Source organism: Parasutterella secunda (genome assembly GCF_016901835.1).
Lineage (GTDB): Bacteria > Pseudomonadota > Gammaproteobacteria > Burkholderiales > Burkholderiaceae_F > Aphodousia > Aphodousia faecavium.
In genome coordinates this window covers 1-57,671 of record NZ_JACJKX010000011.1, presented here as the reverse complement: position 1 = coordinate 57,671, position 57,671 = coordinate 1, and the positions used below count along the sequence as shown (strand labels likewise).

Sequence of the window (57,671 nt, the reverse complement as noted above, 5' to 3'; positions counted from 1 at the left end):
TGTTTTCGGTTTGTGCGTTGCGATGTGAGTGTTCGGTGGCGGAATATTCACACCGCAGCGTATCGGAAACACGTCTTTTCCCCTTTAATTAAGGATGAAACGAAATGACAATGTTTAATAAAGTAAGCAAGTCTTTCCGCTTCGGTGATCACGACGTGACCTTCACCACCGGTGAAATTGCCCGTCAGGCCTCCGGCGCTGTGATTTGCCAAATGGATGATACGGTGGTTTTGGCTACCGTGGTCGCGAAAAAAGAAACCAAGCCCGGTCAGGACTTCTTCCCGCTCACCGTTGACTATATCGAAAAGACTTATGCCGCCGGTAAGATCCCCGGAGGCTTTTTCAAGCGTGAAGGCCGTCCGAGCGAAAAGGAAACGTTGACGAGCCGCTTGATCGACCGTCCGATTCGTCCGTTGTTCCCGGAAGGCTTCTTTAACGAAGTTCAAGTGATTATTCACGTGTTGTCCGTGGATCCGGAAGTGGATCCGGACATTCCCTCCATGTTGGGTGCCTCGGCTGCTTTGTCGATCTCCGGCATTCCGTTTAACGGCCCGATCGGTGCTTGCCGCGTGGGCTACATCGACGGCCAATTTGTTTGTAACCCGAAGTTGTCCCAAATGAAGGACAGCCGCTTGGATTTGGTGGTGAGCGGTACGGAACGCGCCGTGCTCATGGTTGAATCCGAAGCCGATTGCCTGCCCGAAGACGTCATGCTCAACGCCGTGATGTTCGGTCATGAACAGCAACAAGTGGCTATCAACGCCATCAATGAATTGGTTGAAGAAGCCGGCAAACCCGCCTGGGATTGGCAGCCTGCTCCGAAGAACGAAGCTTTGATCGCCCGTATTGAACAATTGGCCGGCGAAGAATTGAAGGTTGCTTACTCTATTCGCAGTAAGCAAGCCCGTACGGAAAAACTTCGCGAAATCTACGCTATGGTCGATGAAGCTTTGGCCGCTGACGAAAACTTCTCCGGCGACAATGCCGTCGATCCCAATGAAGTGGCAGGCATCCTCTTTGAAATGGAAGCCAAGCTTGTCCGCTCCAAGATTTTGAACGGCGAACCGCGTATTGACGGTCGTGACACCAAGACCGTTCGTCCGATTGAAATCCGTCAGGGTGTTTTGCCCCGTACCCACGGTTCCGCTCTCTTTACCCGCGGAGAAACCCAAGCTTTGGTCATCACGACTTTGGGTACGAAGCAGGATGAACAAATTGTTGACGGTCTGTTGGGTGAAACGCATGAACGCTTTATGCTGCACTACAACATGCCTCCGTTTGCCACGGGTGAAACCGGTCGTGTGGGCAGCCCCAAGCGTCGTGAAATCGGTCACGGTCGCCTGGCTAAGCGTGCTTTGAGCGCTGTGCTTCCCTCTGAAGAAGATTTCCAATACACGATTCGTGTGGTTTCTGAAATTTGTGAATCCAACGGTTCTTCTTCGATGGCGAGTGTTTGCGGCGGTTGCCTCTCGCTCATGGATGCCGGTGTGCCCTTGAAGGACTATGTGGCAGGCGTTGCCATGGGTCTTATCAAGGAAGGCAATAAGTTTGCTGTGTTGACCGATATTCTCGGTGACGAAGACCACTTGGGTGACATGGACTTTAAGGTGGCCGGTACTGAAAACGGCGTGACCGCCCTGCAGATGGATATCAAGATTGAAGGTATCAATAAGGAAATCATGCAGGTGGCTTTGGCTCAGGCTCACGAAGGTCGTCAGCACATTCTCAATGAAATGCGCACTCAGGCTGCGGGCGGCGCCAAGGAATTGTCCCGCTTTGCTCCGCGCATGATCACGATGAAGATCAATCCGGAAAAAATCCGTGACGTGATCGGTAAGGGCGGCGCTGTGATTCGTGCCATCACCGAAGAAACCGGTGCAACGATCAACATCGAAGACGACGGCTCTGTGACGATTGCTTCCGTGCAGCCCGAAGCCGGTCTTGCCGCTCAGAAGAAGATTCTTGAGATCACGGCTGAAATTGAAAAGGGCCAAATCTATGAAGGCACGGTGACGCGCTTGCTCGATTTCGGTGCCATTGTTCAATTGTTGCCGGGCAAAGACGGTTTGCTTCACATCAGCCAAATCGCCAACCAACGTGTCAACGCCGTCTCTGACTACCTCAAGGAAGGTCAGGTGGTGCGCGTGAAGGTGATTGAGGCCGACGAAAAGGGTCGTGTGCGCTTGTCTATGAAGGCTCTTTTAGAAGAAGAAAAAAAGCCTGAAGAAACGCCCTCTGAAGTGACCTCCCAAGACGCTCAATAATCGTCTGACACATTAGACCGAACGTCCCCGTCTTACAGAAATGTATGGCGGGGATTTTTTAAGCTTATAATTAAAATTGAAATTTGAATTTTAATTCCAATAAGTCTTCAAACTATTTATGCCGCGTGTTTCTAAGAAAAACCTTTTTGCACTAGCTGCCCTTGCAGTTGTAGCTGCTGCGGGCTATTGGGGCTACGGACACTATCGGTTAAATCATGCCGATCTGAAGCTTTACGGCAGTATTGATATGCGCACGGTGGACCTCGCTTTTGAGGAAAGTGCACGACTTGAGTCTATGCTTTTTGAAGAGGGTGCTCAAATCAAAGCAGGGGATTTGATTGCCAAACTGGATGAGTCACGCCATCGCATCGCCCGCGATCAAGCTGCGGCACAAGTGAATGTGGCAAAGGCCGAGCTTGATCTGCTGCTCGCCGGCACTCGTGCAGAAGAAATTGATGTGGCTCGGGCGAGACTCAAAGCCGCTGAGGCTAATTTGGTTTTGTCTGAACGCACCTGTAAGCGTTACCAGGACATGGGCAAAGCATCGAGCGCCTTGGTGCGTGACCAAGCCTGCTACGCGGCAAGAGCCGACCGTGCGGCCAAGGAAGAAGCTAAACGCACACTGGAAATGCTTTTAGCAGGTACCCGTGCGGAAGAAATTGATGTGGCGCGAGCCGCTTGGGTGCAGTCTCAGACAAGGCTAGCTGACGCCGAGCGGGCTCTTCGTAATTGCTCTCTTTATGCACCCTCGGACGGCGTGATTCGTGCACGGCTCAAAGAGCCCGGCGATATGGTCGGGGCCAACACGCCGGTTTACGAAGTGGCGTTGATGAATCCTCTTTGGGCAAGGGTGTATATCGATGAAATCAATCTGGGCAAAATCAGCATGGGTCAAAATGTCGAGCTGACGGTCGATAGTTTCCCGGACAAGGTGTTTGAGGCGAGTGTCGGTTTCATTTCAACCGTGGCGGAATTTACACCCAAGACCGTGCAGACGGAGTCGCTTCGCACCAACTTGGTCTATGAGGTACGACTGACGGTCAATGATCCCGAGGGGTTACTCCGGTTAGGAATGCCCGTGAGTGCACGACTGCTTTCAAAGTAGCGGAGATCGTTCATGCAGGGTGATGCGGCCATTTCTCTCAAAGGCATAGTCCGATACGAAAAAGGACTCTCCGAGCCTATATTGCGGTCGGTGAGTGCCGATTTGCCTGCTGGACGTTTAATCGCACTGGTGGGAGCCGACGGAGCTGGGAAAACCACATTGATGCGGGTTATGGCAGGGCTTTTAAAGCCTCAACAGGGAACCGTGACCATGTTGGGTGAGCCGCTTTATTCCGATAAATTGGCCGAACTTCAGAATCATTGCGGCTACATGCCTCAACAGTTCGGTCTTTATACCGATCTGAGTGTCCGTGAAAACCTCTCGCTATATGCCGATCTGTTCGGTTTGAGTGAAACTGAACGACGTGACCGTTTTGATGAATTGCTGCGCATGACGGCCTTGAGGCCTTTTACCGAACGGCCTGCCGGAAAACTATCGGGTGGTATGAAACAGAAATTGGGCCTGGCCTGTGCGCTGTTGAACCGTCCGAAGATCCTTCTTTTAGATGAGCCGAGTGTCGGAGTAGATCCGCTTTCGCGTCGGGAACTCTGGACAATTCTCAAAGAAAATGTCAAAACTCGGGCCATGACCGTCGTGGTTGCCACCACTTATATGGACGAGGCTTCACTTTGTGATGATGTCGTCGTGTTGGAAGAGGGCCGGGTTGTGTTGCATGACAGTCCGCAAAATATCGCCTCGATGGCCGAGGGGCTGACCTACACTTTATCGGTCGGCACTGGCCTTAAAGTTCGGGATATTCAGGCGCAGCTTCTCGATGATACGGACAATATTTGGGATGCGGTTCCCAGGGCCGACGGCGTGAGAGTCCTCATTAAAAAAGGGGTAGATTGCGAAACAGTCGAGAAAAAACATTCGCTTCACCTCAAAGCCGTCCCGCCGGGGCTTGAGGACGGATATTTGGTCAACCGCCTGCATTCAAAGACATTGCACCCGTATTCGGTCATTAGGGATAAAAAAGAGCAAAGGGCGGCGGAGAGTTCAGTCGAAGCTGTTGTGCACGCGCGCAATCTTGTAAGACGTTTCGGATCCTTTACAGCGGTGGATCGTACTTCTTTTGATGTTTACCCGGGTGAAATTTTCGGTTTGTTGGGCCCCAACGGTGCCGGGAAAACGACGACTTTCAAAATGCTTTGCGGCCTTTTAACGGTCAGTGATGGAGAGCTCAAGGTCGCGGGAGTTGATGTCCTTAAAGCAAGGGAAGAGGCTCGTGAACATTTGGGCTATATGTCCCAGAAATTTGCCCTTTACGGGGATCTGAGTGTTGATGAGAATCTGGACTTTTTCGCCAGTGCCTATGGACTCGATGGTGTCCAAAAACGTGATCGCATTGAGTTTTTGCTTCATGAGTTTGAGCTTGATGAGTGGCGGAATACGCAGGCCAAAGCCTTATCAGGAGGCTTTAAGCAGCGTTTAGCGATGGCCGTGGCCCTCGTGCATCGGCCGCGACTTCTCTTTTTAGATGAACCGACAAGCGGCGCGGATGTTCTCACCAGGCGCCAATTCTGGCGATGGATGACCGCTTTAAGTCAGTCCGGCACCACGATTATTGTGACCACGCATTTTATGGAAGAGGCGCTTTACTGTGACAGGCTTTTAATTCAGGATGCGGGCTTGCCCTTGATAATGGGTACACCTCAAGAGGTTCGCGCTGAAAGCCCCACGATGGATGAAGCTTTTATCCGTGTAGTGGAAAGTTCACGCGACACAAGGAGCGCATCATGATGAATTGGCGAGACTTCAGCCGTCATGTGAAGGCCTTGTGTTTGAAAGAAACACGTCAGATTCTACGTGATAAAAGTGCCATTCTTTTGGGAGTGGTCCTGCCTCTTATTCTGATCATTCTTTTCGGGCACGGACTTTCATTTGATGTCAAAGATATTCGTCTGGCAGTCGTCAACAGTCAGTCCGGGGAGGCTTCAACTCTTTACACTCAGGCGCTTTCAGCCAACAAGACATTTATCGTCAACGTTTACTCCGATCGCACTCAGGCCATGAAAGCCCTGGAGCACTTTGAGGTGGAAGCGGCGCTCTTTTTTGAAAAACAATCGTCTGACAATCAGGCGCAGCTTTTAGTCAACGGTATCGATTCTCCGAGAGCGACGATGGTAGCCAATGCCGTCTTGGGCACCATTCAAAGTGCGGGATCGGCCGCAAGGGATTCTGTCGGCATTAATGTTATTCCTCGTATTTGGTTTAACGAATCCGCTGAAAGCCGTTGGTATTTAGTGCCGGGGCTCTTAGTCATTATCCTCACGATGATCGGTACCATGCTCACGGGACTGGTGATAGCCCGTGAGTGGGAACGCGGCACCATGGAGGCTCTTTTAGCCACTCCTATTTCGCCCTGGGCGCTGCTCTTATCAAAGACTATTCCTTACTTCGTGCTCGGTTTATTGGGCTGGAGCCTATGTATGTTGGCGGCGGTATTTTGGTACGAGGTTCCCATTCGGGGCGGCTTGTGGTTGATAGCGTTGTCTTCGGCTCTGTATTTTGAGGTTTGCCTTAGTATCGGATTGATTATTTCTGCGGCGACTCGCTCTCAGTTTTTATCGTCTCAGATTGCGCTCTTGGCGAGTTTTTTGCCGGCCCTTATTCTCTCGGGTTTTATTTTCGATTTGCGAAGCGCGCCTGAATGGGCCAACGTGGTGGCATATGTGCTTCCGCCCGTTTACTTTATGGAACTGTTAAAAGTCGGTTTTCTCACCGGAGGGATGACCGCGTTGGTGGTGAAAAACCTCACGATCCTGACGGTTTTCGGTGTTTTACTGATGTTGCTTGCTCGTAAGCTCTGCCAAAAGAGGATTCGAAAATGACAAAACGTTCAATCCGATTTAAAGCGCTTGTGAGAAAGGAACTGTTGGCAACGCTCAAGGAGAAAACCAGCCGCATGATCCTTGTGGGACCGCTGCTGCTTTACATCTTGCTTTTCGGCTACATTGCAAGCTTTAACCTCGATCGCGTCCCTTACGCCTTGTGTGATCTCTCCGGCAGCGAAGCGTCGGCTACCTTTGTGCGTGCCTTGGATAACAATCGTATTTTTTACCGTGAGGCAACACTGCAGAGTGTTTCTCAGATTGCGCCGGTTATGGATGAAGGTGAGGCACTCCTGACGGTCGTGATCGAGCCGTCTTTTGCCGAGCATCTCAAAGACGGTAAGACCGCCGATGTACAGGTGGTGATTGACGGGAGAAATTCCACCACTGCTCAGCTTGCAGCGGGCTATGTCTCCCAAATTGCTCAGAGCGTTAATGCTTCCGTAAGCGGCATACCCGAAACCGTGCGAACTCGTTTTTTGTTCAATCCTAACCTGATTACTCAATGGTTTATCATGCCCGGGCTCATCGTGATGCTCTCTATGCTCCAGGTGGTGGTGCTTTCAGCCCTGTCGGTGGCTCGAGAGCGTGAGCAGGGCACCTTTGAACAACTTTTGGTCTCTCCCTATACGACGGGCGAACTTGTGGCGGCCAAATCCATTGCACCGATTCTGATCGGACTGTTTCAAAGCACCTTGATTTTCCTGGTGGACCTCTTTTGGTTTGAGATACCGATGGGGGGCAGTATTGTCTCGATGTATCTGGTCCTTTTTCTTTTCACGTTGTCTGTTGTCGGTTTGGGATTGGCGATTTCCGCCTACAGTCAAACCATGCAGCAGGCACTGTTGGTGGTTTTTGTCTTCTTGGTGCCGATGGTTTTATTGTCGGGACTTTTTGCGCCGGTTGAAAACATGCCCGAGTGGATTCAGTTTTTAACCTATGCGGATCCTTTGCGATTTACCTTATCGGCAGTCAGACAAATTTATTTGGCGGGTGCCTCGGTGTGGACCGTTTTACCCACCATGATTCCGGTTGTTGTCATGGCCCTGGTGACGTTGCCGGCGGCTTATCATTTTTTTAAGAAACGACTATGAGAAAGAAAACAGCAAAAATTCGTGGCGACGGAGAAAAAACCCGTGAATCTTTAATTGAAGTGGCCGGGGAACTGGCAGCTGAGCGCGGTTGGTCCAATGTCACCGCCAAAGATGTCTGTGATGTAGCAGGGGTCAACTGTGCAAGCGTCAATTATTGGTTCGGTGGACGAGACGAATTGTATCTGGCCGTACTTTTGCGCATTCCGGAGACGATTTTCAGTCAGGAATTGGAAATCGAAATGGTGCAATATGAAAGTACGGAGGAAGCTTTGCGCTACTTCTTCATGCATCACTTACAACATATTGATGATCGGAAAAGCTGGCCTATGCGCGTCTGGGCTCGTGAGGTCACGACCAATCCTTCACAGAACATGCTTCGATTGGTCAGTGAATTCGGTATGCCTCGCATTAGGGCACTTCACCGGTTTTTCGCTGATTTTCTGGGATTGAGCGATTGCTCGGATACACGGGTGAGCGCAGCCTTTATCTCATCGATGGGGCCGGTTCTTTTGTTATGGTTGGTTACGCCTGAGTACCGCAACATTGTTGTTCCCGGCTTTAAAACTGATCCGGAGAGTATGCGGCAATTGTTGATTGATCGGATTATGCTGGGATTGAAGGCACAACGCGAAGCGATTCAAACAGAAAAGGCGTAAAGCCTTTGGCCTTACGCCTTTGAGGCGGCTGCAGACTAATTACACGACGCGGTTAGGAGCGGTGCCGGTGGCCAGAAAAGCTTGAATATTTTCAAGTGCTTGAGCGCCGGCACTTTCTCGCGCTTCAAAGGTTGAACTGGCTACGTGAGGGGTGATGATGAGATTATCAAATCCGCTCAGTCGTTCATTAATTGCCGGTTCGCCTTCAAATACATCGATGGCAGCGCCTGCAATGATCTTTTTGTCGAGCGCCTCAATGAGCGCTTCGGTATCGATGAGTTCTCCGCGACCGATATTGATCAGATAGCCTTCGCAGCCCAGTGCCTTAAACACTTCCTTATCGGCAATGTGGTGGGTCGCAGCCCCTCCGGGCATGGCCAAGACAAGGTAGTCGGCCCAAGCGGCCATTTCTTTTAAGTTATCAAAGCGCCGGTAGGGCACATCACAAGGACTTAAATTCGTATAACCAACCTGCATCTTAAAGCCTTCGGCACGACGGGCGATTTCACGGCCGATGTGACCGAGACCGGCCACACCGATTTTTTTACCGCTTACACGCACGGAAAGGGGAAAGCCCGAAAAAGTGCGAAGGGTATTTTTGGCGTGAACGAACGCCTGAGGAATACGACGGGAAAGGGCAGTCAGAAGAGCCCAGGCAAAGTCTGCGACATCGTCGCTCGTGGCCGACGGGGCGTTGGTGAGAACGATACCGCGCCGCTTCATCTCTTCCAAATCAAATTTGTCAAAGCCTACGCCCAAACTGGCGATCATTTTGAGGTTTGGGAAGTTGGTCAAGAGTTTTGCATCCATCCTGACAGGCGGATTGGTGATGAGGATTTCAATATCGGTTAAGTCCGAGCGTTCCTCGTCGGTTAAATCGTCCCAGTATTGAATCTGAGCCGTACCGGCCAGTCCCGTCACAATGCTCTCGGGAAGAGGCTTTTTAAAGAAACTGATGATTCGCATAGTCGTTCCTACTCGTTGTCTTCGTCCAAGTCTTTTTCAAGTGTCACTTCGGGGCTGACCATCGGGTGAATCAGACGGTAGAGTTCTCGAGCACTCTTGGGAGGCTTTCCCATCTGAGCTTCTTTTCGGGCTGATCGGATCAGTTGACGAAGCGATTGAACATCAACACCCGGGAAGTCTTTAATGAAATCGGTAAGTGCCGCATCTTCGGCAATTAATTTGTCACGCAGGCGTTCGGCTCGGTGGTGCGCAGCCACGGCCGCACGACTTTCTCCGGTTGCAATATCGATGGCCGCGCGGACTTTTTGCGGATCGAGTCCGTTCATGCGTTTGCCGATCAGTTGAAGTTGACGACGTTGGGCACCGAAAGACTTCATCTTGGCATATTCATCAATGGCTTCACGCACATCGGCAGGAAGCGGAATTTTATTGAGCGTTTCAGCGCCGAGCTTAGTCATTTCTTTTCCGAGATCCTGCAGCGCCTGAAGTTCTCGTTTGATCTGCGATTTGCTGGGACGATCGTAGCCGTCGTCTTCAAAATCGTCTTCAAGATTGTCTTGGTATTGAGCCATGGTCATGTGTTCCGATTGAATAATTAACGGATTTTAACGGGTATTTTTTATTTTCAGCATTATCATTGATGAATTAAGTGAAAATTGAAGTCAAAGAGAACTGCCTTGAGTGATATCGTCAAAACATTCCCTCATTCCCCATTTGAGTTGCATGCACCCTACGAGCCTTCGGGAGATCAACCACAGGCTATTGCAGAGCTCAACGATGGGTTAGACAGTGGCCTTGCTTTTCAAACTCTTTTGGGTGTGACGGGATCGGGTAAGACCTTTACGATGGCCAACGTGATCGCCAGGCAAGGAGTGCCCGCGCTGATCATGGCTCCGAACAAAACGCTGGCTGCGCAGCTTTACTCCGAAATGCGGGAATTTTTTCCCAATAACGCCGTTGAATATTTTGTCTCCTACTACGATTACTATCAGCCGGAAGCTTATGTCCCGAGCCGAGACCTTTTTATTGAAAAAGATTCGGCTATCAATGAACATATCGAACAGATGCGATTGGCTGCCACAAAGAGCATATTGGAGCGGCGTGACACCATTATTGTGGCGACGGTTTCAGCTATCTACGGTATCGGAAAACCCGAGAGCTACACACAGATGCGACTCATTATGCGCACGGGTGATCTCAAGAGCCGCTCGGACTTTATCTCGCAGCTAGTGCGCATGCAATACAAGCGCAGCGAAATGGATTTTGCTCGCGGTACTTTCCGCGTCAGAGGCGACACAATCGACGTGTTTCCGGCCGAACACGCCGAAATGGCCGTGCGTTTTGAGCTTTTTGATGATGAACTCGAGTCCATTGCGTTATTTGATCCCCTGACGGGAAAAATTGTTCAGAAAGTCACCCGCTTTGTCATTTATCCGGCAAGCCACTACGTGACCCCGCGCGATGAAATCGTTCGGGCAATCGGCACCATCAAAGAAGAACTTCGGGAGCGAAAAAAGGTTTTCTTAGATGAAGGGAAATTGGTGGAGGCTCAGCGGCTTGAGCAGCGTACACTTTTTGATCTTGAAATGCTCGATCAGGTGGGTTTTTGCAAGGGCATTGAAAACTACTCCCGGCATCTGACGGGGCTTGCTCCCGGCGTGGCGCCTCCTTGTTTGATCGATTATTTACCCTCTGACTGTCTGATGTTTTTTGATGAATCACACGTCATGATCGGCCAGTTAGGCGGTATGTATCGGGGGGACCGCTCCAGAAAAGAAACATTGGTGCTTTACGGATTCCGTTTGCCTTCTGCATTGGATAACCGGCCGCTGCGTTTTGATGAATTCGAGCACAAAATGCGCAGAAGTATTTTTGTGTCGGCGACTCCTGCCGATTACGAGTTGGAGCACTCCTCACAAGTGGTCGAGCAGGTTGTGCGGCCCACTGGCTTAGTGGATCCGCAGGTCATTGTGCGCCCGGCCTCAACTCAGGTCGATGATGTGCTCTCGGAAATTAACGAGCGGGTCAAAAAAGGTGAACGGGTATTGGTCACCACACTGACTAAACGCATGGCAGAGGATCTGACGGACTTTTTAAGCGATAACGGGGTCAAAGTCCGTTACCTTCACTCGGATATTGACACGGTTGAACGCGTCGAAATCATTCGTGACCTTCGGGCCGGTGTCTTTGATGTATTGGTGGGCATCAACCTGTTGCGCGAAGGTTTGGATATCCCGGAAGTGTCGTTGGTGGCGATTTTGGATGCCGATAAAGAAGGTTTTCTCCGAAGCGAGCGCTCGCTCATACAGACAATTGGGCGCGCCGCACGAAATGTCTCCGGTACCGCTATTTTGTACGCGGACAAAATGACGGATTCCATGAAGCGTGCAATAGGCGAAACCGAAAGACGCCGTGCCAAGCAAAAGGCCTACAACGAAGCGCACGGCATTACGCCAAAGAGCGTGAAAAAAGAAGTGCGCGATATTATCGACGGCGTTTATCGTCCTGATGCCCCGAGTCGTGAGGATATTGCTGAGAATGTGGGCTCGATGACCGAAAAAGAACTCTCGGCTCAAATTAAAAAACTTGAAAAACAGATGTTTGAGTACGCGAAAAATCTTGACTTTGAAAAAGCGGCGGCCGTGCGCGATAAGTTGGCCGAGCTCAAAAGCCGGGTGCTTGGAGCAGCTGCTCCGACCGAAACTTAAACCAGGAGAAAGAGATGATGGCAGACATTCCCGATTGCAACCGAGTTTTTGCCAATGAGTACGGAACGACCGTTTTTCTTAAAAATGTTGTCAAAGCGCCCAATATCGAAGTCGGTGATTACACCTATTATGACGATGCAGAAGATCCGACTGCGTTTGAAAAACGCTGTGTTCTTTTTAACTATCCGGAGTTTTTCCCGGAAAAGCTCATCATCGGAAAATTTTGCGCCATTGCTCAAGGAGTGCAGTTCATGATGGGTGCGGCTAACCACCGTCTCAACAGTCTGAGTACTTATCCGTTTAATGTCATGGGTGGTCTTTGGCGGGAAAAAACAACGCCGCACGTGAGTGAGCTTCCCACCAAAGGAGACATTGTCGTCGGTAACGACGTTTGGATCGGACGCGAAGCAAAAATTCTGCCCGGTGTCAGAATCGGAGACGGAGCGATTATCGGAGCCTATGCTGTCGTTGCCAAAGATGTACCGGCCTACAGTGTAGCGGTCGGCAATCCGGCCCGAGTCGTTAAAAAACGCTTTGATGACGAACTGATTGATTTGCTCGAGCGTGCGCGCTGGTGGGATTGGCCTATCGAAGAGATTACGGCATTTTTACCCGCATTGACCCTGTCGGATGTCGTATCGGCAAAGAAACTTTTGAAGCAAAAAGTTCAAACGTGCGCCGACTCGTTGCAGAACTGTGCTTCGAAAGAACTAAAATAGTAAAACATATTTTTGAGCTCAAATTCTTAAAGGTTAAAAATGAGTATTACGACAACCATTCATACCGAAATGCGCCGTCAGGATCGTGCTGTGGACGATCCCACCATCATTAAGGCTTTTTTGCATCGTTGTAAGATGATCACACTGGCCATTCACGATGAGCCTTTCCCGTATATCGTACCTCTGAGTTATGGCTATGAGGTTAACGATGACGGCCTGATTTTCTATTTTCACGGTGCGGCCGAAGGTCACAAGGTTGAGCTTTACGGAAAAAATCCGCATGTCAGCTTCTGTGTCGCTGAGCCCGCCGCAACTATCATTGAAGATAATCCGGCCTGCCGTTCCGGTCAAAACTACTTCTCTGTCGTAGGCCGCGGAGTCATTGAACGCTTAAGCGGAGAGGATCGGGTCAAAGCGATGGACGCCATCATGCATCACTACATGGGTGATAACGGAGAGTTCTCCTGGACCTATCCCGAGGAGGTGCTCGACAAGATGGCTTTTTGGGCGCTTCGCGTACATGAATTGTCCGCCAAGACCCGTCAGGAAATGGCTTTCAGAAGATAGCGCAACATGCAGAATTTCCATGATTTGGTGGGAGGCTTTCACCATTTTCGGGCCAACTATTTTCTCAAGGAAAAAGAATTCTTTGAGTCGTTGGCCCACTCACAAAGCCCGAAAACCTTAGTGATCGCCTGCTGTGACTCCAGAACGGATCCTGCTATTGTGCTCGGATGCAAACCGGGCGATCTTTTTGTGGTGCGCAGTGTCGCTGCCATCGTCCCGCCGCCAGAGAAAGCCGGTGAGTACGATGCGGTGATGGCCGCGGTGGAGTACGGCGTCAAGCATCTCGATGTGGATCATATTGTGGTGATGGGCCACTCCAATTGCGGAGGGATTGCCGGACTTTTTAATCCTCAAGCGGTCAGAAAAGAGCGGTTTACGAGCAAATGGATATCGCTAGCCTGTCCGGCCGTGGAGCGAATCAATGAAGAGAATTCGCAGGAAGATTTGACTCAGCGAATGCGTTTGAGTGAAGAAGCTGCGGTCCTTCTGTCTATAGAAAATTTACTTTCTTATCCGTGGATTGAAGAGGCGGTTCAAGCTCAGAGCTTATCTTTGCACGCTCTTTACTACGATATGCGCGAAGGTACGCTTAACGTTTGGAATAGCGAAATAGAAGATTTTGAATTGGCGACTCGTTAAGAAGAAGCCGAAATTTTTTAACGAAATTTCGGCTTTTGTCCTCTGTTACTTGAGCGCAATCAACGCAAATATTCAACCACGCGTGTTTTCGGTAAACGCGACTTGGGCCGCTTGGCGTTGGAGTCATTATCGGCCCGATAACCCAGCGCGATGGCAACAACGCTTCTCTCATCTTTCTTATCGAGCCCGAGAATCTCATCGAGCTTATCAAAGTCGAGCCCACCCAAAATTGTTGAATCCACACCGATGGCGGCGGCCGCAACGGTCAGACAACCCAAAGCGAGATAGGCTTGATTGCTTGTGTAGCGCAAAAGTCCTTCAGGGTCATTATCAAATTTTGTGGAGTAGGTCAGACGAATAGTGTCCGGTCGCTCCGGTCCCTTCCAACTTGTGTATCGTCCGTCGGCCTCCTCCTGAGTGTAGAGCTCTTCAAAATAATCTTTTGTTAAGTGTTTCGGTACAACGAAAATGATGTATTGCGGCGCCTTCATCCGTTCGAGATTGAAGTCCTTTACCGCGGGCATGATTCTGTCTCGCATCTCGGGCGTATCGATGACGTAGAACTTCCACGGTTGAATATTTGTGGACGATGGGGACAGCCTCAAAACTTCCAAAAGCGTGTCCATGTCTGCGTCGCTTACACGGCGCATCGGATCGTAGTGTTTGGTTGTGTAGCGGGTACGCATAAGCTCAAGAATGTCCATGCTTTTCTCCTAGAATTTTTTGGCGAGCAATACCCTCAAGGCACCTGAACCACCTTCAGCGGTCGGCGCCTGAACAAAGGCCTGAACTTCACGCATCTGACGCAGCCAACGTCTGACCAACCCTTTTAACACCGGGCCTTCTTCACCGCTGTTGATGCCTTTACCGGTTACGATTCTCACGCAGCGGATATGTGCCTCGCGTGCCTGAAGAATAAAATCCACGAGCGCTCGTCTGGCCTCTTCCGTACGGTAACCGTGCAAATCGAGGTGTGCACCGACCGGCCAAAGTCCTCTGGAGAGCTTTTGAGCAAGGTCAACCCCGCAGCCCACGGAGATGTATTCACGGTCTCCCCAATCGTCGGCACTGGCCCCATCGAAACTGTCTGAAAGGCCGACCTCGGCATGAAGTTTTTCAGGGGTGCGTTGTATGATGGGGCGGGCAGGTTTAACCGATGGCACAATCTTCTCGGACTGTTTATTGAGTTTGACCACACCCAGCCGCTTCATCTCCTTTTCGAAAAGATCTTTTTCAGCCGGGTCACGCGCTACAGGTGTCACACCGATTCGCTTCATTTCGGCTGCAAACAGGGCCCGATCGTCTTCAGCCTTTTCCTGCCGTTCAAGTCTTGCCGCTTCTTCCTTTTCACGAATGGCAGACTCCTCAGCCAATCGTGTTTTGATTCCCTTTAACGCATCAAAACCTTTGGCACGCATGATCTACTCCAGATTTTCCAAATAGCGCTGTGCGTCAAGCGCAGCCATACAACCGGTGGCAGCACTGGTAACGGCCTGGCGATAAATCTGGTCTTGACAGTCGCCTGCGGCAAATACGCCTTCGACATTGGTGGCCGTAGCGGCGTGAGAACCCGTTCCTGCCGTGACGATGTAGCCGTTATTTAACTGCAGTTCATCGGCAAAAATGGCGGTATTGGGCGAGTGACCGATCGCGACAAAAAGGCCGTCGATAGTAATCGTTTCGTCACTTTTGCCCTGAGTGCTCTTTAACAGTACACCAGTGACACCTTTATCGTCGCCCAAAACTTCTTTTACTTCTTTAAAGAGATGCAGCACGATTTTGCCTTCTTCGACAGCGTGCATGAGTTTTGTCACCATAATGGGTTCTGCCTTGAAGCTGTCACGGCGGTGAACGAGATGCACGACGCTGGCGATATTGGATAGGTAAAGCGCCTCTTCCAATGCGGCGTTTCCTCCACCCACTACAGCAACCGTTTTTTTACGATAGAAAAAGCCGTCGCAGGTGGCACAAGCCGAGACTCCGCGCCCTTTGTAACGGGTTTCGGATTCCAGTCCCAGGTACTTGGCGCTGGCTCCCGTGGCAATGATGAGTGCATCGCACGTGAAGGTTTTACCGGAATCGGCTTCAAGACGAATCGGTTTTTCCTTCAGGTGTGCAGCGGTGATGACGTCAAATTCAATGCGGGTGCCGAAACGCTCGGCATGATCCATGAAGCGTTGCATGAGATCCGGGCCTTGGGCACCATTGACGTCAGCAGGCCAGTTTTCAATTTCTGAGGTTGTCATCAATTGACCGCCTTGCTCCATCCCGGTGATTAACAGGGGATTGAGGTTGGCGCGGGCAGCGTAGATTGCGGCCGTGTATCCGGCGGGGCCCGAACCGATGATGATGAGTTTTTCGTGTTGTGTTGTCTGTGTCATTTCAAATTTCCATCCATTGATCAGTTAACGAGTCCATTCTATCCGAGCAAGCAAAGAAAAAGATGCGAAAAATTGAAAACTTTGCTTAAGTTTGGTTCAAACATGAGCTAAAGCCCGTACAATTAATGGGTTGATTTAATAAGCATGCTTTGATGAAAAAACCGGCACTGATTAAAGAGAAAACCAAGAAAAACATTTTGCAACCGGCAACCCGAAAATCTTCCCGAACAAAGGCCGCGGCAGCTGCGGTGACTGTCAGCGCCGTTGTCAACGACCCGGTCCCGACAACCGGCAGTCAAAAGAAAGTGAGATTGGGCTCGGTCGTAGGCGTGTGCCTGCTCGTTTTCACAGTTTTGTATCTGTTGATGCTCCTGTCCTATAACCAGGCTGATCCGTCTTTTTCCCATGCGGCGCCCAACGCCACGCCTAAAAACTGGATCGGACTTCTCGGTGCCTGGATTTCGGATATTGCGCTTTTTGCCCTGGGATGGTCGGCCTATTGGCTTGTGCCGGTTGCCTTGATGAGCGCCTGGCGCTCGATGAGCCCCAACTACAAAAAGCCCGCCTTCGGCAAAATCAGCCATCTTTTAGGCTTGATTATTCTGCTTTGTGCCAGTACTTCGCTTGAAGCTCTGAGACTTTATTACCTTGCTGAACCCCTTCCTGGATTAGCCGGCGGCGTTTTGGGTCAGTCGGTGATGACCGCCTGTGTACCTCTGGTGGGGGCTTTGGGGTTGACGCTACTTATGGTTGTTTTTGCCATGATCGGTGCGGCAGTGTTTTTTGATTTCTCGTGGCTCACGGTTGCTGAGAAAATCGGTACCCGAATCGATCGTCTTTGGCACTTCTTTACCGACAGGCATGAGGCTCGGGTTGATGAGCAAAAGGGAAAGAGTGCTCAGGAAGAATTGGTTCAGCAGTTTAGGCAGGAACCGGTTGAGCCTCCTGTCGCAGACTCTCCGGTTGAGAATAAGCCCGAACCTGTCGCAGCAGCTGCTTCCCGTCCGGTTATTAATCCGCAGGCCAAGGTGAAAAAGTCCGAAGTGGCTTTTGAAGCACAGCAAGAAACGCTTTTTGAAGATACTACGCAGCCAGTGCGTCCGTCTTTGCGTCTTTTTGATCCGGCGGGAAATTCCGAGCCTTCCATTGACAAGGCCTCTTTGGCGGTCATGAGCGGTTTGATAGAAAGCAAGTTGGCCAGTTACGGCGTATCGGTCAAAGTTAAAGCGGCCAACCCCGGACCGGTGGTTACACGTTACGAAATTGAATTGGCCGAAGGCGTCAAGAGTTCAAGTGTCAAAAGTCTTGAATCCGATTTAGCGCGTGTGCTCTCGGTTCAGTCCGTGCGCGTGCTCGATACCGTGCCCAATACGCCTTACATGGGCATTGAAGTTCCGAATCCCCGCAGACAGCTTGTTCGTATCTCCGAGTTGCTCGGCTCTCAGGATTTTGCAAAATCCAAGGCTTTGTTGCCGTTGTGTCTGGGTAAGCGTATTACCGGAGAACCTTTCGTTGTGGATTTGGCCAAAATGCCGCATTTGTTGGTTGCCGGTACAACGGGTTCGGGTAAGTCGGTCGGTGTCAACAGCATGATTTTGTCATTGCTCTACAAGTTTGAACCTTCCCGTCTGCGATTGATTCTGATCGATCCGAAGAAAGTGGAATTCGCTTATTACGAGGATATTCCGCATCTGCTCTGTCCGGTCGTGGATCAGATGAATGAGGCCAAACACGGTCTGCAGTGGTGCGTTAAGGAAATGGAGCGACGCTACAAGTTAGCCCATAGCGTCAAGGTGAGAAACCTTGAGAGCTTTAATGCGAAAGTGCGTGAGGCTCGCGCCAACGGCACACCTTTGATGGATCCTCTGGCTAAAAATGCCGGTGAAGAGATCGAACTGCAGGAATTGCCCTACATTGTGGTCGTTGTTGACGAATTGGCTGACTTGTTGATGGTTGATAAGAAGGGGGTTGAAGAGTCGCTTATTCGTTTGGCCCAAAAAGCCCGTGCGGCAGGGATTCATTTGATTTTGGCAACACAACGCCCGAGCGCCGATGTGATTTCCGGTCTTTTGCGTACAAACATTCCGTCACGAGCCGCCTTCCAAGTGGCGACCGGTTCGGACAGCCGTATTATTTTGGATCAGACAGGGGCGGAAAACCTGTTGGGTAACGGTGACTTCCTCTTTAAGATGCCGAGCCTTCAGGTTCTCGAACGTATCCAGGGGGCATTTGTCACCGATGAAGAATTGGAACGGGTGACACAATCGCTGCGGCAGATGGCCAAACCCAATTACGTTGATGATGTGCTCGTAAGCGAAGAAGACGAGGCAGCAGACTCAGATGAACCGAGAGGGACTAACGGCGGAAAGAAAGATCCTCTTTTCGATAAGGCTGTCCAAATTGTGATTGAAAGCAAGAAGTGTTCGGTGACTTATCTGCAAAGACGCTTAGGGGTGGGTTACCCGAGAGCGGCCAACATCGTTGAAGATATGGAAGCCGAAGGCATTGTGAGCCCTGCAGACTCAAGCGGCAGACGCACGATTAACGCTCGAAACAACGAGGATCTGTAATGAAAACCTTTTGGATAACAATGGCCGGTGTTGTACTGGCAGGATACGGTTCAGTATCCATGGCGGCAGCAACCGACGATCTGAGCCATTTTTTAAAAACTGTGACTAGTGCTCAGGGCAGTTTTGAGCAGAAAGTGTTTACCCGGGATGGAGAAAATAAAGAGGCGGCCGGAAGCGGAGATTTTGCTTTTTTACGGCCCGGAAAATTCAAGTGGCACTACAACGCCCCTTTTGAAGAGTTGATTGTCACGGACGGGAAAACGCTTTGGCTCTACGATACGGAGCTCGCGCAGGTAACCCAAAAGGCTTTGTCGGGTGCAATCCCTGCCTCGCCCGCCTCGCTTTTATTCGGTGCTCAGGACTTTCGTCAGGATTTTCAGGTCGAAAATCTTGCCTCTGACGATGGACTGCAGTGGCTTAAAGCTACACCAAAGGATGACTCCAACGCTTTTTCTGAAGTGAGAATCGGCTTTAAAAACGGGATACCTCAAAAGATGAGTTTGTGGGATAACTTCGGTCAGGAAACACGCTTGAATTTTGAAAACTTCAAAACCAATGTGAAATTCAAAGCATCGGACTTCACATTCAAAGTACCGAAAGGTGTTGACGTCCTGAAAGATAACAGTGCATTTTAAGGTTGCTCAAATTTCTTTTTCTCCATTAAAAAAACCTCGGCAGGAAAACTCGCCGAGGTTTTTTGTAAGGGAAAGGCACAAGGCTCTTAACCTGCGATCACACGGGAGCGCGGACCTTGAGTTTTATCAAGCGTACCTTTCTTCACCTTTTGAGTCAGGTGATAAATCACGTAGCAAAGCACCGTGAACGGCACACCGCAGTAAAGCGCAATGCGTTGAGCCGGATCAATGCCCATGCCGACCATCACGATCACACACATGGCACCGCCCACAATCGGAACCCACGGAAAGAAGGGGCTTACGTATTTCAATTCAGAGAGGCTGTGGCCGGAAGCCACAAATTGCTTTCTGAATCGATAATGGGCAACACAGATACTGAGCCACACGGCAACGGTGGAAAAGCCCACGATTGAGGTGAGGATCACAAAGACGGTATCCGCTGCCATAACGCTTGAAGCGAGAGCGAGGAACCCGCCCAACATACTGAATGCCAGAGCGTTGACCGGAACGCCGCGCTTATTGAGCTTAGCCAAGCCCGCCGGCATCATGCCGTCATGACCCAAAGACCACACCATGCGTCCGGAAGCATAAAGCCCCGTGTTAGCTGACGACAGAATCGCCGTAATAATCACAAAATTGAAAATATCGGCCGCATAGGGAATGCCCATTTGCTCGAAAACCGTGATAAAGGGGCTCTTGGAAACAGTAGCCGCTTCTGAAGGTAGAAGAGTGGCCACAATCAAGACCGTACCCACGAAAAAGATCACGAGGCGCAAAAGCGATGCACGCACAGCCATCGGAATGACTTTTTCAGGGTTGTTGGTTTCGCCTGCTGCGACGCCGATCAATTCGGTACCGGAGTAGGCAAAGCAAACCGTCACCATGGTAAAGAGCAGGGGAGTGATGCCGTTGGGCAGCAGTCCGCCTTCACCCACAAGGTGCGTCAGTCCGGGAGAGCCCGATTCTCCGAAGGGAATCACGTCAAAGAATGCACAGGCACCCAAAACGATGAAAACCTGAATCGTCACCACTTTAATGATCGAGAGGAAAAATTCACTCTCGGCAAAAAAGCGGGTGTCAATCACATTCAATAAGAAAATGATTGAGCCGAAAATTAGGCACCAGGACCACACCGGCACTTGCGGGAACCAATATTGCATGGCAAAGCCCACGGCAGTGAAAGCCGTGCCGAGCGTAACAGTCCAGTTGAGCCAGTACAGCCAGGCCACGGCATAACCCGAGGCAGGCGAAATGTACTTACTCGCATATAAGTGAAAAGAACCCGGGTCGGGATGCGCAACGGAGAGTTCTCCGAGACTGAGCATGATCAGGTACACCATGAATGCACCGATCAAGTACGCAAGCACCGTGCCGAAAGCACCGACGTTTGCGATGATATGACCCGTTCCAAAAAAGAGTCCGCTGCCGATCACGCCGCCGAGACTCAACATGATAAGGTGGCGCAATTGCATCGAGCGTTGAAATTGGGACTCGTTGTTCGCCGTAATCTTTTGGGAGTTCATAATGCCTTTCCCCCAAAGTGCTGTCATTGCGTTCTAGCGCCGAGGGTACAGGCTTTTACCCAAGGACTCAGGATCTTGTCTTCGACGAGTAATTTCTCGCTTCGAAGCTAGTCCGACAATCACAACGTGTTTTAAAAAGATGTCCGTCGTCCAAACGTTCATCTCGCGTTTTTCTCGGAGGTTGTCTCCCCCGATACGGTGGTCAACACATTTAACAGTTTTTGGTTGTTTGACACCGCGATAATAGGGACAAATGATCGCGATATCAATACTTGGACGAAAAAAAATTATTAGCAATGAAGCTATACACAATATATACCATGAATCGTGTTTTTATCGGCATATTTTCCAATTTATGGTGTATTTTTTTGGGAACAGTATTGTGTCTTTCCGGCAATATTTGAGAGTTGCCGACCGTTTTATCAGGTTAAAATGAACAAATCTTTTTCATCCGGAGTTAACCATGTCTGAAACAATGTGGGGCGGACGATTTGATCTGCCGATGGATCATCTGGTGCAGGAATTCAATGCCACGATTTTGATCGAAAAACGAGTCACACCTTTTTCGATTATCGGTAGCACGGCGCATGTTCACATGTTGGCTGCACAGAAAATTCTGACTGAGCAGGAAGCGAAGGAAATTTTGAAAGGTTTGGATGCCGTCCGTCAGGAAATTGAGGACGGCCGTTTTGTATTTGATGTGGCCGATGAAGACATTCAGATGGCAATCGAAAGACGCGTGACAGAGATTGTGGGACCGGTCGGAGGCAAAATGCACACGGCCCGTTCCCGTAACGATCAGGCTCAGCTCGATGTTCGTCTGTACACGCGCCACGCAATTATTGAAATCATTAAAGCCATCCGGGATCTTCAAAAAACTGTTATTGCCAAAGCCGAGCAATACATGGGGGTGATGTTTCCGGGCTATACGCATTTTCAGACCGGTCAACCCATTTTATTTTCTCATTGGATGATGGCTTATTTCTGGATACTCGAGCGCGACATCGGTCGTTTTGAAGATGCCTATAAGCGTTTAAACGTCTGCCCGTTGGGTGCCGCTGCGATGGCGGGGACCACCTTCCCGATTGATCGTGAAATGACTGCTAAAGAAATGGGCTTTGAAGGTCCGAGTGAAAATTCAGTCGATACGATCGGCGATCGCGATCATTTGATTGAGACGGATTCGGCTGCAGCGATTTGCATGATGCACTTGAGTCGTTTAAGTGAAGAAATCGTGCTCTTTACGAGTCAGGATATTCATTTCTTTGATTTGTCTGACGACTTCTGTACGGGTTCTTCCATCATGCCTAATAAGAAGAATCCGGATATTGCAGAAAAGATCCGCGGCAAAGCTGGTCGCGTGTTCGGTAATCTGCAGGCGATGCTTACCATGATGAAAGGTCTGCCTTTAGCTTTCAACACTGACATGAGCGAAGATAAAGAGCCGACCTTTGACTCGATTGATACGCTTCATATGAGTCTGCGCATTCTCAAGCCCATGCTCGAGAAGATGACGGTCAACGCCGATCAGGCGCGTATCGGTGCCGGCAGAGGGTACTCGAACGCCACGGACTTAGCCGATTATCTTGCCCGAAAAGGCATTCCTTTCCGTCTGGCTCACCACATCGTGGGCCACATCGTCAATTACTGCATCAAACACGATACGGATCTCGAGAAGATGACGCTTGAGGAATACAAGCAGTTCTCTGATGCCATTGAAGACGATATCCATCAGTACATTACGCTTGAAGCGTGTGTAGCAGCCCGTCATTCATTTGGCGGTACGGCTCCTGAACGGGTTGTTGAGCAAATTAATCGCGCCAAGGCTCGTCTGAATGTTACGCATTGTGGAGTTTAAAGATGACTGTTTTGACTTTAAACCGGGAAGACGTTCTTAAAGTATTGCCTAAAGTGGATGTTTTCTCGACCGTGGAGGCCATGTTCGGAGCTTTGGGGCGCGGTGAGGCCGTGCAGCCCAAGCAGGTTCAGACGCTTTTCCCAAATGATAAAGGTGACTTTATTAACTACACCGGTGTGTGGATGAGTGCGGGAGTCTATGGGCTTAAAACTTCACCTTTTATTGTTCAGGAAAAAGGCTATACCGTGACGGCCTGGACGCTTCTTATGTCTACCGAAACAGGTAATCCTTTACTGTTGGTTGACAGTTCCCGCTTAACCCTTGAGCGCACGGCAGCAACCACGGCTGTTGCCGTGAAGTATTTGGCACGAAAGGACGCTAAACACTTGGCTGTTATCGGCACCGGAGCGCAGGCTTTGGCACATATTCGGTATGTGTTCGGGCTTCGTGATTGGGAGAGCGTTCGAGTGTGGTCTCTAAACAGTCATGAACTGACCGAAGACAAGCGTGAAGAATTTAAAGCGGCGGCTCAAGGACGGCTGGAATTCGTGTCAAGCAAAGCTGAAGCCCTTCAAAAAGCGGATGTAATTTTGCTTTGTACCAGCGCAGCTCAAGCCGTTATCAGCACCACGGATATCAAAGGAGCTCCTTTGATTACGTCGATTTCCACCAATGCCCCTGGTGCTCACGAAGTCGATCCCGCCATGCTTGCAAAGATGGACGTCTATTGCGACTGCACGGCTACAACGGCAACGGTGGCAGGAGAAATGAAATTGGCAACCGAGGCAGGCACTTGGAAGCCAGAGAGGGTTAAAGGCGATTTGGGAGCGTTGGTTAACAAGGCATGTGAAATGCCCGCTTATGACAGGCCCGTTTATTTCCGCTCAATCGGTCAGGGGTTAGAAGATGTGGCCGTTGCTTTGGCCGTCTACAAAGAAATCAAAAATGAAGGGGATCAACAATGAAAATTGAAGCGTTCGGCGTCGAACAATGGATGAATGAGTGGGAAACCAAGTGCACGTACAACGTAGCTGAAACGTGTGTTGAGTCCGTTACTGTAGAGGAGCTTCTTGCCTTGGCAGGAGTCAGTCCTGAGCAGATGACCGCAGACTTGTTGAAAAAGAAACTCACGTACGGTTGGATTGAGGGAAGCACCAGAGTGCGTGAACTCATTGCCGGGTTGTATCAAAAGCAAAGCGCTGCCAATGTGGTGACGACGCACGGCTGTATCGGTGCCAATATGTTGGTGCACGAAACACTTGTGGAGCCGGGTGATCACGTCATTTCCGTTATTCCGACTTATCAGCAGCATTATTCTATCCCCGAAAGTTTCGGTGCAGACATTCAGACGTTGCGGCTTAAACCCGAAAATGGGTTCTTACCTGATCTCAAAGAGCTTCGTGAAATGGTCAAACCCAACACGAAACTTATTTGCATCAACAATCCCAATAATCCGACCGGGTCATTGATGAACGAGGCGATGCTGAGAGAAATCTGTGATATTGCCAAGTCGGTGGATGCATGGGTTTTGTGCGATGAGGTTTACCGGGGACTCACGCAAGAAGATGTTTACAGTCCATCAGTCGCAGATATGTATGAAAAGGGTATCAGTACGGGCAGTATGTCAAAAGTATTCAGTCTGGCCGGTTTGCGCTTCGGTTGGGTGACGGGACCTCAATCACTGATATCAGCGGTGTTGCACCATCGTGACTACAACACGATCAGCGTCGGCATGATCGATGAATACTTCGCTGAATTGGCGCTTGGTGCCAAGGATAAGATTTTGGCCAGAAATCGTGCTATTGTGCGTGAAAACTTGGAAATTCTCGACAGATGGGTACAAAGCGAACCGCGTGCTTCGTACGTCAAGCCCAAGGCCGGAACGACCGCATTTGTGCACATTGATACGCAATTGGCTTCTCACGAATTCTGTGAACGCCTGGTAAAGGAAAAAGGCGTGATGTTTACACCGGGTTCGGCTTTGCATACTGAGGGGTATGTCCGTATTGGCTATGCCAATAACAAGGAAGTCTTGAAAAAAGGATTGGAATTGACTTCTGAATTCTTAAGGGAAATTCCTTGATGGTTCAAAGATATTGAGAGATTGCGGGTGGGGCATCAAATAGGTGATCTGCCCGCTTAATTTTTGGGCGGCTTTGTCGTGAAAAATTAAAGCCCGCTGTCAGAGACATACGGGCTTTGAAAGTGGCTCCCCGAGTTGGGTTCGAACCAACGACCTGCGGATTAACAGTCCGTCGCTCTACCGACTGAGCTATCGGGGAATGAAGAAGTCCGGAAATCGAACTCAATCATATGAATTGTGTGGCTCCCCGAGTTGGGTTCGAACCAACGACCTGCGGATTAACAGTCCGTCGCTCTACCGACTGAGCTATCGGGGAATCAAGGCTGAGAAGTATACAAAGGACGTAAGAAAAATGCAAGGTATTTTTAGAGCAATTTAAAACAATTCTGAAAAAATTCACTGCGACCAAATTGAAAATGATCATAGCCAGTTTTGAGAGTTCTCTTTCCAATCAATAAAGTGCCTCCTAAAGATAGTTTTAAGAATGGCTCTTCCTTGCATATTTGAATCAGTATTTTCAATCCGATTTTGAACTACTGAAAAAATCTCTATTTTCAACAAATGCCGCGGAATTCCCTGTGCGAAAGCGCGGGGATGGATAACGGGCGAACCGGTAAAGTTCGCGTAATAAAATCTCGTTGTGAGGCGCGTCGGCTCCTTACAATCTACCTTTCTCCGGCTAAAAGAATTCGAGAATAAACAGCTCAAAAAGTTGCTCGAACTCGATGGGGGCGTCTTAGTGGACGCGCCCGTGCTTGCACGGAATCTGCATGCACATGCGATGTCCGACAACTGCTAGAAATGGGGGTACGCTCCCATGAAACCGCGTTCAACAGAGCACGGTAGTTCATACTGAAACGTATGCAAAACACATTTTTATTGTGTGCAGCCGGTTTGTCGTATTCAGAAATACCTCCACGTATGTAGAGAAAATCCAGTCATGTTTGGACAATGGCCTTATTTAGGTAAAATACCTCCCACGTCCAGCGAGATTTGCATGATTACTCGCTAAGTATTGGGAGGTTTTGTTGTGGTTTCCTCCCAATCTCGGGGGACAAAACCATAGCAAAACGCTTGAGACGTTGGGTGATCAAAATCATCATGGCGTTGATCTTGCTTCTTGCATGCTGAACGCGTAAGTAAAGAGCCTTGGTAGTCCCAACTATCGGGGCTCGCGTGTTTTTAGACCAAACATCCGAGGTGGTTTTTCAGTAGCAGGTTTGACATCATCAAGAGTTGCAACGATCACAGGGGCTTTTCATACAACAGAAAACTCCGCCGATATTGGTTGCTTAAATGGAGAAAATCCCAACCAAGCACAGCCAAACACTGAGAAGTCGGAAACACCCCCACGTATGTGGAGAAAATAGCAATGGCGAAGGTCTTAGAAGGGTAATTCAAGAAACACCTCCACATACGTGGAGAAAACCAGAACTGGCAGATATCGTCACTCGAGAGCATGGAAACACCTCCACATACGTGGAGAAAACGTAATTTCGTCTTGAATGTCTTGCGCATTCCAGGAAACACCTCCACGTATGTGGAGAAAACTTCCCGATGATGACAGACTGAAAAACTTATGAAGAAACACCTCCACGTATGTGGAGAAAACTACAGAAAATGAGCAACATTAACTGGGCTAAACGGAAACACCTCCACGTATGTGGAGAAAACGAGGACTTCGTCGAGTTTGGGAAGCTGCCGATGGAAACACCTCCACGTATGTGGAGAAAACGGCCACGATACCGTGAAATCCCCGATGGGTATGGAAACACCTCCACGTATGTGGAGAAAACCTTGAATGGGTGGCAGGGTTTGCTTTAATGCCGGAAACACCTCCACGTATGTGGAGAAAACACCGGCAGTGTTGGTAACTACCTCGAAGCGTCGGAAACACCTCCACGTATGTGGAGAAAACAATCAAGGGCTCGTCAATCGCCGAGAGAAAGAAGAAACACCTCCACGTATGTGGAGAAAACTCTGCAAACCACGATTCGGTCTGTTGAAGCGGGGAAACACCTCCACGTATGTGGAGAAAACTGGAACACACCTCCATGTCTCAAAAGTGGTCTAGGAAACACCTCCACGTATGTGGAGAAAACTTCTATCAGAATAGCAACAAGTATACCCAGTTAGAAACACCTCCACGTATGTGGAGAAAACCTAGCTTCCTTTTTTGATAAGACCAGTTCTGTGGAAACACCTCCACGTATGTGGAGAAAACCAAAGAGTACATCCGAATCACCGAATCCGATGAGAAACACCTCCACGTATGTGGAGAAAACGACAACGGGAAGCCGATGGAACGGTGAAATTGGGAAACACCTCCACGTATGTGGAGAAAACACTTTGGGCCTTCTGGGATAAATGCCCTCATCAGAAACACCTCCACGTATGTGGAGAAAACTTTTTAAATGAAATATTTGTGGGAGATTGCTCAGAAACACCTCCACGTATGTGGAGAAAACCGGCGTTCATCGTTCATTTTGCCGGGGATCTCGGAAACACCTCCACGTATGTGGAGAAAACGAAGCCCGAAGCAAGAAGCGACGGGCTTTTTCGGAAACACCTCCACGTATGTGGAGAAAACGCAATTTCAGATCCGGCAATCGAATCGATCATGGAAACACCTCCACGTATGTGGAGAAAACGAAAATAGAATATGCCTTCATTTTTTAACTCCAGAAACACCTCCACGTATGTGGAGAAAACCTTCGGGGTACGGGTGCCAGTCAACGTGCGTCAGAAACACCTCCACGTATGTGGAGAAAACTAAATGGCAATGAAATGTTTGTCCCGGCGGCTAGAAACACCTCCACGTATGTGGAGAAAACTCAAGGCGCAAAGCGGAAGCCCGCGCGAGGATAGAAACACCTCCACGTATGTGGAGAAAACTTATTTTGGATTACCTATTAATTCAAATCCTGAGAAACACCTCCACGTATGTGGAGAAAACCAAGTTATTTTCCGTTATGAATAAAAGGTGAAAGAAACACCTCCACGTATGTGGAGAAAACGGAATGTCGGACCATTGATCGTCTGGCTAAGTAGAAACACCTCCACGTATGTGGAGAAAACTGTTCGTCCTATGCCCGTTTACTCCGTACCGGGGAAACACCTCCACGTATGTGGAGAAAACTCCATGTAGTTCAAAAGAATAATTTTTTGTTTGGAAACACCTCCACGTATGTGGAGAAAACCTAAAAGTAATGTCCTCGCCGGGCTTCAATACGGAAACACCTCCACGTATGTGGAGAAAACAGCAATATTTTGTATAAAGACTTAAGAAATAATCAAAGTATTGTTATAAAAATTTAACTTTTTATTAACCCAGGTCTTTTACCGGAAACAATAAGCTGAAGGTCAGATATTCTGATCACTTGCTTATCGGGCAGACCAAAAGTGTGGATTCTATATCCAGGAGAATTAGTCGTTGATTCGATTAACAAACTTCCTGCACCGAATTTTTGTTTTAACAAAAATTGAGTTATTTTTTTTGAGAGATAACCGCTGACTCCCGTAACAAAAACTCCAGGTTTTAATTCTACAAACCAAAGCTTTATTCTTCCTCGCACAGCAGGGTGAAGGTCATTCGTTATTAGGATTATCATTTTTCAGGCCTAGTATGCAAGAAATATCTTTAGGGATTTGCTCAAGCAGCCTTCCCTCTACAACTCTTTTGACGAAAGCAGTTCTCAGTTTCTCGGCAAGATAAACTCCAGCCATTTCTTTTGTTATACAAAATGCTAAATCAAGCGAATAATAAGGCTTGTAGAGATCGGCGATATCGTATACAAAGGGAAGAGGACTACCTGAATGAATAAATCCAATTTTAGGAGAAAGTCCCATTGAGTGAACGCAAGCGTTGATAATGCTGTACAAGGCAGTATTACACGCAGTGATGCATTTGTTTGTCAAATCACTGATTTGGAATTCACCGGGTTTATAGCTTCTTCCGTGCCAGAGAACGTCGTACTTAACAGACAGATCGTAATAGAGATTTTTTACCCTGATGCCTTCCATGCCCATTAATTCTTTTAAATTTTTTTTATCAATGTCTGTATTGGGAAAGCGATAAGAAAACATTTTTTTGGCGACTTTCAATCTTTTTTGGGGATCCGAATACAAAGTCAACTGCTTAACTAAATTGCGAGTATTTTGTGTCGGCGTTTGCCCGGCTGCGTAATAAAGTAGGCTGTCTTCGCCGACCCATGAAACCATGCAGTTCACCATTGCCAGGACTTTGATGGCTTCATGTGTCACAGAAGTTCCCGGGCCTAGAAGCAAAGATTGAATGGTGCTGATGGGCAGGGGAATAACCCTGCCCTCAGAGTCGATCCACTTTACGCTACTGTCGTCGACCTCAAGTCGGCCTCTTTCCAAGTAGACAAATGGGTATCTATCTTTGATTTGCGGTAAATATTCTTTGTCCACTCTAATGAGTAATCGATTTGACTTCATTGTTCAGGTTCGACAATAGTTACAAAGCGATCAGAGTACTTTTTGAATTCACCGAATTGCTTTGGGATATCATGCAAAGCAATGACTTCACCCTGATCAGGAAATGCCCCTTCAAGGATTGTTTTTGTGCATATTTTCTGTTTGTGCTCTGCTATGTTCTGAGCCTGTGTAAATGCCTCCTCTTTGTTTGTAAAGACTCCCTGGTATATCCACTCTGATGGAATACAATTTTTTCTTCCCAGTGAAACAAAATAAATAGGATCAACAATTCTCTGTGCTATCTCTTGAGCAAGCTCCTCAGGAAGCTCCCATACCACTGCGTAGCTTGCATCCTGCAAGTAGTACCTATAAGTGATCTTTGAACCGGTACCATTAGGTGATTTTCCGAGAGCAGTTTTAGGTACCAGCAACGATTCGAAAGGATCGTTGCTATCGTACCCATTCCCCACAGTTTGAAAATCTTGCAGTAAAGAAATATTTCTTTTCTTAGATGAATACGCAAATACAGTGATTTCTGTGTTAGCTAATTCATTCAGAAATTTTTTCTGCTCTCCACGAGCTCCCATAGAAGCACAAACCATTCCACATAAAGCAGATTTGGTTGGAAATTTGAGAGTGTCCCGCCTTCCGTAGCGGGAGTCATTACCCCATGACTGAAATGGTCCTTCCAGCCATAACAATAAATATGCATTATTCATAACATACAGATTTTTTTAGAACTTGAATCAATTCATCAATACTGCCTTGTTGTGCAGAAAGTTCATATTCTTCGATTTTGCCAAACAGACTACCGCTCATTCTTATTTTTGAGGTCAAGAAACTATTTAGGGCATCAATGCTCGGTTGTAAATATCCGCCACCCTTTTTGGCGTCATACCGAACCGGTTCATCACAAGAATATTGCAGAGGTTGGCCTTTTCTCACATATATTTTTGCATAGTCCCAACCGCACTGACCGGAGAATGTATTTTGACGAGCCTGAGGAACGGCGAGATAGAGGGCTTTAACAAAAGTTTCAATAGCCTTTTGCATTTCAGGGGATTGACGATCTTCAATTCCTAAGGTTTCAGCTAATTGACCGAGATCCAAACAGACATACCGATAATATGTAGCTGAGCTAAACTCTGCCGATCCCATATGTGCGGAACCTTCTTGGGCATCAAGATTGAAATCATCTAAGGCTGTGAAAAAGTCAAGATCGGAATTGACTTTATGGGTAGAAATAGCATGAGAAAAAGCACTGGCGGCTTCAATATTTAACTCCGGAGCTTTTGCAACCATTCTTCCAAAAAGTGCCAAATCTAAACCGTCAAGAGCGGATATGCGAGTCTTTTTCGAAATTTTGACAAGATCTTTCAATAAAGCCTTGTCATCAATTTTAGATAAATCAAATGAATGGTCTTGCGCATATTGAGCGTAGGCCCTTACTTCGGAATCAGATAGAAAATACAAAGTATCTTTAGCTAAAAGAGTACTTATTTTTGTCGCACAAGTTTTCGCTTTTTCGGTGTCAGCTTGAAGTTCAATACAGGCTTCTTCAATTAAATCAGTAATATGTTTTGTGCGAACAGCTAATTTCACTCCTAAGCCGTGCAGGGTAAGACGAATCTGCCTTTTCCAGCATTGGGAACTGACTCTTGCACGAGTAACTCCACCGACAATAGCTGATTTAGGGGATCCTAAGTCATCACGGTTTAAACAGGTGACGGGGAAACTTTGAAGAATATGAAACTCAATTCGTGTTTTAGTAAAAGGATTGGTCATGATTAATCTCTCAAAATGTTATTGATAAATCGGAACAAGTTGAAGCAGTCCGCAGCCGAAAGCGTGAGCTCGACCGATTCCGTGAGCAAAGGAGCTCGCAAAAAGTTCAAAATTCGTGACGGTTAACGTGCCTTCAATTTCAGCTCTTGAGATGGTCAGCAAATTTCCGTTTTTTCCTTTGAAGTTCAGAACCTCAATAGAGGTGACATTGAGATCCGAAGTTGCAAAACCCCAAGAACTTACAGATTTTTCAGCAAACCACACAGAAATATTTGTTTCTCCTATAACGGGTTTCAATTTCCCGGTGTTTTTGTCTCGAATGGTCGGATTAACTAGTAACCGGAATCGGTATTGAGAAAACTTGAGAAAATTTTCAGGGATTTTCTTTGTAATTACTGTTCCGATTTTTTCATTCCGAATGTTCGGAGCCCGGTCAGAAAGTATCAAAAATCGCCGTTCGATTGAATTGCTTTTTTGCTCTGCGTATAAGAAACCGCTTTTTACCGACGAAGTTTTTTCAGCATTACTTCGATAATCTTCAAATAATGAGTAAATTACCCTGTGAATGCTGTACTCATCGGAAATTTTGAGAACTTGGAGGTCTTTGTATCCAAGGGTTAGTTGCGATAGAAATAACACTTAAAGCTCCTGGGAATAAAAATCTTTCATCCATTTGATGCGCAGATTATCTCTTTGATTTTCGTATCGAAATAACAACATGTCTCTATAGATTGAGGCATAATCCACACGGATGTTTCTGCTCGATATCAGATCAAGAATCGGTCTCAAATTTAAGGCTAACTCTCTGACGTTTTCGCAGGAACATAATTTCCTCATCCTTAATATGGCCGCATCGCTTTCACTTTTGTCTGGGAAGCTCAATGCCAGGCCCCGAGCAAAGCTGACAGCTCCGTTTTCCGAGGTATTTGAACGTGCTATTGAAGCCATAACGGTAAATGCAGCAGTACGATGGTCAAAATTGTCAGCGTCAATTCCAAGCTTGAGTAAAAATTCAACGCATTGGTAATTCAGTCGTGAAGAATCAGCCCTTCGGAAAGCCGCTCTTACCCCTTTATCTTTTATTGATGAAAAAACTATTTCTATAAATTTTTCTTCGTTCATATCTTATTAACCTCTTTTCCGGGCATATGAAGAATTGGGATGATATTTGGTCCATGCCATCAGTTGCTTACTTGTGGTGTAGGGACATAAATCAGAATAAATTTCTTCCGAAATTCTGAAAATTCTTTGATGAAGACTTTCAAACTGCTGTTTTTGCTTAGCAAGGTCTTTTTCAACGCAGCAGTCAATAATGTTTTGGCACAGAGTTTCGGTCTGCAACCAGAATTTGCTTTCACCAAACTTAGCTATTTCGGTATCCAGTTTCATTTCTTCGCAATACTTGCGAATACATGTTCCAAGTTTCTTCGCTTTCTGATCGAGTTGTTTAATTTCTTCAGAGAACAAGGTAAACCATGTAAAGTCACTGAGTTCTTTGAGCGAGAGTCTGAAACTTGAATCAACATAGTCATCGCTGCCAGAGACAAACTGTTCACCTGCTTTATTACTGACTCGCAGCCCACCCGACCAGTAATGCACCTGTTTATACTGGTTATTGGGATCAGCAGTTGACAGTGTTCGACTGTGTCTGTTGAAGATGGTAAGTTGAGTGCAGCTCAGTGCCGGTGATGAGAGATTAGTGCTTAGAATTGCCGTCAGCTCTCTCCAGGGTCTTTTCATGGGATTAACAAGCAATGCTTTCGGTTTATCCCCTAAAGTAAGAGAGGCTGTCGTATCGACTATGCCCTCTTTTGAACTTGAGTATTGAATGCCTTCTGTGAGGTGAATATTCTGATTTTCGATTAAGCAAAAACGACAAAGGGGTACGAGCCGGCCTAATAAACTACCTTTTAACATTTTTGCAGTGTCACAATCTTCCCCTTGGGGCATTTTTTCCCATGGAGCTTGCCCCCTTCCAAAGGGGAAAATGGTTTGCATTTTTTCAGTCTCAAGTTGTTCTTGTGTCCAAAGATTCAGCCAAAGGGTTTCCCAAATATTTTCTCCTTGAACATAGGTATGTAACAAACCGGACTGTTCAAGTGAGCAACCTGGTTTCCCGGAAGCTTTCTTACCCTTATACCCACTAGTTAAAACTAAAGAATTATCTGTTTTCTTTCCACCTAGGGCAAAGCTCTGCAAGGTTAAAAGGTTCAACGTCAATTCTGCATCAGACAAAACTCTGTTTGTTTGAGTTTGAGTTAGAACCGTTGTGTTTCCAGAAGCAATTTCGGGGACAACAACAGAGAAAGGCTTAGCTCCAACCCCTTTCACTACTGGCATCTGCAAAAAAGGTTCGGGACCATATAAGTTAAATTTGTTTTCGTGAAACTGTAAGTATTTTAGTGCTTCACGGGCGAGTCCCTCTGCGGTTAGATCCAACCATTCCTTTTCATCTTTGGGAGTGATGGCACTTTGGGCGATCGCCAACAATAATTTAAATATTGAGACATGTTCAATGGGGTTCCCGCCTATTAAAGGGAAGGGATTGGAGAAAATTTCGTATAAACTTTTTTCTCCGTACCCAACTACAGGTAGCCAAGGATTAGAAACCAATGAGAATGATTTATTCATTAAATTTTCCTTTTTAAATATTGAAGTCCAAGATTGCCCGAAGCCATCCTAAATCTGTATGAGAATGCAGAGGGACAATCTTCACCCAACGACCGCAACATGCCTTCACTGTTTATAACAGCAATCCAAAGAGGCGAGTCCTCTAGATAAACGTATTGATTTAAATGATATGTTTTTATTAAAAGATCAGTGTCAGTTTTAGGAGTAAAGCTGTTTCTTCTTATTGATAAAAGCTGTTTTTCGATTAATCGACTTAATCGAGCTTTCAATGAATGGTCATTGCATACCCATGGAAGGGTGATCATTTCATTGTCAAAAGTACAGAGGGTTGTTTCTCGATTGTCTTTATCGGCTTTAATGGATCGGACGATAAGAAGATCCGTCATTGGATCTGATAATCGAGTTTCTTGGCAATTTTCTGTAACTTCAGCCTTTTTAGCTAAGTTTCGCATCTCAATGATTCCCTTGCGCTTACCATCACCGTGTAGCATGGCATTTAATGGATCGCTGAAATATGAATCTGTTTCTGTCCGGTCTCGATAAACACTTTCAATTAAGTTTCGAATTTGTTCAGGTAACTGAAATGTCTTTTGCGTGCATTCAGTGAGAACCTCTTTTGTTCTTCGAAGAATATAGGGGTAGTAGACCCTGTAAGTAGCAGCGAAGTCCTCCTGCAGGCTCTCTTGGTCTTGTTCAGGAGTGATAATCCAGATTTGTCTTTTCGCTGTTACGGGACGCTTAATATGGGAATGTCTCCATAATCGTCCTATTCTCTGTAATAAAAGATCAATAGGGGCTAAACGGGAAACTAAAAAATCAGCATCAATGTCAAGCGATTGTTCAAGCACTTGAGTGCCGATCAATATCCGTCCTTGTTCATTGCGAACTTCTATCCCATTTTTTCCATAAATTGATACCCAATGATCCTCTAATTCTCGTCGGTGTGAGGGTAAAAATCTGGAATGGATAAGTCCCAACTCAATTCCCTGCAAATCATATTTAGCCAGAATATCAGAATATATTCTTTGGCAATCGGCGACAGAATTTTCAATCCAAAGAATTTGCTGACCGGATCGTGCTCGTTTTATAACCTCTTCTATAACGGCAGAAGTATCCGTTTTTAAGTCAAAACTTACCGTTTGTTGAGAGGGAACCTTTGAAGGTAATTCAATGAGTTTTTGCTTATTTGAGTAATGGGTAATTAATGGATAAGAGTCATTAAACCGATAGTTTTTATCAGTTTGGGAGAAATTAAGTAACGCTTTTTTGCTATCACTCGACAGCGTAGCGCTCAAAATTAAAACCGTTGATCCTAAGTCTGAGAGTTTCTTAACTAATGTTTCCAAAAATACACGAGTGAAAAAATCATACGAGTGTACTTCGTCTAGTATTACAACTTTCCCGGCTAATCCGGCCAAAGTTGCGAAACTCCTCTTATTAATCATCGAGGCGAAAAGTGCTTGGTCCAGAGTACCGACACCGAATGTGTCCAGAATCCTTCGACTTCTTTGCGAAAACCAGGATTTTCCTGGAGAAAGCGCACCGCTATCAAATCGGGAACCAACAATAATTTGGGAACTTAAATCGGATTCAGCTTGAATTTTTGAGAGAAATTCATCGACACGCTCTTTTATTTTTAATGATGTTAGGCAAGTTGGCAAAGCAAAATAAATTCCTCGGGCCAATCCCTGATTTAACATTTTATAAGCTGCGTAAAGAGCAGCTTCAGTTTTGCCAATTCCCATTGGTGCTTCAAGGATATAAACTCCCGGGGCACTTATAGCGTCTATAAAATCTTGTTGTATCTGTCTGGGACTGAAACCAAAAATTTCTTTAAATGTCAGATTCTTTTTGATACTAGGGATAGCATATCCGTTGTCTTTTAATAAGTTGACAGTCAGTTTCTTCCATTGAATGTTTGGATCTTCAAAGAGTTCGGCAGACCCAAGCCAGTCCGCTTGTTGAGTAATGCCAGCGATGGTTTCGGCATGATAGTCGTCAAAATACGGTATCTCCTCTACCTGAAAGTATTTTTTTAGATTTTTGAAAAAATTTTGTCGTTCGTTTTCCCAAGATACCCCACCTAAAAGGCTACTGGTAGAGGTAAGAAGTTCCAAATTCCCTTTGATGAGAATTTTGTGATGGGAGCCTAACGCCCAGGCCAATTTATCCTGAAGTCCCCAATCTCTGAGAGAAATATAAGTGACTCCACCGTGAAACTGATGTCTTTCTTCAATTATTCTGTCTGCATCCAGTAAATTATTGTCCTCGATGACCCTTTTTAACTTATTCTGAAAACTAGGACAAATTTTTCCTAAATCATGCAGCGATGCTAGAAGTCCAATCGTTTTGATATCCGTAGTTTTGAAAGTATCTTTCGGGAAAAGTTTAGCTAATTCTTGAGCGATATTTCCCACAATAAGACAATGTTCCCAAACACTTCTGCCGGCTGTTACCGTACCTTCTGTATTTGTTCGAGTCTTGGCTAGACAATCTTGAAATGCAATAGCCTTACATACATGACAATTGTCTTCTATCTTAGGGCGTCTCATGATTATTCAGTAAATGAATTTAGGCTAAAATGAATCAGCACTAATTCGCTTTTTCATTCTTTATACCGACTATAACACAAGAAACTTCAAATTAAGACGCAATTAAACAGCGCCACGATTCTCTACTAGCAGTATCATCACAATATTGATGAAATCCTTTAGAATTAGCCAACTCAAGAAAATCAAAGATAGTGACCCCGTGGTGAAACAGGATATCACGATAGCCTCCTAAGCTGTAATTCTGGGTTCGAGTCCCGGCGGGGCCACCATCAAAATCAACAATTGGCTCGGTCTGATGATCGGGCCATTGTTGTTTAAAGAAGTACTCTAAAACAGAAAAATAATCAGTAAAATAGCGTGTTTGCGAAAAGATTTCGACGAGTTGTTTTTAAAAGATGCTTTGAAAAACAATCGTTTTTGAAGGAAATCAGCAAAGTCTAAGAGTGTTCATTTTTGTCTTTTGGTTCTCGGAATAATTTTCAATGGCTACTAGTAAACGTTCTGAATACGGTGAATCCAGTATTAAGGTTTTAAAGGGACTTGAACCGGTCAAACAACGTCCGGGCATGTATACCCTAACTGATAATCCTCTGCATATCATCCAAGAAGTTATCGATAACTCCAGTGACGAGGTCTTGGCAGGCGGTGCCTCACGTATTGAGGTGACATTGCATAAAGATGGTTCGGTCACGGTAACCGATGATGGTCGCGGTATTCCGGTAGGCATTCACAAAGAAGAGGGTGTTCCGGCAGTTCAGCTCGTTTTCACGCAATTGCATGCGGGCGGTAAGTTTGAAAAAGATTCAGGCGGTGCCTATTCCTTCGCTGGCGGTTTGCACGGTGTGGGTGTATCGGTTACCAACGCTTTATCAACTCGATTAGAAGTCACTGTTTGGCGTGAAGGTAAAGAACATCGAATTGTTTTTGCCGACGGCGATGTGATTGAACCGCTCACAAGCCAAAAGAGTCCGAGACCGAAATCGGCCACGGGAACACGAGTTCATGTGTGGCCCGATCCCAAGTATTTTGACAGCCCCAATATTCCGGTTGAACAGTTAACGCGTTTACTTCGCTCCAAAGCGGTTTTGATGCCGGGCTGTGAAGTCGTCTTTATCAATGAAAAAAATGACTCCACTCAGACCTGGAAATTTGAAGGCGGACTTCGTGAGTATCTGCTCTCAGAAATGACAGCCGAGCCGATGATTCCGCCCTTTGAATCAAGCGGCTACGCCACTGACGAATCCATGGGTTTTGCCGTTGGCGAAGGCGCAAGTTGGGTGGTCGCCTGGCAGGAAGAAGGAGTGCCGGTTCGGGAAAGCTACGTCAACCTTATTCCGACGCCTGCCGGCGGCACACACGAATCGGGTCTTCGTGAAGGGCTTTATCTGGCGATGAAGGCTTTCATTGAGGCGCACGGACTGATGCAAAAAAGCGTCAAACTTTTAACCGAAGACGTCTTTGCCCGAGCCAGCGCCATTTTGAGCGCCAAAGTGCTCGATCCGCAATTCCAGGGTCAGACTAAGGAACGGTTAAACAACCGTGATGCTTTGCGTCTGGTGAGTAATTTTGTGCGTACTCAATTTGAGTTTTGGTTGAACGGTCACGTTGAAGAAGGTAAAAAGCTTGCCGAGCTCGTGATCAAGCAAGCGCAAGCTCGCCAGAACTCTGCCAAGAAAGTCACTAAACGCAAAGGCTCCAGCGTAGCGGTTTTGCCCGGTAAGCTCACCGATTGTGAAAGCGAAGATATCAGTAAAAACGAGCTCTTCCTCGTTGAAGGTGACTCGGCCGGCGGCTCAGCTAAAAAGGGCCGTGATAAGGACTTTCAGGCTATTTTGCCCTTGCGAGGCAAGGTGTTGAACACTTGGGAAGTGGATCGCGACCGTATTTTTGCCAATAACGAAATTCATGATATTTCCGTGGCAATCGGCGTGGATCCGCATGGACCTGAAGACGATCCTGATTTGTCAGAGTTGCGCTACGGAAAAATCTGCATCATGGCCGATGCTGATGTGGACGGTTCACACATTCAGGTCCTGCTTTTGACGCTTTTCTTCCGTCATTTCCCGGCACTGATTCGCAAAGGTCATGTTTTTGTGGCCAGACCGCCGCTGTTTCGTATGGATGTCCCGAAGACCGGACGAAAACCGGCCCGAACCATTTATTGTTTGGATGAACGGGAATTGGCCGTTGAGCGTAAAAAGCTTGAAAAGGATAAGGTCAACATGGATAAGGTGACGGTGTCCCGATTCAAAGGTTTGGGCGAAATGAGTGAGCAGCAGCTTTGGGAAACAACGCTCAATCCTGAAACGCGCCGTCTGATGCCGGTGACCTTCGGTGAACTCTCATTGAGTGAAAGCCGGGAAATGTTCGATATGCTGATGGGTCGCTCGGAAGCGGCTATGCGTCGGGCATGGATGGAAAACAACGGTGATCAGGTTGAAGTGGATATTTAAGGAGATCGGACGTGACTAAAAAACAGACTGAAGATTTGTTTTCGGCCGACCTTTTCGGCAATGATGAAGAGAATATTGAAATCCAAAATGAGTCTGAAGTGACAGAAGCGGTCGAAAAAGATTTGCCGATGGACGCTCCATCAACGCAGGAAGTCAATATTGTTGATGAATCCGCAGAAAACGATTCCTCTGAAACGGAAAGTGAACCTGAAGTCATTCCGCTTGAAGCCCGTCCTGTTTTGTCAGGCGACGATGGAGAGCAATTGACTCTAGCGCATTTTGCCAGCCACGCTTACCTTGAATACGCTATGTCGGTGGTGAAGGGTCGTGCACTGCCGGCAATCGGTGACGGACAAAAACCTGTGCAGCGTCGCATTCTTTTTGATATGCACGAAATGGGCTTGGGAAGACCCGAGGCCAAGACCGTGAAAAGTGCTCGTGTGGTGGGTGATGTTTTAGGTAAATACCATCCGCATGGGGACACGGCCGCTTACGAAGCAATGGTTCGCATGGCGCAGGATTTCAACATGCGCTATCCCTTGGTTTTAGGTCAGGGCAACTTCGGTAGCCGTGACGGTGACGGCGCTGCGGCCATGCGTTACACCGAGGCTCGGCTGACCAAAATTTCCCGTTTGCTTTTGGATGAAATCGATGAGGGCACGGTGGACTTTGTGCCCAACTACGACGGGGCGTTTAAAGAGCCGCAGATGTTACCGGCTCGTTTGCCTTTTGTCCTTTTAAACGGATCAAGCGGTATTGCTGTGGGTATGGCAACAGAAATTCCCTCACACAATATCAAAGAGGTGGCAGCCGCCTGCCTGATGCTTTTGGATAATCCTCAAGCAACGCTCGATGAGGTTCTGTCGGTATTACCCGCTCCGGACTTTCCGATGGGCGGACAATTAATCAGTAAAAAGGAAGATATTCGCGAGGCTTATCGCAGCGGTCGCGGAACACTTAAAGTTCGTGCCCGATACACGTTTGAAGAAATGCAGCGCGGACACTGGCGCTTGATTATGACGGAATTGCCGCCCAATACCTCTGCTCAGCGTGTATTAAATGAAGTGGGTGAAATCACCAACCCGAAGATCCGTCCTGGGAAAAAGGCATTAACGTCTGAGCAGCAACAGGCTAAGGCTGCCATGCTTGCATTATTGGACACAGTTCGGGATGAAAGCGATAAAGAAACGCCCACCCGATTGGTTTTTGAACCCAAGACGAAAAACGTAGACCGTCAGGAGTTTGTCAATGCATTACTGGCTCAGACGAGCCTTGAATGCAACGTCTCGATGAACCTCGTGATGGTGGGCTCTGACGGGAAACCGCGCCAGAAGTCTCTGATGGATATTCTCAACGAATGGTTGAGTTTCAGAGTCCAAACGGTGCGTCGTCGTACGCAGTTCAGGCTCGAGAAAACACTTGAACGCATCCATATCATGGAAGGGCGTCATTTGGTTTACCTGAATTTGGATGAGGTGATTGCCATCATCCGTGAAGCGGATGATCCCAAAGAAGCCTTGATGGCACGCTTCCCATTGAGTGAAATTCAGGCCGAAGATATCCTTGAAATTCGCTTGCGCCAATTGGCTCGTTTAGTGGGTATCAAGATTGAAGCGGAGTTGGCAGAACTTAATAAAACCAAGAGTTCTTTGGAGCGGCTTTTGGGTTCTGAGAAACTTTTGAGAAATCTTGTTGCGAAAGAAATCTCTCAGGATGCCGCCGAATTCGGGGACGAACGTCGCACATTGGTCGAAGAAGCTTCGAGAGCCGAAATGACTCAGACTGTGGTAGACGAACCGGTCACAGTGGTTATCAGTCAAAAGGGTTATGTTCGCTCTCGTACGGGTCACGGACATGATGCAACGGTCATGACCTATAAGATGGGTGACTCTTTTGCTGTGGCCTTTGAGTGTCGCACAACCGATCAGATGGTGGCGGTCGCCGATAACGGCAGGGTCTATACGATTGCGGTCTCTGATTTCCCGAGTGCCCGAGGTGACGGATTACCGATCAACAGCTTCATTGACCTTGAAAAGGGATCGGCCATTGTGGGTTACTGTGTTGCCAAGCCCGAACAGCGCGTAGTCATGGCAACAAGTGAGGGTATGGGCTTTATCTGCCAATTTAAGGATCTCTTTGCACGGGTCAAGGCCGGTAAAAACTTTATCAAGGTGCCTGAGAAAGGTGTGAGAATTCTGGTGCCGCAGGTAGTGGCTGAGGATCAGACACTTTTAGCCTGTCTGTCTGAAGAAGGGCGTCTTTTGATTTACGATCTTAACGAAGTGCGGACATTGCCGGGTGGCGGCAAGGGAGTCGCTTTGATGGATCTCAATCTGACGGAATCGCTTGTCGTTGCCAAACCGATTGCCAGTGAGGGTGTGTTGGTAACCGGTATCGGTAGGGGAGGCAAGGTGCGTTACTATGCTGTCAAGAAAGCGGTTCTTGAGTACCATCTGGGTCACCGTGCCCGAAAAGGTAAGGCTCTCGATATCCGCTGGAAGGCAACAGACTTGCAGCCGCTGCCGAAAAAGGATTCAGCAGAGCCGGAAGCTGCATCATCTGAAGAACTGTCGGATACACTTTTCTAGTGATTATTTAACCGTCAGGGGGCATCGCCCCCTGATGTGTTAAAGAGTGTAGTTTAAATTCACTCCCCATTCATATTTCGGTTTGACCACTTCAGAAACCGAGGCAGAGACTCGGGTACTTAAAAGTGTTCTCTCATTAATCCGGTACTGTGCGGACAGTTTCAGAGATCCCCAGGATTCCCTTAAATTTTCCGTTTTGAATTTCTCAGTGTTTTCGCCTTCGTAGCCTGTCAGGTCAAAGGATTGACCGAAGCGATGAGCCCAAGCGGCCTGTGCATAAACACTTAGAGGCCATTTCCCTTGAGCTCGATAACCCGCTGTGGTACCGATTTTGACCCATGATTGGTGAATCTTTTCCCCTTTAAAGGAAATCGTTTCAAAGTCGGAACCGGCATCCTGATCAATCCAATAGGTGTAGCCGCTCACGAAAGGTTCAAAAAACCACCGTTTATCAATCTCAGGGTAGGTGAAACCGAAGTAAAGTCCGGCTCCGTATGAACGGTAATCGGAATCGAATTCGGCATGATCTGAAATGTGATCCTCTCCGAAAAAGCCCGGTGTTTTTATCGAATGCTCGCCCAGTGCGTAATGTCCCTGGAGAATCAATCGGTAGTTTTCTTCTGTGATGCCGTGGAAATAAAATCCCAACGCAGTGGAAGTAATTTCAGATGAAGCGGCTTTGAGATCAGCCTCGCTTTCGTTTCGACTGATCCACGCTCCGAGCGTTTCATTTTCCAATCCCGTCAAGTCCACATCATGGTCAAAACCCAATGTCAGGGAGTGAGTTTTAAGAGTTTGTGAGCGTGTACGGTGTTCAAGATCGAGTTCTGTTTCACCGGTCTGGAGATCGACCCAAAGGCCGCGCGAAGCATTTTGAGAGAGTCGATCGGCAATCACTGAAAAGACACGGTCTGCATTTTGCTCTTCGCTCACGGCAAGGGCTGCGGTGAAATCAAGTACGTTTTTGACTAATTGCGAGGGCCCCAAGCGCTCAGTCACCATCGACGTGAGAATAAAACCGTCAGCGCCATCGGTACCGATGGATCCGTAACTTTTAAACGATCCCAGTCCTGTTTCATAGTAAGTCGGAATGGCCTCTACAAAGAATTTACCGTGCGAGTCGTCTACGTTTGTGACACTGATCAGACCGATATTGAGTTCATCGGTATTTTTCTCAGTGCGCTTATCCTGAATTTCAACAAAGACTCTTGCCCCTTCCGGGTTAACAGGAGCGACGTTACCCAATTGCAGCTTATAGTGATCCGAGTTGATGTCAGAGTCGTTGATACTCACCCGCAAGAGTGCTCCGTCTTCGACGTGAGTCGTGTTTTGCAGGATTTCGTGTTCACTGTCGGAACCTACCGTTTTAATGCTGACGACCTCTTTAGCATCGGCAATATCCAACAGGCCATTCTTTCCCCAATAAAAATCATTGATGAAATTATCGCCGTGCGTTTCCCAGCGGGCGCCCGATTCGATGTGAATCGCTATCTGTGTTTCTTCGGGCGTAGCGTTTTCAAAACGTCCTTTGAAGTAATCGGTCTCGTGCGTCAAAGTGACGGACACTTCACTGAGCCCTGTTGCGCGAATATCACCCAGGATCTCGCTGTTGCCACAACTTTTGAATGTCAGAGAGGAGTCAACGATATCGAGAGCAAAAACATTGTCAGGATTGGTCAGAGCCGAGGCGCTCAAAGTTAGAGTGCCTGCGTATTCAATGTCGGTGTTATAAGCCTGAAGAGCAGCAGCCGTGCCGATGAAATCCGGGTTTAAAACCTCGGTTTTAAGATTAATGGTATCGGGAAGCGAATCGCCCGTGAGGGTAGAGTCGAGAATTTTCCACGCCACCGCATCATTGAGCGCTCGCTCACCTTCTCGGACCTTAAGCGATACGCTAAAAGAATGAACGGAGTTCGCGGAAAATCGGGGTAATCCTAGCGTTTCCCAAGCGGCGATGGCATCAACGTTCCGAGCTTCAATATCGAGGTGATAATCGCTTCTTAGTCTGGCCTCTGGCTCACTTTGCCTGAAAAAAGACACATCAATCCACTCAGGGCTGAGGGGATCGTCCGATGCGTTGAGTGCGTAGTGAGAATTTTCCGGCAAATCCCCTGTAAAGTCCTGATAGACGTATGAGAAACCGTCATCAGAGAGATCTTTCAAAGTCAATTGCAAGGGATCGGAAGACGTTGAATCGGCCAAAGCGCCACAGCAATGAGCATTTAACAGAGTCAACACGGAAAAAGAGAGGAGGTGGTTTCGAACATCAGCCACTTCTTGTCCTTTCGTAATGTGAGAGTTGTTTTTGAGAGCTTCGGATTGTAGCGGTCGGTGTGACCGGCAAATGATGAGAAAAGTCAAAGGTCCTGCATCCGAAAATTTATGAAAAACCCCTATGGACAGGAGCCTGTCATTACAATATGGCAAAACGTTTTTTTTCTTTTCGGTCATGAAAAAACATCTTCATAATCCCGATCCCTGCCCCAATCTCTTTTTTTCAGAAGAAGACGGTTTTCGCTATCTGCATTTCGGCTCTCCCTGGATTCAGGGGGCAATGAAAGTGGGACGTCCCTATGAGTTGGTTTTGGAGTATCCGAGACAGATGATGGCTTGCGGGCTTTTTTATCCCGAGCCTGAGCAAATCGTTCAGTTGGGGCTCGGTGCTGCCTCGCTTACCAAATTTTGCTATCGCTACACCGATGCACGAATTGATGTAGCTGAAATTTCAGAAAATGTCGTCATGAGCGCGCATCAGTGTTTTAAGTGTCCGATGCCCGATGATCGGTTGCAGATCCACTTGGCCGATGCCAAGTCGTTCATTGCCGCTCGTCAGGATTTCAATCCGGCCGATTGGCTTCAGGTGGATATTTACGACGAGCAGGCTCAAGGTCCCGTATACGATGATGCGGATTTTTACCGACTCTGTCGTCGAGCGATGAATAAACGGGGAGCGGTGGCTAGTTTCAATCTTTTCGGCAGCCGCTTCGAAAAGAGTTTTTCGGCTATTTCCGAAGCTTTTGAAGGGCGGGTGCTCGTAATGCCCGAAATCGATGAAGGCAATCGTGTGGTGTTGGGTTTTGCAGGCGCCAAACTTGAAATTACTCATGATGAACTCTATGAGCGCGCTCAAAGTCTGCGGCACAGATGGAAACTCGGTGCGATTAAGTGGGTGAACGGCCTCAAAGCGCTCAATCCTGCACTCAAAGAAGAGGTAATTACTTTATAATCAAACATTTCAACACTTTTATTACTTTCTATTCTTTTTTATCAAGATGGACGCTGAGCGTATAAACCTAATTGAGGCCAAAATCTCGGACCTCACAGCTCGATTGGTTGAGCTGAGGGGGTATCTTTGACATCGACCGACAGGAACGCCGGTTAGAAGAAGTCAATCGCGAAATGGAAGATCCCTCACTGTGGGACAATCCTGAGAACGCACAAAAAGTCAGTAAAGAAAAAAAACGACTCGACGATACCGTCGGGCTTTTTAAGACGCTTACCAATGGGGTCAATGATGCGGCCGAGCTCTTTGAGCTTTCCATGGCCGAAGAGGATTACCCGAGCATTGAAATTGTCGGTGATGAAGTCTTTGAGCTCGAAAAATCGGTTGAAAAGCTTGAGTTCAAACGAATGTTCAACCAGCCGATGGATGCAGCCAACTGCTACCTGGAAATTCAGGCCGGAGCGGGCGGCACCGAAGCCCAGGACTGGGCAAGCATGCTCGAGCGTATGTATTTGCACTACGGTGAGCGCAAAGGCTTTACGGTTGAATTGCAGGAAGAAACCGAAGGGGAAGTGGCAGGCATCAAGGGCTGCACGATTTACATTCAGGGTGACTACGCCTACGGTATGCTTCGTACCGAAACCGGTGTGCACCGTTTGGTCAGAAAGAGCCCCTTTGATTCCAATGCGCGTCGACACACCTCTTTTGCAAGTGTTTACGTGTATCCGGAAATCGATGACAGCTTCGAAGTGGAAATCAATCCAGCTGATTTGCGTATTGACGTTTTCCGTGCTTCGGGCGCGGGCGGTCAGCACATTCAGAAGACTGAATCGGCCGTGCGTATTACGCACATTCCCACGGGGATTGTGACCGTTTGCCAAAATGACCGCAGCCAGCACCGCAATAAAGAGCAGGCCATGGCTCAGTTGAAGGCCAAACTCTATGAAGCGGAAATGCGTAAGCGCCGCGAAGTGCAGCAGCAGACCGAAGATGCCAAGAGCGATATTGCCTGGGGTCACCAGATTCGCTCCTATGTGCTCGATCAGTCGCGCGTGAAAGATTTACGTACTAATGTGGAAACCGGCAACACGCAGGCCGTGTTGGATGGCGATCTCGATCAATTTATTGAGGCTAGCCTCAAGCAAGGCGTCTGAGCGACGCAGATTAAGGATAAGAAAATGGCAGAAAATAAGGTTCAAGAAGCCGCTATGACGGCAGAAGACGAAAATCATATCATTGCAGAACGCCGTGCCAAGCTCGCTCGGTGGCGTCAGACTGGTCACGCCTACCCGAATGACTTTGTGAGAAAGGATCTTTTCGGTGACATTCGTGCTGCTTATGGTGAAAAGAGTGCGGAAGAATTGGAAGCCGAAGCTCATGAAGTGGCCGTATCGGGTCGTATGATGCTCAAGCGCGTGATGGGTAAAGCCGCTTTTGCCACGGTGCGCGATGTCACCGGCACGATGCAGTACTTCCTTTCGCCTTCTGAAGTGGGGCAAGAGGCCTATGAAGAATTCAAGGGTATGGATATCGGCGATATCGTGGCTGCCGAAGGCACGGTCTTTAAGACTAAGCGCGGTGAATTGTCCGTGCGCGTGAAAAAAGTTCGCTTGATGAGCAAGGCGATTCGTCCGTTGGCCGAAAAGTTCCGCGGCTTGGCAGACCAGGAAATTTGCTATCGCCAGCGCTATCTTGATCTCATCATGAATGAAGACAGCCGCGCTCGCTTTGTCAAGCGCAGTAAGATCATTGCCTGCATCCGCAACTACATGCTTGCCAACCGCTTCATGGAAGTGGAAACTCCGATGCTGCACCCGATTCCGGGTGGCGCCAATGCCAAACCCTTTATCACGCATCACAATGCGTTGGACATGGACATGTACCTGCGTATTGCCCCTGAACTTTATCTGAAGCGCTTGGTGGTGGGCGGCTTTGAACGCGTCTTTGAATTAAACCGTAACTTCCGCAATGAAGGCTTGTCTATTCGCCACAATCCGGAATTTACGATGATGGAATTCTATGCGACGTACTGGACCTACAAGGATCAGATGAACTTCACTGAATCCATCCTTCGTCACGTGGCACAGGAAGTCAACGGTTCGACCATGGTTCACTATCAAGGTCACGATATTGACTTAGGTAAGCCTTTTGATCGTTTGACTCCGCGTCAGGCCATTCAAAAGTATGCCCCTCAGTATACGGATGAAAAGTTAAATGACGAAGCGTTCCTGCGCAATGAATTAAAGCGCCTGGGAGCTCCGCAGCCTGATTATGTTGGAATCGGTGCTTTGGAAATGGCGCTTTTCGAAGAAGTGGCTGAGTCTAAGCTCATCGATCCGACCTTTATTGTTGACTATCCGGTCGAAATTTCGCCTTTGGCCCGTGCTTCGGATACCAATCCGGAACTCACCGAACGCTTTGAGTTGTATATCGCCGGTCGTGAAACGGCCAACGGCTTCTCCGAATTAAATGACCCGGAAGACCAGGCGGCCCGCTTTAAGGCTCAGGCCGATGCCAAAGCTCACGGCGATGACGAAGCCATGTACTACGATGCCGACTACATCCGCGCCTTGGAATTCGGTCTTCCGCCCACCGGCGGCTGCGGTATCGGTATCGACCGCTTCGTGATGTTGCTCACTGACGCGGCCAGCATCCGTGACGTGTTGCTCTTCCCGCATATGCGTCCCGAAGCCTAATAGGATTCCAAGGAGAGAGACACCATGAGCGAACTTACTGCCCGATCGGTTTACGAAACGTATGAAGTCTTAAAGAATCGTGTCAATCAACCGGTTCCGTCCGATTTTGTACGGGTGCGTGCGGGCAAGGAAATTATCGGTTGCGTGAAAAAGCAACTCGCTATGAAAATTGCCGGTGCGACAAGCGACTTTCGCTTAATGGACAGTCTCTACCTGGTCGATGACGTTTGCCGTTCCGTAACGGAGCGCACGGCTGCAATGCAAAAAGCAGCGAGAATCCTCGCAGAGTCGGGAGACTTAACCGATGACGCCGGGGAACTTGTTGATGTGCGGGCAACGGTTTATGACGGTGTTTTCTGTCAGGCTCCCAGACTTTTGTGCAGAAAGTTGGGACTGATGACCACGTCTGTGCGATTGACTGCATACGATAAGGATGGGCATGTAGTGTTGGCCAAGCGCCGCGAAGGAAAACCTGTTGCAGGCGGTCTTTGGGATAGCCTTGCGGCCGGTTTGGTCAAGGCCAGTGAAGAGCCTGAACATGCGCTTTATCGTGAGCTCTACGAAGAAGCCGGCTTAAGTGCCAATGATGTGGAAATTAAGGAAAGCGCCCGCTTTGTGCAGGAGCTGCCCGTGCCTGAAGGCTATCTCAGAGAGGTGGTCAGAAACTATGAAGGTTTCTTAAAAGAAGGAGCCGAACCTGTCAATCGAGACGGAGAAGTGTCTGAATTTGCCTCTTTTGATTGCCATGAGGCGCTTCGTATGGCTGAGCAGGAAAAGCTCATGTATGCAGCCGGTATCGGTATTGCAGAAACCACGATGAAACGTTTGGGTCAGCGTATTGAAGAGAAGTGGCTGCACTATCGCGGTCAGATCATTATCTGATAGAAGTATTTCATTCTTAAATAGCTTTCGCTCGGGGGATGGATTTTCCTCGGGCGATTTTTTTAGGGCAAACAAAAGGGACAGCGTGAAAACTGTCCCTTGAAGTTTAATGCTGATCAGTAATCAGACTAAACGATGATGAAGGCCAAAACGATCACACCGATGAAGCACGGAACGATCGTGCGCTTGGCGACTTCAACCGGGTTAGCCATAGCGATACCGGCCACAACCATCATGGCGCCGGCGATCGGAGAAGACGTACGGCCCAAGGCGCCGGACAAGAAGGCCAAGGCACCCAAGTGCGGGATGTCCATGCCGAAGGAGGCGGCGTGCGGCGTAACGGCTTCGTTAAAGGCGAACGTGGCAGCGTCACCGGAACCGGTGATCGTACCCAAGAACCACGGACCCAAAGAACCACCCCAACGGGCGATGTCATTGGCTTCACGCAACAAGGCGATAAAGGTGTCGATCAAACCGGCAGCGCGAAGACCGGCGGCAAACACGCCAGCTGCGATGATGATACCCAAGATGTTGCCGTAGCCCTTGCCCAAGCCGTTGAAGAACGTCTTGGAGAATTGTTGCGGGTTGGCGCGGGTGATGAGTAAGCAAAGCACAGCACCCAAGACCATGGCCTGAGCCACACCCATCTTGATGGCGGGCAAAACAGAGTTACCGAGCACCAAGATAACGATCGGGAGCAACGGAACCATAGCGTAAATAACGTTCGGGCGTTCGATTTCTTCTTGCTTGCTGTCAACATTGACTTGGATGTTGTCGGTGGCTTCGCCCTTATCCTTGAAGATGATGCACATCACAAGGATACCGACGATACCAATAGCGTAGAGCACCAAGCTAAACGGGGTGTGCAAGGCGATGAAGTCCATGATTTCCATGTTGGAGATCTTGGCGATGTACACGTTGTGGGCAGAACCCGGAGAGAGAACGCCACCGTACGTACCCATCATCACGGAAGCAGCGGCAGCAGCCGGGCTGATACCGGCACGCAGCATCACCGGGATCAACGTAGAACCCACGGCAGCAGCGCAACCACTGGCAGACGGAATGGCGATGTTAATGATCATCGTCACGGCCGTGCAGATCGGCACAAGGAAAATACCCAAACCGCGAATCGGCTTGGAGAGCAAGTGCACCAAATGTTGGTCACACTTCGTGTAAGAAGACACATAAGCGAAACCCATGGAGGCGCAAATAGCCATGATCAAACCGCCGTTGGTCATGGACTTGGCAAACGCGTTAAAGGCAGTCATCGGCTGCATGGACACACAGCAGAGGATCAAACCGGCCGTAAAGAGGACCAAACGCGTTTCGTAGCGTTTAATGAGAGCGGCAATCGTCAAAATAACAACGACCACAGCAACCCAGTTCAGTAAGGTCATTATTAATCTCCTGAGGATTTGGATTAGAAATTTTTTCGCGAATTTTAATGGACAAATTTCCAAATCGCCTTGTCACTTTCCCTTAATTTATAAGGATTTTTGACATGAGTTAGGGAATATTTTCATCTAAACATATAACAAATGTGTACTTATTTGTGACTTGCTGATGAAATCGCTCGGATCGGGCTGAAAAAACTTCATTAAGTTGAGAGTATTTTGTCATGGATTGCTCATAGAGCCTTTTTACACTCTTTGCGTCCGTCGGAGATGACTCTGATGGCATTGTTAAAAAGGATCAAGAAATGCAATCCAAAAAAATTGTGGCCTCTGTGGCCTGTGCTGTAGCGGCAATGAGTGCGTTGAGTGCTCAGGCCATTGAAATTTATCCGGTTGATCATGCGCGTTTCATGACCAATGCTCGTTTTGATTTTAAAGTTGAACTCGACGATGTCACCGCCAGAGATAAGATCACGGTTGAAATCAACGGAAAGAATTTCAATCAGACCTTGTCGGGCAAAGAATTGTGGTTGGATAAAGAAGAAGGGGTCAATGCCTCGGCATTAATCCTGCGCGATACGGAAATTAAAACTCCGGGTCAATACACCGTGACGGTGAAAGCCGGTGCTACTACAAAGACCGTGAATTGGGATGTCTATACGACCGGTGACAAGCCCAAAGCGAAAAATGTGATTTTGTTATTAGCTGACGGTCTTTCTGTCGGTCACCGCACCGCTGCCCGTATTTTGTCTAAAGGGGTGACCAACGGTATGTACAACGCCCCTTTGGCAATGGACGATATGCCCCACATGGCACTTTTGGGAACGAGTTCAGTCGATACGATTGCTGCTGACAGTGCCAATACGGCTTCAGCCTATATGACCGGTCATAAGTCCAGTGTGAATGCTTTGGGTGTGTACGCCGACCGAACGAAAGCGAGCCAGGATGACCCGAAGCAAGAAACGATTGCTGAGTTGATCCGCAGAAAGACGAAGATGGCCGTGGGCGTGGTCAGTGATGCAGAAATTGAAGATGCCACACCTGCTTCCGTGGTCGCTCATACTCGTAAGCGTTCCGATAAAGCTGATATCGTCGGGATGTTCTATAACGTTAAACCCGAAGTGATTTTAGGCGGCGGCTCGGCCTATTTCCTGCCCCAGTCAACTGCAGGTTCCAAGCGCAAAGACGATATCAACTATATTGAGAAATTCACGCAGGATGGCTACACCCTGGTGACCGACCGCACGGCTTTGGTTGAAAAAGCAGGCTCAAGCAACCGTCTTTTGGGTCTTTTCCATACCGGTAACATGGATGGCTGGATCGATCGTCATCAATGGAAGGGTAACACCGTTAAGAAATTCCCCAATCAACCGGATTTGACGGACTCGTTCCATGCAGCCGTCAAGGTATTGGAAAAGAACAAAGAGGGCTTTTTCCTGATGCTGGAAGCAGGTCTTGTGGACAAGTACTCGCATCCGTTGGATTGGGCGCGTTCCGTGGGCGATACGATTGCCTTTGATAAGGTAGTGGAAGCGGCTCAGAAGTACTGCGATGAGCACCCGGATACCCTTTTGATTGTGACGGGCGATCATACGCACTCCATCTCCGTTGCCGGTACCGTGGACGACAATAAGCCCGGTAATGACTGGCGCGAAAAGGTCGGTGTGTATGCCAATGCCGGTTACCCCAACTACGAAGATAAAAACAAGGACGGCTTCCCGGATGATTTCAATCCGAGCAAGCGCTTGGCAGTCTTCTTCGGTGCCCATCCGGACTACTACGAAACGTATCGGTCTTTCCCCGACGCCACGTTTAATCCGGCCGTACAAAACGAAAAAGGTCAGTACGTGGCCAATGCTCAGTACAAAGATATCCCCAGTGCTCACTTCGTTGAAGGTAATTTACCCCGTAACGAAAGCCAGGGCGTGCATACGGTCGATGACCTGGTTGTGACCGCTCGCGGTCCTAACGCCGATCAGATCCGAGGCTTTATGAATTCGACGGAAATTTTCCGAGTGATGGCTGAAGCTTTGGCCCTGGGTCGCTAATCGATAACGGGTTGAGCGAATCGGAAGGCGTCGGTACGGGGTGCACTCCATGCCGGCGCTTTTTGCATAGGAGTGTGTATGAAGCGACGAGTATTTTTAACCGCCTCACTTTTGATGTTGGCTCCGTGGGTGAAGGCAAAAGCGGCTGCCTCTATCGGTTTTGACGAAATGTATGAAGGCAATCCGATTTTAGGACTTCAATTCAGTGAGAAATTAAAGTCTCTTGCTCAAAAAACGGTTTCTGTACAGGGATTTATGGCTCCGCCTTTAAAGCCCGAAGCGAATTTTTTAGTGATGACCCGTGAGCCTGTGAGTCTTTGTCCTTTCTGTAACAGTGATCAGGACTGGCCCGATAATATCATCGTGGTGTATCTGAGTGCTAAACAGGAGTTTGTGCAGCCCAATCGCCCTATAGTGGTTACGGGAACGTTGCAACTTGGTAGCTACACCGATGAACAGACCGGTTTTGTCAGTTTGGTTCGTTTGGTAGAGGCGACTTTTGAGGTTTTGAAATGAATTCGCAGTCTTTTGATTTGACTGTCGAGGATCTGCAATACCGGGTAAAGGACGGAGCCAGTTTTCGCACGATTCTGGATATTAATCACTTGGATATTGTCTGCGGAGAAAAAGTCGGTTTGCGGGGAACGTCCGGAAGCGGAAAATCTACATTCTTAAAGTTGATCAGCGGGATACTGATTCCACAAAAAGGTGATGTGTATTGGGGGGCAGAAGCCATTAACCGCCTGTCCGAATCGCAAAGAGATGATTGGAGAGGTCGTCACTGCGGATTTTTATTTCAGGATTTTCGACTCTTCGGGGGCTTGAGTGCGCTCGATAACGTTATTTTGCCGTTGACTTTTCGTGGCACCATCACGCAGGCTGATCGCAGTCGAGCAAAAACCTTACTCGATGCTTGTGCAGTACCCGCCCAGACACAGGCTTCGCTTTTGTCTCGAGGTGAAATGCAGCGAACGGCTTTAGTCAGGGTCTTGATGAGTTCACCTCAAGTCATTTTGGCAGATGAGCCGACGGCGAGCCTCGATCACGATAACGCAATTCATGTCATGGATGCGCTTTTTGAGGCGGCAGAAAATTTGAAAGCGACATTGATTGTGGTCACGCATGACAGCTCCATGCTCAACCGTTTCAGACGAGTCCTGACACTTGAGGACGGAACCGTTCGGGGGGCTTGACAATGAATGTATCGCTTTTTTTGAAAAATGAATGCCGGCAGTCTTGGAAAATTTTGTGTTCGCTTGCCTGCGTTTTGGCTTTGGCTCTTTCTATTGCTACGGCTATCGGTCAAACGGAAAGAATGATCAAATCCTCCAGTGCCAAAGCAGCCGAGCAGTTTGATATTTTGATCGGCGCAAAAGGCAGCCGCACGTCACTGCTACTTTCAACCGTTTACCTAAGAGACGAGATGATCTCGCTCACACCGGCGAGCACTTTAAATATTCTGGATCAATACAAAGGAGTGAAGTGGAGTGCCCCTTTGGCTTTCGGTGATCGAGTAGGCGATAACCCACTTGTGGGTACGACAAAAGCGTTTGTGACTTTAGGTGAGACTCGAGAGCTCTCTCAGGGGCGGGTCTTTCAGAAGCGCCATGAGGCTGTTGTCGGGATTCGATCCGGCCTTGCCATCGGCCAGATTGTTTTCCCTCACCACGGACGAATTGCAGGTATCGGCCATCGGCATGAGAACGGGTTTAAGGTGGTGGGGGTTTTGCCCGAAACCGGAACGCCTTGGGATCGGGCAGTATTGGTTCCGATAGAGTCTATTTGGGCGATGCATGACAAAAAGATCGCACAAGAGCCGCCGCAGCTCGAGCAGTGGCTTTTGCAAAAGAACGTTGACGCATTGCCCGGATTTTCTGCCATTGTCGTTAAACCCGTGTCTATTTCCGATGCTTATAAGATTCGTCAGGGGCTGTCTTCGGCAACGAGCTTGGATAGTCGCGGGCAGTCGGTTAATTTGATGGCTGTTTTTACGGGAGAAGTGTTGGTTGAACTGTATGCGACGTTGGATTCTGCCATGGTGGCTTTTGAATGGTTTGCCGCCAGTTCAGTCATGATTTCACTTTTTGCCGTGCTGATTACCGGTTTTATTTTGGGGGAATTGAGACGGACGCAATTTTTGCAATTACGAACGATGGGAGCTCCCAGAGTTTACGTGATGCAAGTGGTCTGGCTTTTGATTATGTCGGTGGTTGTCACTGGAGTCGTTTTGGGGCTTTTGGGCGGATACGGTTTGTCTCAACTGGCCGCTCAGGTGATCGGTGACAATACCGGTATTGCGATGACACCTGTGATTGGGCAAAGTGAATGGAAAGTGGTAGCCGCTACGTTGGTATTGGGGGCATTATTTGCCCTGATGCCTGCTGTGAAAGTCGGTCGCCTACCGCTTCAATGATGTTGTCACGTCTTCTTCATTGAGTTGATACGGGCTGGTCATGTACGGATAGCACAATAGGGTTGCCAATGAGGCAACCCTATTAATTTAAAAAGTCTAGAGGCTAGTATGAGTGATTTATCTCGGAGAAATTTTCTTCATGGCAGTGCCCTGATCGGTGTTTCCGTGGCTGCAGCGGCAATGACACCGATGGCTGCTAAGGCTGCCGCCCCTAAAACGGCCCGCAGTCTTAAAGAAGTTTTAGCCATGTCCGATGTCGACATCGCTAAAAACAGCGAAGTGGTGCAATCAGCGTATGACACGATTGTGAACGTTGCAAAGAAAATTCATAATTCCTCTTTGCGTTCAACCGTTTTAAGCATTCTTGAAAATCCGAATCCGACAATTGCCGAAGGCAATGAGTCACAGATTTTGTCGAGTTTGAAAAAGGAAAATCTGATTGCACAAAATGCTCAAAAGGTTTTTCCGGCGATTTCCGACTCCAAACACTCTCCTCAACCTTTCTGGAGCGCTCCGGGCTCCGGTTACGGCTCACACCATGCCTATCCGGGAGGTCTTGCCACTCATACGGCTCTAAATGTTGTATCAGCGCAAGCCTTATATGAAAACTATCGTCACATCAACAACCTGGAGCTGGATTGGGACGATGCTGTGGGTGGCGAAATTCTGCACGATTTGCACAAACCATGGGTCTTTCAATGGGAAAAGAACCACTCCTGTCGTGTGGAGCAACCGTTGGCAGGAGCCGGTGAGCATCACGTGCTGAGTGTAGCTGAGTCTATTAAGCGCGGTATTAACCCGAGTTTTGTTGTAGCACAAGCCTGTGCTCATGAGCATCCTTCTTCAAAGCAGGGAGAAGCACTTGTTGTGGGATGGCTAAAAGCAGCCAGCATTATCGCCGGAGTTGATCCGGTTAAGTACGGACTGTTGGCGGCGGACTTAAAAACAATACCGCTTCCGCGCCGTATGGAAGGTTATGTTGTGCACTTGGCCGATCATGACTGGGTGATCTCTTCATCGGCTTGCCAGTGGTCGGTTCAAGCCCTAAAAGACTTGGCCAAAGAACAATACGGCATTGCCGAAGAGAGTGCATTTAATAGTTTCAGAAATTACGTTTTGGCTAATCTCACCGCAATGCGCTTGTACGGCATCTTGAGCTCTCAAGGCCGGAAAGCATTTGCGGCCGATGTTGCACGGGTGGTTAAGCTCTAGTAGACAAAAAAAGTGGATTCGGTTACTCGACGTGATCGAATCCTCTTTGAACTTTTTTTGTTTGTTTAAAAAGATATCTTTCCGACGAATCAAGGCTAGAGCGGGCAACGTGTTTGAGGGATGAAGGATTTTGAAGAGGTTGGTATCTCCAACGAGATTTGAACTCGTATTCTGACCTTGAGAGGGTCATGTCCTAACCATTAGACGATGGAGATATTCGTAATCGGACCGCCAAGATCAATTGCAGGTGATATTCTACGACGATCTTTTGAAAAAGGTTTGCCTTCGCCGCAAAAAAGTTACCGTTTTGAATACAAAAGAAACTGTCAGTCCGATCTTTTTTTACTCGTTTCCTTGAAGTTTTCCTTTGATTTCAAGGGATTTGGCCGCATACCCGTAGAGCCAGATGCCAACAAAGGTGGCAAGCGCTCCCCACATCATGGCATTCGGGCCGCAGGCATAAAGAGCATAGAGCGAATAGGCCGATGCAAACGAAGCGATGATGGTTGTGCGCCGCACCAAGGCCGGGTTATTGACCGGTTCTCTATGCAAAATCACATTAACAGCGGCAAAGGCTAAGAGGTAGGGCACAAGGTTCGTGACCACGGCGAGGTCCTTCAAAATGTAGAACTGCTGCTCAAGCCTCGGATCAATTGTGAGCAATACCGCAAGCGACTGCAAAAGCAAAATAATGATGATGCCGATAATGGGGACATTAAGGCGGCTCACCTTTGAGAAAATCTTTGGGAAATAGCCTTCCTTGGAGGACACTCGAAACACTTCGGCAATCGTAAATTGCCAACTGGTCAGACACCCCGCACAAGCCAGTGCCATTAAAGCCATCACAAATTTGCCGACTTCAGGGGAAAACATGGTGGCAAAGACGAGTCCGAATGGGGCCGTTGAGCGTGAAAGTACAGCGTTATCGACAATACCGAAACTGATGTTGTTGGCAAGAATATAGACGATACCGGCACCGATCGTAGCCAGCACCATGGCTTTGGGAACGGATTTTTCCGGGTTTTCAACAGCTTCAGAGTTCGCACAAGCGGTCTCTAAACCTAAAAAGCCCCAAAGCGTCATGGAAATGGCAGCAGAGAGTCCTTCAAACGGGGTTAAGTTTTGGGGATTCCAAGCGCCGACATAACGATCCACTGAGAACCAATTCCAACCGATAACCGTCAGAATAATAATCGGAATCAAAATACCGTAGTTGGAAAAGTGTGACAATCGGCCGATAAAACGGGCGCCTCCGATATTGGGAAGACTGCAAAGCCAGATAACAAAAATACTCGCCATGCCCATTTCGAGCGGCGTGAGATTCCAGTCAAAAAGAACCATTACATAGCCCACGATAGAGATGGCAATCGTGAGGTTGGCAATGATGAGTGAGACGCCGTAGCTGAAATTAGCAATAAAGCTGCCCGACTTACCGAAGGCGTATGAAGCATAACCGCCCAGACCGCCGCTTTTTCGGCTGAACATGCCGCATTTGGCGAAGGTATAGGCAATAGCGGTTGCTCCGCTGATCGTAACAAGCCAGGCCAAAATTGATTGTGTTCCTACTTCAGCAAGCTTAGTGGGCATCAGAATAATGGATGAACCCAACATATTCAGCATGACAGCCATTGTCAGCTGAAGGCACGTCATTTTTGGTTTTTCAATGTTTGTCATCTGTCCCAATAAGAAACAAAATTGTTTGTGTTAAAGGGTTTATCAAGACTGTCTATCTTGTTTGGCTATTGTACTTAGATTGAATTCCAAATAAGAACTGTATGAAGGTAATTAATTTTCCTAAAAAAATTTTTAACAAAATGAGACAATGAAGTGTAATTCATATCCTGCTGCTGTATGGACGGTTCAGGAGCTTTTATTGAAAGACTTATAACCGTAAATTGGCTCAAGGATTTTTGACATGTTCGATCACATCAAATTTTGAAGTACGATATGTCATCATTAATTCATTAGTGGTAAAAATGATTAGGAGAATCGATCATATGGAAGAGTTATTGAATTTAAAACCGATCCTCCATTCAAAAAGGGCAAACATATTTTATTTGGAACATTGCCGTGTGATGCAAAAGGATGGACGTGTTCTTTATCTGACGGAAACGAAAAAACAGAATCAGTATTGGAATATTCCCATTGCAAATACAACAGTGATTCTTTTAGGTACAGGGACTTCTATTACTCAAGCAGCTGTCAGGTTACTGGCAAAAGCAGGCGTGACGATTGGCTTTTGTGGAGGTGGAGCAACACCTTTATTTCAGGCCACTGAAATTGAATGGATGACGGCGCAAAATGAATACAGACCGACAGAATATGTGCAGAATTGGCTACGATTTTGGTTTGATGACGCTCTTCGTCTTTCTGTTGCTAAAACATTTCAATTTTGTCGTATACAGTATTTGTCTTCAGTTTGGAAAAAAGACAAAGATTTTTGCGATTGGGGCTTTATTCCTGATGATTCCGATATTGAAAGAGCTGTCAGCTTATTTAAGAAAAAAATTGAGAATGCTGATCACATTAATGCACTGTTGACAGCTGAGGCTGATTTTACAAAATCCCTTTATCGTTTTTCTGCATCATGTACAGGAATACAATTTACACGAGATAGAGAAGGAAGTGATTTAGTAAATACTTTCACAGATTCAAAAACGAAGTGCAATTGATGGGGCGTAGGTCTAAGGCAAATTCTGAGGTGTGAGTAAAGGACTTCGAAGCGCAGCGTAGAAGACCTTTGCTCACAGCC

General features: G+C 47.9%; 44 protein-coding genes, 4 tRNA genes and 1 CRISPR repeat array. Of the genes, 28 read left to right on the top strand and 20 right to left on the bottom strand.

Annotation, left to right across the window (positions count from 1 at the left end):
- Nucleotides 1-104 precede the first annotated feature (104 nt).
- The 6 genes from pnp (at nucleotide 105) to H5985_RS06650 (ending at nucleotide 7,953) form a co-directional block, all read left to right on the top strand.
- A complete protein-coding gene (gene pnp / locus H5985_RS06675; RefSeq protein ID WP_205050532.1) occupies nucleotides 105-2,264 on the top strand; it encodes a polyribonucleotide nucleotidyltransferase in 2,160 nt (719 codons plus the stop codon).
- A 118-nt stretch (nucleotides 2,265-2,382) separates the two neighbouring features.
- Nucleotides 2,383-3,369 (top strand): HlyD family secretion protein, encoded by a 987-nt coding sequence (locus H5985_RS06670; protein ID WP_205050531.1) that lies wholly within the window; start codon nucleotides 2,383-2,385, stop codon nucleotides 3,367-3,369.
- A gap of 12 nt (nucleotides 3,370-3,381) precedes the next feature.
- Entirely contained in the window at nucleotides 3,382-5,112 is a 1,731-nt protein-coding gene (locus H5985_RS06665) for an ATP-binding cassette domain-containing protein (RefSeq protein ID WP_205050530.1), read from the top strand.
- Complete coding sequence (locus H5985_RS06660; protein WP_205050529.1) at nucleotides 5,109-6,203, top strand: ABC transporter permease; 1,095 nt, start codon at nucleotides 5,109-5,111, stop codon at nucleotides 6,201-6,203. Before H5985_RS06665 ends, H5985_RS06660 begins: the two co-directional genes overlap by 4 nt.
- Nucleotides 6,200-7,297 (top strand): ABC transporter permease, encoded by a 1,098-nt coding sequence (locus tag H5985_RS06655; RefSeq protein ID WP_205050528.1) that lies wholly within the window; start codon nucleotides 6,200-6,202, stop codon nucleotides 7,295-7,297. Before H5985_RS06660 ends, H5985_RS06655 begins: the two co-directional genes overlap by 4 nt.
- Nucleotides 7,294-7,953 carry a TetR/AcrR family transcriptional regulator gene (locus H5985_RS06650; RefSeq protein WP_205050527.1) on the top strand — a complete coding sequence of 220 codons (660 nt, stop codon included), beginning with the start codon at nucleotides 7,294-7,296 and terminating at the stop codon, nucleotides 7,951-7,953. Before H5985_RS06655 ends, H5985_RS06650 begins: the two co-directional genes overlap by 4 nt.
- A 39-nt stretch (nucleotides 7,954-7,992) precedes the next feature.
- Here H5985_RS06650 and H5985_RS06645 read toward each other — a convergent pair whose 3' ends face one another.
- Together H5985_RS06645 and yjgA are read right to left on the bottom strand one after the other, a co-directional pair.
- The gene (locus H5985_RS06645; RefSeq protein ID WP_205050526.1) at nucleotides 7,993-8,919 is read right to left on the bottom strand and encodes a 2-hydroxyacid dehydrogenase; all 927 of its coding nucleotides are present in this window, start codon (nucleotides 8,917-8,919) and stop codon (nucleotides 7,993-7,995) included.
- A gap of 8 nt (nucleotides 8,920-8,927) precedes the next feature.
- Entirely contained in the window at nucleotides 8,928-9,491 is a 564-nt protein-coding gene (gene yjgA / locus H5985_RS06640) for a ribosome biogenesis factor YjgA (RefSeq protein ID WP_205050525.1), read from the bottom strand.
- 105 nt (nucleotides 9,492-9,596) lie between these two features.
- On the opposite strand from yjgA, the gene uvrB reads away from it, so the two are divergent.
- Genes uvrB through H5985_RS06620 form a run of 4 tightly spaced genes read left to right on the top strand, consistent with a single transcriptional unit; the run spans nucleotide 9,597 to nucleotide 13,552 of the window.
- Nucleotides 9,597-11,627 (top strand): excinuclease ABC subunit UvrB, encoded by a 2,031-nt coding sequence (uvrB, locus tag H5985_RS06635; protein ID WP_205050524.1) that lies wholly within the window; start codon nucleotides 9,597-9,599, stop codon nucleotides 11,625-11,627.
- Nucleotides 11,628-11,644: 17 nt separating this feature from the next.
- Nucleotides 11,645-12,346 (top strand): CatB-related O-acetyltransferase, encoded by a 702-nt coding sequence (locus H5985_RS09560; protein WP_205050555.1) that lies wholly within the window; start codon nucleotides 11,645-11,647, stop codon nucleotides 12,344-12,346.
- Nucleotides 12,347-12,385: 39 nt separating this feature from the next.
- The gene (locus tag H5985_RS06625) at nucleotides 12,386-12,913 is read left to right on the top strand and encodes a pyridoxamine 5'-phosphate oxidase family protein (protein ID WP_205050523.1); all 528 of its coding nucleotides are present in this window, start codon (nucleotides 12,386-12,388) and stop codon (nucleotides 12,911-12,913) included.
- A 6-nt stretch (nucleotides 12,914-12,919) separates the two neighbouring features.
- Nucleotides 12,920-13,552 (top strand): carbonic anhydrase, encoded by a 633-nt coding sequence (locus tag H5985_RS06620; RefSeq protein WP_205050522.1) that lies wholly within the window; start codon nucleotides 12,920-12,922, stop codon nucleotides 13,550-13,552.
- Between the two features lie 59 nt (nucleotides 13,553-13,611).
- Here the strand turns inward: H5985_RS06620 and H5985_RS06615 are convergent, their stop codons facing one another.
- The 3 genes from H5985_RS06615 to trxB are packed head-to-tail and all read right to left on the bottom strand — an operon-like array spanning nucleotide 13,612 to nucleotide 15,933.
- Entirely contained in the window at nucleotides 13,612-14,256 is a 645-nt protein-coding gene (locus tag H5985_RS06615) for a nitroreductase family protein (RefSeq protein WP_205050521.1), read from the bottom strand.
- 9 nt (nucleotides 14,257-14,265) lie between these two features.
- Entirely contained in the window at nucleotides 14,266-14,970 is a 705-nt protein-coding gene (locus H5985_RS06610) for a Smr/MutS family protein (protein WP_239481681.1), read from the bottom strand.
- Nucleotides 14,971-14,973: 3 nt separating this feature from the next.
- Nucleotides 14,974-15,933, bottom strand: a complete 960-nt coding sequence (gene trxB / locus H5985_RS06605; protein ID WP_205050520.1) for a thioredoxin-disulfide reductase — start codon at nucleotides 15,931-15,933, stop codon at nucleotides 14,974-14,976.
- Between the two features lie 152 nt (nucleotides 15,934-16,085).
- Here trxB and H5985_RS06600 point away from each other — a divergent pair, with 152 nt between their 5' ends.
- Both H5985_RS06600 and lolA read left to right on the top strand, forming a co-directional pair.
- A complete protein-coding gene (locus H5985_RS06600) occupies nucleotides 16,086-18,503 on the top strand; it encodes a DNA translocase FtsK (RefSeq protein WP_205050519.1) in 2,418 nt (805 codons plus the stop codon).
- Entirely contained in the window at nucleotides 18,503-19,138 is a 636-nt protein-coding gene (gene lolA, locus H5985_RS06595) for an outer membrane lipoprotein periplasmic chaperone LolA (RefSeq protein WP_205050518.1), read from the top strand. The genes H5985_RS06600 and lolA overlap by 1 nt, the downstream gene beginning before the upstream one ends.
- An 86-nt stretch (nucleotides 19,139-19,224) precedes the next feature.
- On the opposite strand, the gene H5985_RS06590 is transcribed toward lolA, so the two are convergent.
- Nucleotides 19,225-20,688, bottom strand: coding sequence for an amino acid permease (locus tag H5985_RS06590; RefSeq protein ID WP_239481679.1), 1,464 nt, complete (start codon nucleotides 20,686-20,688; stop codon nucleotides 19,225-19,227).
- Nucleotides 20,689-21,124: 436 nt separating this feature from the next.
- On the opposite strand from H5985_RS06590, the gene argH reads away from it, so the two are divergent.
- Genes argH through H5985_RS06575 form a run of 3 tightly spaced genes read left to right on the top strand, consistent with a single transcriptional unit; the run spans nucleotide 21,125 to nucleotide 24,602 of the window.
- Nucleotides 21,125-22,519: an argininosuccinate lyase gene (gene argH, locus H5985_RS06585; RefSeq protein WP_205050517.1), complete on the top strand. Its 1,395-nt coding sequence runs from the start codon at nucleotides 21,125-21,127 to the stop codon at nucleotides 22,517-22,519.
- Between the two features lie 2 nt (nucleotides 22,520-22,521).
- On the top strand, nucleotides 22,522-23,484 hold the full coding sequence (locus tag H5985_RS06580; protein WP_205050516.1) for an ornithine cyclodeaminase family protein: 963 nt from the start codon (nucleotides 22,522-22,524) through the stop codon (nucleotides 23,482-23,484).
- Complete coding sequence (locus H5985_RS06575) at nucleotides 23,481-24,602, top strand: aminotransferase (RefSeq protein WP_205050515.1); 1,122 nt, start codon at nucleotides 23,481-23,483, stop codon at nucleotides 24,600-24,602. The genes H5985_RS06580 and H5985_RS06575 overlap by 4 nt, the downstream gene beginning before the upstream one ends.
- Before the next feature lie 123 nt (nucleotides 24,603-24,725).
- On the opposite strand, the gene H5985_RS06570 is transcribed toward H5985_RS06575, so the two are convergent.
- The 10 genes from H5985_RS06570 to cas3 form a co-directional block, all read right to left on the bottom strand.
- Nucleotides 24,726-24,801, bottom strand: a tRNA-Asn gene (locus H5985_RS06570).
- Nucleotides 24,802-24,842: 41 nt separating this feature from the next.
- A tRNA-Asn gene (locus tag H5985_RS06565) sits at nucleotides 24,843-24,918 on the bottom strand.
- Between the two features lie 1,024 nt (nucleotides 24,919-25,942).
- Nucleotides 25,943-27,863: a CRISPR direct-repeat array (repeat unit 28 nt; unit sequence GAAACACCTCCACGTATGTGGAGAAAAC).
- A 53-nt stretch (nucleotides 27,864-27,916) separates the two neighbouring features.
- Nucleotides 27,917-28,213 (bottom strand): type I-E CRISPR-associated endoribonuclease Cas2e, encoded by a 297-nt coding sequence (cas2e, locus tag H5985_RS09655; RefSeq protein ID WP_205050514.1) that lies wholly within the window; start codon nucleotides 28,211-28,213, stop codon nucleotides 27,917-27,919.
- Nucleotides 28,191-29,063: a type I-E CRISPR-associated endonuclease Cas1e gene (gene cas1e, locus H5985_RS06555; protein ID WP_205050513.1), complete on the bottom strand. Its 873-nt coding sequence runs from the start codon at nucleotides 29,061-29,063 to the stop codon at nucleotides 28,191-28,193. The genes cas2e and cas1e overlap by 23 nt, the downstream gene beginning before the upstream one ends.
- The gene (gene cas5e / locus H5985_RS06550) at nucleotides 29,060-29,761 is read right to left on the bottom strand and encodes a type I-E CRISPR-associated protein Cas5/CasD (RefSeq protein ID WP_205050512.1); all 702 of its coding nucleotides are present in this window, start codon (nucleotides 29,759-29,761) and stop codon (nucleotides 29,060-29,062) included. Before cas5e ends, cas1e begins: the two co-directional genes overlap by 4 nt.
- A complete protein-coding gene (cas7e, locus tag H5985_RS06545; protein ID WP_205050511.1) occupies nucleotides 29,754-30,827 on the bottom strand; it encodes a type I-E CRISPR-associated protein Cas7/Cse4/CasC in 1,074 nt (357 codons plus the stop codon). The genes cas5e and cas7e overlap by 8 nt, the downstream gene beginning before the upstream one ends.
- A gap of 18 nt (nucleotides 30,828-30,845) precedes the next feature.
- On the bottom strand, nucleotides 30,846-31,466 hold the full coding sequence (cas6e, locus tag H5985_RS06540; protein WP_205050510.1) for a type I-E CRISPR-associated protein Cas6/Cse3/CasE: 621 nt from the start codon (nucleotides 31,464-31,466) through the stop codon (nucleotides 30,846-30,848).
- Complete coding sequence (gene casB / locus H5985_RS06535) at nucleotides 31,467-31,949, bottom strand: type I-E CRISPR-associated protein Cse2/CasB (RefSeq protein WP_205050509.1); 483 nt, start codon at nucleotides 31,947-31,949, stop codon at nucleotides 31,467-31,469.
- Between the two features lie 6 nt (nucleotides 31,950-31,955).
- Complete coding sequence (gene casA / locus H5985_RS06530) at nucleotides 31,956-33,458, bottom strand: type I-E CRISPR-associated protein Cse1/CasA (protein ID WP_205050508.1); 1,503 nt, start codon at nucleotides 33,456-33,458, stop codon at nucleotides 31,956-31,958.
- Nucleotides 33,458-36,010, bottom strand: a complete 2,553-nt coding sequence (cas3, locus tag H5985_RS06525; RefSeq protein WP_205050507.1) for a CRISPR-associated helicase Cas3' — start codon at nucleotides 36,008-36,010, stop codon at nucleotides 33,458-33,460. The genes casA and cas3 overlap by 1 nt, the downstream gene beginning before the upstream one ends.
- Before the next feature lie 193 nt (nucleotides 36,011-36,203).
- Here cas3 and H5985_RS06520 point away from each other — a divergent pair.
- The 3 genes from H5985_RS06520 to parC all read left to right on the top strand — a co-directional run bounded on the left by H5985_RS06520 (nucleotide 36,204) and on the right by parC (nucleotide 41,051).
- Nucleotides 36,204-36,279, top strand: a tRNA-Arg gene (locus tag H5985_RS06520).
- 213 nt (nucleotides 36,280-36,492) lie between these two features.
- Nucleotides 36,493-38,463 (top strand): DNA topoisomerase IV subunit B, encoded by a 1,971-nt coding sequence (locus H5985_RS06515; protein WP_205050506.1) that lies wholly within the window; start codon nucleotides 36,493-36,495, stop codon nucleotides 38,461-38,463.
- A 128-nt stretch (nucleotides 38,464-38,591) separates the two neighbouring features.
- Complete coding sequence (gene parC / locus H5985_RS06510) at nucleotides 38,592-41,051, top strand: DNA topoisomerase IV subunit A (RefSeq protein ID WP_205050552.1); 2,460 nt, start codon at nucleotides 38,592-38,594, stop codon at nucleotides 41,049-41,051.
- Between the two features lie 39 nt (nucleotides 41,052-41,090).
- Here parC and H5985_RS09600 read toward each other — a convergent pair whose 3' ends face one another.
- Nucleotides 41,091-43,325: an autotransporter domain-containing protein gene (locus tag H5985_RS09600; protein WP_205050505.1), complete on the bottom strand. Its 2,235-nt coding sequence runs from the start codon at nucleotides 43,323-43,325 to the stop codon at nucleotides 41,091-41,093.
- 175 nt (nucleotides 43,326-43,500) lie between these two features.
- Between H5985_RS09600 and H5985_RS06500 the strand changes: the two genes are divergently transcribed.
- From H5985_RS06500 to H5985_RS06485, 4 genes are all read left to right on the top strand, one after another.
- Nucleotides 43,501-44,277 (top strand): class I SAM-dependent methyltransferase, encoded by a 777-nt coding sequence (locus H5985_RS06500; protein WP_205050504.1) that lies wholly within the window; start codon nucleotides 43,501-43,503, stop codon nucleotides 44,275-44,277.
- A gap of 46 nt (nucleotides 44,278-44,323) precedes the next feature.
- Nucleotides 44,324-45,428, top strand: a protein-coding gene (prfB, locus tag H5985_RS06495) for a peptide chain release factor 2 (protein ID WP_205050503.1) whose coding sequence is annotated in 2 segments (ribosomal slippage) — nucleotides 44,324-44,404 and nucleotides 44,406-45,428 — 1,104 coding nt in all. Because the reading frame shifts where the segments join, the coding sequence is not laid out codon by codon here.
- 24 nt (nucleotides 45,429-45,452) lie between these two features.
- Nucleotides 45,453-46,970 carry a lysine--tRNA ligase gene (gene lysS / locus H5985_RS06490; protein ID WP_205050502.1) on the top strand — a complete coding sequence of 506 codons (1,518 nt, stop codon included), beginning with the start codon at nucleotides 45,453-45,455 and terminating at the stop codon, nucleotides 46,968-46,970.
- A 24-nt stretch (nucleotides 46,971-46,994) separates the two neighbouring features.
- Nucleotides 46,995-47,852, top strand: coding sequence for an NUDIX domain-containing protein (locus tag H5985_RS06485; RefSeq protein WP_205050501.1), 858 nt, complete (start codon nucleotides 46,995-46,997; stop codon nucleotides 47,850-47,852).
- A 128-nt stretch (nucleotides 47,853-47,980) separates the two neighbouring features.
- Here H5985_RS06485 and dcuC read toward each other — a convergent pair whose 3' ends face one another.
- Nucleotides 47,981-49,249 carry a C4-dicarboxylate transporter DcuC gene (gene dcuC / locus H5985_RS06480; RefSeq protein WP_205050500.1) on the bottom strand — a complete coding sequence of 423 codons (1,269 nt, stop codon included), beginning with the start codon at nucleotides 49,247-49,249 and terminating at the stop codon, nucleotides 47,981-47,983.
- A gap of 302 nt (nucleotides 49,250-49,551) precedes the next feature.
- Here dcuC and H5985_RS06475 point away from each other — a divergent pair, with 302 nt between their 5' ends.
- From H5985_RS06475 to H5985_RS06455, 5 genes are all read left to right on the top strand, one after another.
- Complete coding sequence (locus H5985_RS06475; protein WP_205050499.1) at nucleotides 49,552-51,294, top strand: alkaline phosphatase; 1,743 nt, start codon at nucleotides 49,552-49,554, stop codon at nucleotides 51,292-51,294.
- A gap of 78 nt (nucleotides 51,295-51,372) precedes the next feature.
- Nucleotides 51,373-51,810 (top strand): hypothetical protein, encoded by a 438-nt coding sequence (locus H5985_RS06470; RefSeq protein ID WP_205050498.1) that lies wholly within the window; start codon nucleotides 51,373-51,375, stop codon nucleotides 51,808-51,810.
- Nucleotides 51,807-52,487, top strand: coding sequence for an ABC transporter ATP-binding protein (locus tag H5985_RS06465; protein WP_205050497.1), 681 nt, complete (start codon nucleotides 51,807-51,809; stop codon nucleotides 52,485-52,487). The genes H5985_RS06470 and H5985_RS06465 overlap by 4 nt, the downstream gene beginning before the upstream one ends.
- Before the next feature lie 2 nt (nucleotides 52,488-52,489).
- Nucleotides 52,490-53,707, top strand: a complete 1,218-nt coding sequence (locus H5985_RS06460; RefSeq protein ID WP_205050496.1) for an FtsX-like permease family protein — start codon at nucleotides 52,490-52,492, stop codon at nucleotides 53,705-53,707.
- A gap of 108 nt (nucleotides 53,708-53,815) precedes the next feature.
- Nucleotides 53,816-54,919: a metal-dependent phosphohydrolase gene (locus H5985_RS06455; RefSeq protein WP_205050495.1), complete on the top strand. Its 1,104-nt coding sequence runs from the start codon at nucleotides 53,816-53,818 to the stop codon at nucleotides 54,917-54,919.
- Nucleotides 54,920-55,059: 140 nt separating this feature from the next.
- Here the strand turns inward: H5985_RS06455 and H5985_RS06450 are convergent.
- Nucleotides 55,060-55,134, bottom strand: a tRNA-Glu gene (locus H5985_RS06450).
- A gap of 127 nt (nucleotides 55,135-55,261) precedes the next feature.
- Entirely contained in the window at nucleotides 55,262-56,569 is a 1,308-nt protein-coding gene (gene potE / locus H5985_RS06445; protein WP_239481677.1) for a putrescine-ornithine antiporter, read from the bottom strand.
- A gap of 347 nt (nucleotides 56,570-56,916) precedes the next feature.
- Here potE and cas1f point away from each other — a divergent pair, with 347 nt between their 5' ends.
- Nucleotides 56,917-57,591 (top strand): type I-F CRISPR-associated endonuclease Cas1f, encoded by a 675-nt coding sequence (cas1f, locus tag H5985_RS06440; RefSeq protein ID WP_205050493.1) that lies wholly within the window; start codon nucleotides 56,917-56,919, stop codon nucleotides 57,589-57,591.
- The last annotated feature ends 80 nt before the right edge of the window (nucleotides 57,592-57,671 follow it).

Coding starts and splice junctions, on each gene's coding strand:
- casA (WP_205050508.1), bottom strand. CDS start 33,458: ATGAATAAATCATTCTCATTGGTTTCTAATCCTTGGCTACCTGTAGTT.
- H5985_RS06625 (WP_205050523.1), top strand. CDS start 12,386: ATGAGTATTACGACAACCATTCATACCGAAATGCGCCGTCAGGATCGT.
- H5985_RS06650 (WP_205050527.1), top strand. CDS start 7,294: ATGAGAAAGAAAACAGCAAAAATTCGTGGCGACGGAGAAAAAACCCGT.
- trxB (WP_205050520.1), bottom strand. CDS start 15,933: ATGACACAGACAACACAACACGAAAAACTCATCATCATCGGTTCGGGC.
- argH (WP_205050517.1), top strand. CDS start 21,125: ATGTCTGAAACAATGTGGGGCGGACGATTTGATCTGCCGATGGATCAT.
- H5985_RS06665 (WP_205050530.1), top strand. CDS start 3,382: ATGCAGGGTGATGCGGCCATTTCTCTCAAAGGCATAGTCCGATACGAA.
- H5985_RS06655 (WP_205050528.1), top strand. CDS start 6,200: ATGACAAAACGTTCAATCCGATTTAAAGCGCTTGTGAGAAAGGAACTG.
- H5985_RS06610 (WP_239481681.1), bottom strand. CDS start 14,970: ATGCGTGCCAAAGGTTTTGATGCGTTAAAGGGAATCAAAACACGATTG.
- cas1e (WP_205050513.1), bottom strand. CDS start 29,063: ATGAAGTCAAATCGATTACTCATTAGAGTGGACAAAGAATATTTACCG.
- H5985_RS06485 (WP_205050501.1), top strand. CDS start 46,995: ATGAGCGAACTTACTGCCCGATCGGTTTACGAAACGTATGAAGTCTTA.
- lysS (WP_205050502.1), top strand. CDS start 45,453: ATGGCAGAAAATAAGGTTCAAGAAGCCGCTATGACGGCAGAAGACGAA.
- cas2e (WP_205050514.1), bottom strand. CDS start 28,213: ATGATAATCCTAATAACGAATGACCTTCACCCTGCTGTGCGAGGAAGA.
- H5985_RS06575 (WP_205050515.1), top strand. CDS start 23,481: ATGAAAATTGAAGCGTTCGGCGTCGAACAATGGATGAATGAGTGGGAA.
- H5985_RS06590 (WP_239481679.1), bottom strand. CDS start 20,688: ATGACAGCACTTTGGGGGAAAGGCATTATGAACTCCCAAAAGATTACG.
- H5985_RS06515 (WP_205050506.1), top strand. CDS start 36,493: ATGGCTACTAGTAAACGTTCTGAATACGGTGAATCCAGTATTAAGGTT.
- pnp (WP_205050532.1), top strand. CDS start 105: ATGACAATGTTTAATAAAGTAAGCAAGTCTTTCCGCTTCGGTGATCAC.
- H5985_RS06500 (WP_205050504.1), top strand. CDS start 43,501: ATGAAAAAACATCTTCATAATCCCGATCCCTGCCCCAATCTCTTTTTT.
- H5985_RS06580 (WP_205050516.1), top strand. CDS start 22,522: ATGACTGTTTTGACTTTAAACCGGGAAGACGTTCTTAAAGTATTGCCT.
- yjgA (WP_205050525.1), bottom strand. CDS start 9,491: ATGGCTCAATACCAAGACAATCTTGAAGACGATTTTGAAGACGACGGC.
- H5985_RS06620 (WP_205050522.1), top strand. CDS start 12,920: ATGCAGAATTTCCATGATTTGGTGGGAGGCTTTCACCATTTTCGGGCC.
- H5985_RS06615 (WP_205050521.1), bottom strand. CDS start 14,256: ATGGACATTCTTGAGCTTATGCGTACCCGCTACACAACCAAACACTAC.
- cas7e (WP_205050511.1), bottom strand. CDS start 30,827: ATGACCAATCCTTTTACTAAAACACGAATTGAGTTTCATATTCTTCAA.
- H5985_RS06475 (WP_205050499.1), top strand. CDS start 49,552: ATGCAATCCAAAAAAATTGTGGCCTCTGTGGCCTGTGCTGTAGCGGCA.
- cas3 (WP_205050507.1), bottom strand. CDS start 36,010: ATGAGACGCCCTAAGATAGAAGACAATTGTCATGTATGTAAGGCTATT.
- lolA (WP_205050518.1), top strand. CDS start 18,503: ATGAAAACCTTTTGGATAACAATGGCCGGTGTTGTACTGGCAGGATAC.
- casB (WP_205050509.1), bottom strand. CDS start 31,949: ATGAACGAAGAAAAATTTATAGAAATAGTTTTTTCATCAATAAAAGAT.
- H5985_RS06645 (WP_205050526.1), bottom strand. CDS start 8,919: ATGCGAATCATCAGTTTCTTTAAAAAGCCTCTTCCCGAGAGCATTGTG.
- H5985_RS06660 (WP_205050529.1), top strand. CDS start 5,109: ATGATGAATTGGCGAGACTTCAGCCGTCATGTGAAGGCCTTGTGTTTG.
- H5985_RS06670 (WP_205050531.1), top strand. CDS start 2,383: ATGCCGCGTGTTTCTAAGAAAAACCTTTTTGCACTAGCTGCCCTTGCA.
- H5985_RS06470 (WP_205050498.1), top strand. CDS start 51,373: ATGAAGCGACGAGTATTTTTAACCGCCTCACTTTTGATGTTGGCTCCG.
- dcuC (WP_205050500.1), bottom strand. CDS start 49,249: ATGACCTTACTGAACTGGGTTGCTGTGGTCGTTGTTATTTTGACGATT.
- H5985_RS06465 (WP_205050497.1), top strand. CDS start 51,807: ATGAATTCGCAGTCTTTTGATTTGACTGTCGAGGATCTGCAATACCGG.
- H5985_RS06460 (WP_205050496.1), top strand. CDS start 52,490: ATGAATGTATCGCTTTTTTTGAAAAATGAATGCCGGCAGTCTTGGAAA.
- parC (WP_205050552.1), top strand. CDS start 38,592: ATGGACGCTCCATCAACGCAGGAAGTCAATATTGTTGATGAATCCGCA.
- H5985_RS09560 (WP_205050555.1), top strand. CDS start 11,645: ATGGCAGACATTCCCGATTGCAACCGAGTTTTTGCCAATGAGTACGGA.
- cas5e (WP_205050512.1), bottom strand. CDS start 29,761: ATGAATAATGCATATTTATTGTTATGGCTGGAAGGACCATTTCAGTCA.
- H5985_RS06455 (WP_205050495.1), top strand. CDS start 53,816: ATGAGTGATTTATCTCGGAGAAATTTTCTTCATGGCAGTGCCCTGATC.
- cas1f (WP_205050493.1), top strand. CDS start 56,917: ATGGAAGAGTTATTGAATTTAAAACCGATCCTCCATTCAAAAAGGGCA.
- potE (WP_239481677.1), bottom strand. CDS start 56,569: ATGACGTGCCTTCAGCTGACAATGGCTGTCATGCTGAATATGTTGGGT.
- H5985_RS06600 (WP_205050519.1), top strand. CDS start 16,086: ATGAAAAAACCGGCACTGATTAAAGAGAAAACCAAGAAAAACATTTTG.